Source organism: Nocardioides eburneiflavus, assembly GCF_004785795.1.
GTDB lineage: Bacteria > Actinomycetota > Actinomycetes > Propionibacteriales > Nocardioidaceae > Nocardioides > Nocardioides eburneiflavus.
Window position 1 is genome coordinate 2,997,247 of sequence record NZ_SRRO01000001.1, and the last position, 55,352, is coordinate 3,052,598.

Consider the following 55,352-nt stretch of genomic DNA (forward strand, 5'->3'; position numbering starts at 1 on the left):
CTGCTCCACCGCCGCGTCGGCGTCAGCCCCGACGAGGCCGGGGACTGAGGGCTGGGACTCGGTCACGGGCCTCCCTCGTCGTCCGGTCAGGATGGTCATGCAGTGGGACGCCCCAGGCCGCGCCCCGGTTGACGCAGGTTTCGAGACGGTCGCTGCGCGACGTCCTCACCCAGCGACGTGGATCGTCTTCGTGTCGACCGCCGGGCCGTCGCCCTCGGCGCCGCCGGACGGGTCGTCGGTCTCGCACTGCACGACGACCTCGCCGCGGATGCCCTCGAGGGGGAACTCCACCTCGAACGGGAAGAGCCTGTCCTCCATCCAGCCCTCCGATTGGTAGCCCTGGAGCACCATCTCGACGCCGTCGACCAGTAGCCGGCACGGGCCCGATGCCTCGAAGGAGTTGGCCACCCCGGTCACCGTCAGGACGTCGTCGGTGACCGTCGCGCCCTCCTCCGGCGACGTGATGTTCACGAGGTTGAGGGTCTTGAGTGGGCTGGCCTGCTCGAAGGGCATCGTGGTCGGGAGCCCGAAGAGGGAAGCGTCGCCCTCGCGCGCGACCTGGACCGGCACGCGCTCCTGCTGGACGCCCTGCAGCGTGTGGACGAGCTGTTGGAGGGCGAGCCGGGCGTCACGCCTGGTCATCCCGTCGGGGCGCTGGGTGAAGCCGTCGGAAGGGATCTCCACCAGGAGCACGCCGTCGGTCGCGGTGACCGAGGAGATCTCGACCCCGGGCCACAGCGTGCGGTAGTCCGGGTCGTCGGGCTGACCGCCGCCGGCGACCAGGCGGGCAGCCTCGAGCAGCGGGTCGCCCTCCACCCGGTGGAACTCCCGGAAGAGCACCGTACGTCCGCCCGGACCGTCGCCGGCGTAGTAGACCGGCACCGCGGTGCCTGAGCCCGCCGAGTCCGAGGGCGACTCCGACGGGGACTCGGCGGGGGACTCGGCCGGCGTCTGCGCGGGTGACTCCGACGACTGCGCGTCATCGGTCGCGGTGGGCCCGCTCGCCTCGTCGGAGGCCGGGCGGGTGCCGTCACCGGTGCAGCCGGTCAGGACCAGCGCGGTGACGAGGGCCAGCGAGCCCACGCCCGCCCAGCCGCGTACGTGTCGGGAGGAGGTCATGTCGGTCACGGTAGTTGGATGCACGGCCCCGACCGCCGGCCACACGCCGCCCTGTCGGTGGTCCCCGCGTTCGGGTGCTGTACGACGTTGCGCTTCGCGACCCGCTACCGCGACCTGCGCGCCCCACGGGCGGTGGGCCTCGAGCGGCGTCTCGGGGACAGAGGCGGTTTCTGCGACTGCGAGATTCATCAACGGCTGGTCGGCCGCACGTCACCTGTGGACGCCCGAGGTCGTGGTCGAGCACGACGGGTGGGTCGAGGTCCTCGAGGAGGCGGAGCCACCCCCCGTCGATGCCCGGTTGCCTCGGTGCACGGCTCGGATCCACCCAGCCGTGCGCGCTCTGGGAGCCGCGTCGGCGCCGGTGACGAGCCGATGTCGCACCACGGGGCCGCGGTTCGACCTAGGCTGGGCAGATGAGCGCCACGTCGGACGACTGCATCTTCTGCACCATCGTCGCCGGGGAGATCCCGGCCGAGGTGCTCGGGCGCAGCGAGCACGCGATCGCGATCAAGGACCTCCACCCGCAGGCGCCGTTCCACGCACTCGTGCTGCCGCTCGACCACCACGAGAACGCCGCCGCCTCCGCCGCGGCGGACCCGGCGGTGATCGGCCACCTCGTCGCCCTCGCCGACACGGTCGCCCGTGAGTCCGGCAACGCCGACTACCGGTTGATCGCCAACACCGGCGCCACTGCGGGGCAGAGCGTCTTCCACACCCACTTCCACGTGCTCGGCGGCTCGTCGCGCATGTCCGAGTCCCTGATCTGAGCACCCGTGTCCACCACCCGCACGCCCCGCACCCGCACGCCCCGGTCCCGTCACGCGCTCGCCGCGGTGCTGACCCTCGGCCTCCTCACCCTCGCCGCGTGCGGCGGGGGCTCCGCCGAGGCCGACCGGAGCGCCACCCAGCCGGCCGAGGCGCCGGCGACCACCTCCCCGACGGCGGAGGAGGCAGCGGCCGGATCGCACGGCAGCGGCCACTACGTCGAGCCCGCGAAGTCCAAGAAGCTGCGTGCCGGCGAGACCCGTACGACGATCGCGATGCCCGGCAGCTACACGCCGGACGCCCCCTACGGCACCGGCACCGACGACTACCGCTGCTTCCTGCTCGACCCGGGGCTCGAGAAGGACGCGTGGCTCACCGGCACCCAGGTGCTTCCCGGCAACCCCGACGTCGTGCACCACGTGATCCTCTTCCAGGTCCGACCCGACCAGGTCGCCGCGGCGAAGGCCAAGGACGCGGCCGAGGACGAGGAGGGCTGGACCTGCTTCGGCGGCACCGGCCTCGACCAGTTCCAGGACGTCGACCGGTCGTCGTGGATCGGTGCCTGGGCTCCCGGCGGCGAGGAGTCGGTGGTCAAGCCCGGCTACGGCGTACGGCTGCGCAAGGGCAGCCAGGTCGTCATGCAGGTCCACTACAACCTCCTGGCGGGCCAGCAGCCCGACACCTCGGCCGCCCAGCTGCGCCTCGCTCCCGGCAACCGGAAGTACGAGGGCCTCTCCACCATGCTGCTGCCCGCGCCCGTCGAGCTGCCGTGCCGCCCGAAGCACTCCGACGGCGAGCTCTGCGACCGCGACGCCGCGGTCGCCGACGTCAAGGAGCGCTTCGGCGCCGACGGCAACACCGCCGACCTCCTCTACTTCCTCTGCGGAGGGGAGCCGAAGGCGGGCCAGACGCAGTCGTGCGTCCGCACCCTCGGCGAGCCCATCACCATCCACGGCGTCGCCGGTCACATGCACCTGCTCGGTCGGTCGATCAGGATCGAGGTGCGACCCGGCACACCGCAGGCGCAGACCGTCCTCGACATCCCGGTCTGGGACTTCGACGACCAGGGGGGCCGCCCGATCGAGCCGATCACCCTGCAGCCGTTCGAGCAGGTGAAGGTCACCTGCACCCACGTCCAGTGGCTGCGCGACAAGCTGCCCGCCTTCGAGGGCCAGCCCGACCGCTACGTCGTCTGGGGCGAGGGCACCACCGACGAGATGTGCCTCGGGTTGCTGCAGGTCACCCGCCCCTGAGGGCGTCCCAGCCCATTCAGGTGGGACGTACGCCCCGCGCTCGGTAGCATGGTGGGGCTCTGCCACCGACCCGGAAGGCCGCCCACACGGGCATCCATGACTGCGACGAACCAGCCAGGCACCCCACCAGCCGTCACAGGGGAACGACCGACCCACACCGTCATCGTCCCCAACAGCATCGACATGGTCTCGGTCCTGGGCCCGGGCGACGAGCACCTCCGCCTCATCGAGCGCGCCTTCGACGCGACCGTCCACGTCCGCGGCAACCGCATCACGCTCGCCGGCGAGTCCGCCGAGGTCGCCACGGCCGAGCGCCTCCTCGACGAGATCGTGACCCTCGTGCGCACCGGGCAGGGTGTCACCGGCGAGACCGTGGAGCGGATCATCCAGATGCTGCGGACGGAGACGCAGGAGCGGCCGGCCGACGTGCTGAGCCTCAACATCCTCTCCAACCGCGGCCGCACGATCCGGCCCAAGACGCTCAACCAGAAGCGCTACGTCGAGTCGATCGACAAGAGCACGATCACCTTCGGCATCGGCCCCGCCGGCACCGGCAAGACCTACCTGGCGATGGCGAAGGCCGTGCAGGCCCTCCAGGCCAAGGAGGTCAACCGGATCATCCTGAGCCGACCTGCCGTCGAGGCGGGGGAGCGGCTCGGCTTCCTGCCCGGCACGCTGAGCGAGAAGATCGACCCCTACCTGCGCCCGCTCTACGACGCGCTGCACGACATGGTCGACCCCGAGACGATCCCCAAGCTGCTGGCCGCCGGCACCATCGAGGTCGCCCCGCTGGCGTTCCTCCGCGGCCGCTCGCTCAACGACTCCTTCATCATCCTCGACGAGGCGCAGAACACGACTCCCGAGCAGATGAAGATGTTCCTCACCCGGCTGGGCTTCGGCTCGCGCATCGTCGTCACCGGCGACACCAGCCAGGTCGACCTGCCGTCCGGCACCAAGTCGGGGCTCCGCGTGGTCGAGGGCATCCTCGACGGGGTCGACGACATCACCTTCTGCCGGCTCACCGGCACCGACGTCGTACGCCACCGGCTGGTCGGGCGGATCGTCGAGGCCTACGAGGTCTTCGACGCCGACAACCAGCCCGGGCCCCGCAGCGGCCCGAAGAAGTCCGAGCGGGGGCCGCGATGAGCATCGAGGTCCTCAACGAGTCGGGTCTCGAGGTCGACGTACGCCGGCTGTCGCAGCTCGCGCGCTTCGTGATGGAGCAGATGCGGGTCCACCCGCAGGCCGAGCTGTGCATCAAGGCGGTCGACGAGGACACCATCGCCGAGCTCAACGGGCAGTGGATGGAGAAGGAGGGACCGACCGACGTCCTGGCCTTCCCCATGGACGAGCTCCGCCCGGGCAAGGTCAACGAGGAGCCCGAGGAGGGCGTCCTCGGTGACCTGGTGCTGTCGCCGGCGGTCGCCGAGCGGCAGGGCGTGGAGGCCGGTCACGGCCGCGAGGCCGAGATCGACCTGCTCACCGTCCACGGCATCCTCCACCTCCTCGGCTACGACCACGCCGAGCCCGAGGAGCACGCGGTGATGTTCGGGCTCCAGGGCGAGCTGCTCGACGCGTGGCGCGCCTCCTCGGACGCCGTCTCCGACCCGCCACCACCCGCCACCTGAGGCGGGCGAGGACATGACCGCTGACATCTGGCAGCTCGGCTCGGCCGCCCTGCTGGTCCTGCTCGCGGGCCTCTTCTCGGCCGCCGACGCCGCCCTCGGGGCGTTCTCGCGCGCGCGGGCCGAGGAGCTGAAGGCCGAGGGCCGCCCCGGGGCTCCGCGCCTGGTGAAGCTGCTCGACGACCCCGCCCGCTACCTCAACACCGCGCTGCTGATGCGCCTGCTCTGCGAGATCAGCGCCATCGTCCTCGTGGCCACGTGGGCCCGCGACGCCTACCAGGGCTCACCGGTCCCGACGTTCCTCACCACGATCGGCGTGATGCTCGTGGTGTCGTTCGTCGTCATCGGCGTCGCCCCTCGCACCATCGGTCGCCAGCACGACGTCCGGGTCGCGCTCGCCTCGGCCGGTCCGATCTCGATGGTCACCACGATCCTCGGCCCCTTCCCCGCCCTGCTGATCCTGCTCGGCAACGCGATCACCCCGGGCAAGGGCTTCAGCGAGGGACCGTTCTCGACCGAGACCGAGCTGCGCGAGCTCGTCGACCTCGCCGAGGCGTCGGCCGTCATCGAGTCCGGCGAGCGCCGGATGATCCACTCGGTCTTCGAGCTCGGCGACACCATCACCCGCGAGGTGATGGTGCCCCGACCCGACGTGGTCTACATCGAGCGCCACAAGAACCTGCGCCAGACGCTGTCGCTGTTCCTGCGCAGCGGCTACTCCCGCATCCCGGTCGTCGACGAGAACCTCGACGACATCGTCGGCATGGCCTACCTGAAGGACCTCGTGCGCCGCGACTTCGAGGCGCCCGACGTGGAGTTCACCCAGCGCGTCGACGAAGTGATGCGTCCGGTCCACTACGTGCCCGACTCCAAGCCCGTCGACGCCCTGCTCACCGAGCTCCAGGCGCGTCGGCAGCACATCGCCGTCGTCGTCGACGAGTACGGCGGCACCGCCGGCCTGATCACGATCGAGGACGTGCTGGAGGAGATCGTCGGCGAGATCACCGACGAGTACGACGCCGAGGAGGTCGAGGTCGAGCGCCTCGACGGCGGCGCCATCCGCGTCTCGTCCCGGTACGCGGTCGACGACCTCGACGAGCTGGTCGGCTTCGACGTCGAGGACGACGACGTCGACAGCGTCGGCGGCCTCATGGCCAAGCACCTCGGCAAGGTCCCGATCCCCGGGTCCGTCGTGGAGTGCCACGGTCTGCGCCTGGAGGCCGAGCGCGCGACCGGCCGTCGCAACAAGATCGAGACGGTGCTGGTGACCGTGCTCGCCCACGAGGCGGCGGACGAGGTGGACGAAGGGTCCTCCACGGCCACCCCGGCCGGCCGCTGACCGGACCTGCTCGTCTCCTAGGGTTGCGCCATGACCGACGACACCCTCAGTGCCGAGGACGCCAAGCTGGTGACCCTCGCCCGCGCCACCCGCGCGCGGGCCCGCGCCGCGGAGGGTGCCGCGGTGCGCGACCTCGACGGGCGCACGTACGCCGCAGCGAGCGTCCGCCTCGAGCACCTCACCCTGTCCGCGCTCGAGGTCTGCGTCGCGATGGCGGTGTCGTCCGGCTCCGCGGGCCTCGAGGCGGCCGTGGTGCTCACCGGCGCCGAGCCCGACCTCGAGGCCGCGCGTGACTTCGCCGGACCGGGCGTCCCCGTGCACCTCGGCGACGAGCGCGGGAGGATCGGCCGCTCGACCAGCACCTGACGGTCCCGGCGCGCTCCGACCCGCCTCGCCACCACCTGCTCGCGCACGCGGCCCCGGCTCGCTAGCGTGGAGGTGTGCGATCGCCCGTGGGTCGTGAGCGGCACCGTGCCGGGGAGGCGAGGCTGAAGGAGTCCTACGCCGCCCTTCCCGAGGGTGCGCCCGTACGGCTGGCCAAGCGCACCAGCAACCTGTTCCGCGGGCGCGCCCCGGGGCACGCCGGGCTCGACGTGTCGGGCCTCGGCGGGGTGGTCGAGGTCGACGGTGACGTCGCCGAGGTGCAGGGGATGTGCACCTACGAGCACCTCGTCGAGGTGACCCTCGCCCAGGGCCGGATCCCGCTCGTCGTGCCCCAGCTGAGGACCATCACCCTCGGCGGTGCCGTGACCGGTCTCGGCATCGAGTCCACCAGCTTCCGCAACGGGCTGCCGCACGAGTCGGTGATCGAGATGGACGTCCTGACCGGCTCCGGGGAGGTCGTCACCACCAAGCCGGGCGACGAGCTCTTCGACGCCTTCCCCAACTCCTACGGCTCGCTCGGCTACGCCACGCGGCTGCGCATCGAGCTCGAGCCGGTCCCGGCGTACGTCGCCCTGCGCCACGTCCGTTTCCACGACGCCGTCTCCCTCGCCGACGCGGTGACCCGGATCGTCGCGGACCGCGCCTGGGCGGGGGAGCGTGTGGACGGCCTCGACGGCGTCGCCTTCTCGCCCGACGAGCTCTACCTCACCCTCGCCCGGTGGAGCGACGAGCCCGGCCCGACGAGCACTTCCACGGGGCTCGGCACAAGCGACTACACCGGGCAGCAGGTCTTCTACCGCTCGCTCCAGCAGCGGGCGGTCGACCGGCTCACGATGCACGACTACCTGTGGCGCTGGGACACCGACTGGTTCTGGTGCTCGCGGGCGTTCGGCGCCCAGCACCCGCTCGTACGTCGGGTGTGGCCGCGCCGGCTGCGTCGCTCCGACGTCTACTGGAAGCTCGTCGCGCTCGACCGCCGGCTCGGCATCGGCGACCGCCTCGACCGGCGTGCCGGACGCCCGCAGGGCGAGCGCGTGGTGCAGGACGTCGAGGTGCCGATCGACCGGCTCGCGGAATTCCTCGCGTGGTTCGACCGGGAGATCGGCATGCGGCCGGTCTGGCTGTGCCCGCTGCGCCTGCGTCGCGGCGAGGCCGGCGCCGACCGGCCCTGGCCGGGCTACCCGCTGGCCTCCGGCACGACGTACGTCAACGTCGGCTTCTGGGGGGTCGTCAACGTCGGGCCGGACGCCCCGGCCTCGCCGCGCAACCGCGCCATCGAGGCGGAGGTCTCCGCGCTCGGCGGCCACAAGAGCCTCTACTCCGAGGCCTTCTACGAGCCCGACGAGTTCGACCGCCTCTACGGAGGGGCCAACCTCGCCCGGGTGAAGGCCCGCTTCGACCCCGACGACCGACTCACGTCCCTCTACGACAAGGTGGTGCACCGACGATGAGCTCCCGGCCCCACTCCACGACGCCCGCTCCCCGCCGGATGCCGATCGGCGACGCGGTCGACCGGCTGGTCAGGGGAGGGCTGCCGCTGCGCTTCACGGCGTACGACGGCAGCGCCGCCGGCCCGCCCGACGCACTGGTCGGCATGCACCTGCGCACCGAGCGCGGCCTCGCCTTCCTGATGACCGCCCCGGGCGACCTCGGCCTGGTCCGGGCCTACGTCAGCGGCGACCTCGACCTGACGGGGGTCCATCCCGGCGACCCGTACGACGCGCTGGTGCTGCTCAAGGACAACACCCGCTTCCGGGTGCCGGCGCCGTCGGAGGCGCTGCAGCTCGCCCGCGGGCTCGGCCTGGCGCGCCTCCGCCCGCCCGCCCCGCCCCCGCAGGAGCACCTCCCGCGGTGGCGGCGCGCCGTCGAGGGGCTGCGGCACTCGATGGTGCGCGACGCCGAGGTCATCTCGCACCACTACGACGTGTCGAACCGGTTCTACGAGCTGGTCCTCGGACCGTCCATGGCCTACACCTGTGCGCTCTACGAGACGCCCGACGCCACCCTCGAGCAGGCCCAGGCGGCCAAGTTCGACCTGGTCTGCCGCAAGCTCGGCCTGCAGCCCGGGATGCGGCTGCTCGACGTCGGGTGCGGCTGGGGCACCATGGTCCGCCACGCGGCCCGCGAGCACGGCGTACGCGCCCTCGGTGTCACGCTGTCGCTGGAGCAGGCCGAGTGGGCCAAGGCGGCCATCGACCGGGAGGGGCTCGGCGACCTCGCCGAGGTGCGGCACCTCGACTACCGCGACGTCATGGAGGGCGGGTTCGACGCGGTCAGCTCGATCGGCCTCACCGAGCACATCGGGGTCCGCAAGTACCCCGCGTACTTCCGGCACCTGCACGACCGGCTCCGTCCCGGCGGGCGGCTGCTCAACCACTCGATCACCCGGCCGCACAACCGTCGTCAGGAGACGGGGGCGTTCATCGACCGCTACGTCTTCCCCGACGGGGAGCTGATCGGGTCCGGCACCATCATCAGCGCTGCCCAGGACCAGGGCCTCGAGGTGCAGCACAGCGAGAACCTCCGCCTCCACTACGCCTCGACGCTGCGCGACTGGAACCGCAACCTCGTCGAGCACTGGGACGAGTGCGTCGCCGAGGTCGGCGAGGGGACCGCCCGCGTCTGGGGGCTCTACATCGCCGGGTCGCGGGTCGGTTTCGAGCGGGGCGAGGTCGAGCTGCACCAGGTCCTCGCGACGCGCAACCACGACGGCGGACGCTCCGACTTCCCGATGCGTCCGGACTGGTGAGCCACCGATAGCCTCGTCCGGTGAGCACGCGCGCAGCCCAGTTCCAGGCGACCGTACGTCGCCGCGAACCGCTGTCGGACCACCTCGTCCGGCTCGTCCTCGACGGCCTCGGCGGACCTGACGGGTTCGCGTCGACCGGGATCCCGGACGAGTGGGTCGGGCTCATCGTGCCCGGCCAGTTCCAGAGTCGCTACTACACCGTCCGGTCGTACGCCGACGGCGAGCTCACCCTCGACGTGGTCGTCCACGACGTGGGTCTGGTGACCGAGTGGGCCACGCGCGACTGCGTCGGCGACGTGGTGACCATCACCGAGCCCAAGGCGTCCTTCCTGCCACCTGCCGGGGCGGCCTGGCTGCTGCTCGTCGGTGACCTCACGGCGATGCCTGCCATGGCCCGGATCGCCGAGACCCACCCCGACCTGCCCACCCGCGTGCTGGCGGAGGTGCCCGACGACCTGGCCGGCTACCTCCCCTCGACCGCCGACGTCACCTGGCTGACCCCGCCCGCGCCCGGCCGGAGCGCGCTCGCCGAGGTGGTCGAGGGCATCGACTGGCCCGAGGGCGAGGGCTACTTCTGGATGGCGGGGGAGTCCGCGCAGATGCGCGCGATCCGCAAGCACCTGATGCGCGAGGTCGGCCTGCCCACGACCCACTACGACGTCATGGGCTACTGGCGCGCCACGGCCGCCCGGCAGCCGCGCGCGGTCGACCCCGGCCCGGTCTGGCGCGCGGGCAAGGCGGCAGGGAAGAGTGACGAGCAGATCTGGGCCGACTACGACGCAGCGCGAGAGGCGAGCGATGGCTGAGGACGAGCAGCACGAGCACGACGAGCCCCACGGCCGCGACGACGAGCGGGACGACGAGCGGGACGACGAGCGGGACGACGAGCGGGACGACGAGCGGGACGACGACTTCGACCTGTCCGGCGTCGCCCCGGCCGGCGCCTTCCACGAGGCCCCCGAGGGCTTCCGCAGCGGGTTCGCGTCCTTCGTGGGGCGCCCCAACGCCGGCAAGTCGACCCTGACCAACGCCCTGGTCGGGCAGAAGATCGTCATCACGTCCTCCAAGCCGCAGACCACCCGCAACGTGGTGCGCGGCATCGTGCACCGCGACGACGCCCAGCTCATCCTGGTCGACACGCCCGGGCTCCACCGACCGCGGACCCTCCTCGGCGAGCGGCTCAACGACCTGGTGCGCACCACGTGGGCCGAGGTCGACGTGGTCGCCGTCTGCTTCCCGGCCAACGAGAAGATCGGCCCGGGAGACCGGTTCCTGGTCACCGAGCTCGCCAAGGTGCGGCGCACCGTACGGATCGCGGTCGCCACCAAGACCGACCTGGTCACCCCCGAGCAGCTGGGCCGGCACCTGCTGGACATCCAGGCGCTCGGGGAGGAGACGAAGACCGAGTGGGCCGAGATCGTCCCCGTGTCGGCGGTGTCCGGTGACCAGGTCCAGCTGCTGGCCGACCTGCTGGTGGGCCAGATGCCGGAGGGGCCGCCGCTCTACCCCGACGGCGACCTGACCGACGCCCCCGAGGAGGCGCTGGCCGCCGACCTCATCCGCGAGGCCGCCCTCGAGGGGGTGCGCGACGAGCTGCCGCACTCGATCGCCGTGGTGGTCGAGGAGATGGGCCTGCGCGAGGGGCGCCCCGACGACAAGCCGCTGCTGGACATCGTGGCCAACCTCTACGTCGAGCGTGACTCCCAGAAGGGCATCATGATCGGCCACAAGGGCTCGCGGCTCCGCTCGGTCGGCACCGCCGCCCGCAAGCAGATCGAGGCGCTGCTCGGCACACCGGTCTACCTCGATCTCCAGGTCAAGATCGCCAAGGACTGGCAGCGCGACCCCCGCCAGCTCCGCAAGCTGGGGTTCTAGACCTCAGGCCGGGACCCAGCAGATCCCGTAGCGCTGCCCGGCCTCCCACTGCTCGCGCGTCGGGCTCTCCTGCGACCAGGTGAAGTCGAGCGGGTCGTCGGCGCTGCCGGCGGCCACGTCGCGGCAGACGGGGTCCATCCGCCCGGCGATCGCGGCCGCTGCCGGAAGGCGTGCACCGGGGATGTCGACGGTCGCGACCGCCCGCCACGAGTGCCTCCTGCTGCAGGCGACGCGGTCGAACCCCCGCGTGCCGGGTGCGGCCGTGGCACACATGGCCGGCGCCCCCCACCCCTTCGTGCGGCGGGGCAGGCGGAGCAGCTCTCGTGGGGAGGCCACCGCCACGACGTCGCAGCGGAACCAGTCCGCGCCGGCCTCGGCGCGGGCGGGGCTGGGGCTGAACCACACCGCCCGCACCATGGTCAGCCGCAGCTCGCGAGGCGTACGGCCCAGGTGCCGGGGCAGCCGCCGCGTGCAGGCCGTACGCATCTGGCGCTGCGCGGCCTGCGAGTCGACCCGTCGCGTGAACCCCGCGTCGGTGGTCAGGTCGAGCGTGCCGACGAAGTAGGTCTGGGCCGTGTGCTGCTTGCGGCAGGGCACCGGCGCGGTGCGGCCGACGACCACGAGGGCCTGGCGGAAGGTCAGCGCGTGGCACTCGCCGAGTGCGGGGGTCGGGCCGGGGTCGGGCAGGGGCGTCGTCGTGGTGGGTGTGGGTTCGGGCGAGGCGGGTGCCGGCTCGTCGACCGGGGCCTCTGCGGTGGAGGTGCACCCTGCGAGCACGACGGTGGCGGCCAGGGCCGCGAGCACGCGCCTCATCCCATCACCAGTGCCGCGAGCGTCCCGCCCAGCTCGTACGCCGCCTCGCGCTGCTCTTCGCCCACGTCGCCGAGGACCTCGAGCACCGGTGCCGCCTGGCGCCAGGGCAGGGCGCCCACGATCGACTGCACGGACCGCACCGCGCCCGTCGTGTCGTAGCGACCGTGCACGTAGAGCCCGTACGGCTTCTTGCCGCCTCCGCCGGCCGCGGCCGACCCGTCGTCGGTGAGGGCGCCCCCGGCCTCGAGGAAGATCGTGTCGAAGAAGTGCTTGAGGGCTCCGCTCATGTAGCCGAAGTTGGCGGGGGTGCCGAGCAGGTACGCGTCCGCGTCGAGCACGTCGCCCGCACCTGCCTCCAGCGCAGGCCGTACGACGACCTCGACACCCTCGATCGAGTCGTCCGAGGCGCCGGCCACGACCGCCTCGGTCAACGCGGCCACCGACGGGGTCGGCGAGTGGTGGACCACCAGGAGTCGGGGCATGGCGCGAGCCTACGAGGCGGAGTAGCGTCGCGTGGCGTGACCTTCGAGGTGTCGGGCGATGCCTACGACCGCTTCATGGGTCGCTACTCCCGCCCGCTCGCTGCCGACCTCGCCGACTGGCTGGAGGTCGCGGCCGGCCAGCGGGCGATCGACGTCGGCTGCGGTCCCGGTGCCCTCACCAGCATCCTCGCGGACCGGCTCGGCGCCGACCACGTCGCCGCCGTCGACCCGTCGACGTCCTTCGTCGAGGCGTGCCGCGTGCGGCTGCCGGGCGTCGACGTCCGGCTGGGAGGCGCAGAGTCGTTGCCCCACGACGACGACTCGTTCGACGTCGCCGCCGCCTGCCTGGTGGTCCACTTCATGGCCGACCCCGTCGGCGGGCTCGCCGAGATGGCGCGGGTGACCAGTCCCGGCGGCTGGGTCGGGGCGACGGTCTGGGACCTCGCCGGGTCGCGGGCGCCGATGTGGCCGCTGTGGGAGGCGGTCGCCGAGCTCCAGCCCGAGCACCCGGGGGAGCGCGAGTTCCACGGCGGGTCCCGTGCAGGCCTGGTCGCCATCCTCGAGGACGCCGGGCTGCGCGGCGTCGAGGCCGTGGAGCTGCCGGTCACCGTCACCCACCCCAGCTTCGAGGAGTGGTGGGAGCCCTACCTGCACGGCGTCGGACCCGCCGGCGACGCCGTGGCCGCCCTCGGGCCCGATGGCCGGGCGCGGCTCGAGGGTGTCCTGCGGCGTCGTCTCGGCGACGGACCGTTCGACCTGACGGCGGTGGCGTACGCCGCCCGCGGCCGCGCCTGACGCCGGTCCCGGTCCGCAGGTCGGACGGGCCGCTGCGCACGCGCGCGAGGCGGCGTACGCTGGTCCCGTCATGATGCGCAGCCTCCTCCTTCGCTGCCGCAGCGAGGCCTAGAAACCGGCCCCCTCGCTGCGGTGTGAGGCGCGCGCCGGTCGCCCCTTCACGAGCAGACCGAGGAAGCCATGACCAACCTGAGCAACACCAGCAACCAGCAGGGCACCAGCCCGATGCCGTTCGGCCGCTACACGCCGTTCGTGCCCGTCGACGTACCCGACCGCACCTGGCCGACCAGGAAGGTCGACAAGGCGCCGCGCTGGCTGTCGACCGACCTGCGCGACGGCAACCAGGCCCTCATCGACCCGATGACGCCCGCCCGCAAGCTCACCATGTTCGAGCTGCTGGTCAAGATGGGCTACAAGGAGATCGAGGTCGGGTTCCCGAGCGCGAGCCAGACCGACTTCGACTTCGTGCGCAAGCTCGTCGAGGAGGACCGGATCCCCGACGACGTGCAGATCTCGGTGCTGACGCAGGCCCGCGAGGACCTCATCGAGCGCACCGTCGACTCGCTGGTCGGCGCCCCGCGCGCGACGATCCACCTCTACAACGCGACCGCGCCGCTGTTCCAGCGCGTCGTCTTCAACGTCACGCCCGACGAGTGCCGCAACATCGCCGTTCGCGGCACCGAGATGGTGATGAAGTACGCCGAGGAGCGCCTCGGCCCGATCGTCGGCAGCCAGGACTTCGGCTACCAGTACAGCCCCGAGATCTTCACGCAGTCCGACACCGACTTCGCGCTCAGCGTGTGCGAGGCCGTCTCCGACGTCTGGCAGCCCGAGGCGGGCCGCGAGATCATCCTCAACCTGCCGGCCACCGTCGAGATGTCGACGCCCAACACGTACGCCGACCAGATCGAGTACTTCGGGCGTGGCCTGACGCGACGCGAGCACTCGGCGATCAGCCTGCACCCCCACAACGACCGCGGCACCGCCGTCGCCGCGACGGAGCTGGCGCTGATGGCCGGCGCCGACCGCGTCGAGGGCTGCCTGTTCGGTCACGGCGAGCGCACCGGCAACGTCGACCTGGTCACCCTCGGGATGAACCTGTTCAGCCAGGGCATCGACCCGCAGGTCGACTTCAGCGACATCGACGAGGTGCGCCGCACCGTCGAGTACTGCACCAACCTGCCGGTCCACCCGCGCCACCCCTACGCCGGCGACCTCGTCTACACCGCCTTCTCCGGCTCCCACCAGGACGCCATCAAGAAGGGCCTGGAGGACCTGGACAAGAAGGCCGCGGCGCTCGGCGTCCCCGTCGGCGAGCTGCCGTGGGAGGCGCCCTATCTGCCGATCGACCCCAAGGACGTCGGCCGGACCTACGAGGCGGTCATCCGGGTCAACAGCCAGTCCGGCAAGGGCGGCGTCGCCTACGTCCTCAAGTCCGAGCACAAGCTCGACCTGCCGCGTCGGGCGCAGATCGAGTTCAGCCGGGTCGTGCAGCAGCACACCGACACCGAGGGCGGCGAGATCACGCCCGAGGAGATCTGGTCGGTGTTCCGCGCCGAGTACCTCGACCGCGAGACCCCGCTCAAGCTGAACTCCGTGCACACCTCCAGCGCCGCGGGGGAGAAGGACCAGCTCACCGTCGGGGTCTACGTCCACGGCGAGCGGCACGAGCTCAGTGGCCAGGGCAACGGTCCGATCGCGGCGTTCGTCGACGCGATCGCGGCGGTCGGCCACGACGTACGGGTGCTGGACTACGCCGAGCACGCCCTGTCCGCCGGTGGCGACGCGATCGCGGCGGCGTACGTCGAGTGCGCGGTGTCCTCCGACAGCGGCGACAAGGTGCTGTGGGGCGTCGGGCTCGACGCCAACATCGTCACCGCCTCGCTCAAGGCCGTGATCAGCGCCGTCAATCGCGCGTGACCCTCCTCCCCACCCCCGCTCGGTAGTCCGCTGCGAAAAGCCGGTCCGCGGACGTCCCGGACCGGCCGATCGCAGCGGACTACATTGAGCCCATGCTGGTGAGCGAGCGGATCGGACAGTTCTTCGTCGAGTCCGACGGCGGGCGCGACCGGCTCGAGTACACCGAGTACGGCTCGGGCGACGACTGGGTGGTGCTGCTGCACGGCCTGCTCATGCCGCGCCGCATGCAGCAGCCGCTCGCCCGGGCGATGGCCGCCCGGGGGCTGCACGTGGTGACCCTCGACCTGCTCGGCCACGGCCGCTCCGACCAGCCCGCCGACCCGCTCGTCTACTCGATGACGTCCTTCGGGGAGCAGGTCGTGGCGCTGCTCGACCACCTCGGTGCCGAGCAGGCGGTCATCGGCGGCACGTCGCTGGGCGCCAACGTCTCGCTCGAGGTCGCCGTCATCGCGCCCGAGCGGGTCAAGGGACTCATCGTGGAGATGCCGGTGCTCAACCACGCGCTCGTCGCGGGGATCCTCGCCTTCGTCCCGATCATGCTGGCCGCGCGCTACGTGCCCGTCACCGCCAACACCCTCCAGCGGCTCTCGCGCTCGGTCCCGCGGGGGATCGTCCCGTTCTGGGCCGGGATCTGCCTCGACACCGTCGACCACCGCGCCGAGTCGATCGCCTCGGTGCTCCACGGGGTCATCTTCGGCCGGCTCGCACCGTCGTCGTCCCAGCGTCGCCGGATCCAGGCCCCGGTGTTCGTGGTGGGCCACCCGATCGACCCGATCCACCCGTTCGTCGACGCCGACATGCTGGGCGCCGAGCTTCCGCGCGTGCGGATGGAGCGGGCGTCCTCGATCCTCGAGTGGCGCTTCCGCCCGGACCGGCTGACCGCGGCCGCCACCGACTTCGCGCTGGAGTGCTGGCAGGACCGGCCGGCGACGACGAAGGCCCGCACCCGGAAACGCTGACGCGCAGCCGGTTCCAGCAGGGCCGGTGGGGGAGAATGGTCGGGTGCCCCTCTACCGCGACGAGGCCGTCGTGCTCCGCACCCACAAGCTGGGCGAGGCCGACCGCATCATCACCCTGCTGACGCGTCAGCACGGGCGGGTGCGCGCGGTCGCCAAGGGCGTGCGCCGTACGACCTCGCGCTGGGGCTCGCGCCTCGAGCCGTTCACCCACGTCGACCTCCAGCTCGCCGAGGGCCGCAGCCTCGACGTGATCACCCAGGCCGAGACGCTCGACCCGTTCCACGCGAGGCTGGGGCTCGACTACGACCGCTACACCGCCGGCACGGTGATGCTCGAGACCGCCGAGCGGCTGGTCACCGAGGAGAAGGAACCGGCGGTCCAGCAGTTCCTGCTCCTCGTCGGCGGCCTGCGCGCGATGTCGGGCGGCGAACACCCGGCCAAGCAGGTGCTCGACTCCTACCTGCTGCGCTCGCTGTCGGTCGCCGGCTACGCGCCGTCGTTCGACCACTGCGTCCAGTGCGGCGTCGAGGGCCCCCACCGGTTCTTCAACCCGTCCGCGGGCGGCGTGCTCTGCGCCTCGGACCGCATGCCTGGCTCCGCCACGCCGGCCTCGGAGACGGTGCTGGTGCTCGGCGCGCTGCTCGTCGGCGACTGGCCGGTCGTCCACGCCGCTGACCCCCGGCACCTCCGCGAGGCCAGCAACCTGGTGTCGGCCTACCTCGCCTGGCACCTCGAGCGCGGCCTGCGCTCGATGGCGTACGTCGAGCGCGGGTGAGGTCGGGTCCCTCCCCGACCGAGGCACCCCCGATTGGGGATCTTGCTCCACGCGCATACCGGACCTGTGCGGGGCCTCGTTGGCACGAGTAGGGGTCGTCGGCCCCTCCCACACCACTGCGGACCTCGGAGGCGATCGTCATGCCCGACCACACAGACCTGCTGCTCCTGCGACGTCGGGCGGGGCGCTGGACCGCCTTGGCAGGTGCCGTTCTCGCGATGTCACTGTCGTCCCCCGGACCTGCGGCGCACGCCGGGGACGGGGAGCTCCTGGACGACGTCACCGGCGCCGCCGGGACGGTGACCGAACCCGTCGTGGACCCGGTGCTCGAGGCCATCGAGACAGTCGTCCCCCCGGTGGAGCAGGCCGTCGAACCGGTGGTCGAGGACGTCGTCGAGCCGACGGTGACCCAGGTCGAGGACGCCGTGCAGGAGACGACGGGCGGCGACCGCGGTGCTCCCTCGGAGGGAGCGGCCCGCTCGCAGGCCGAGCACGACCCGGGCGACCGACCGGACAGCGAGCCCGTCGCGCAGGCCGCCGAGCCCGTGACCTCCTCCCAGCCTGCCCCCGCGACCCCGGCGACCACCCCCACCGGTCAGGGCAGCAGCCACGCCACCGGCCAGGAGGGTCCGGGGGACGGGCCGGGGGCCGGCGCAACCGACCGACCGCGCGGAGGGCGGCGTGCGGTTGCTGCGTCCTGCGACGGGGTCGACGGCCTCCCGCCGCGCGGAGCAGCGGCACCCGTCGTCCGGGACCGCGACGTACGCGACGCCGAGGTCGCCGGATCGAGCCGTGGCGACGGCCGGCCCGATGACCGGTCGGACGGTGCCCGCGCCTTCGTCCTGCCGGGACCCGGCGGCCCGGCGCCGGCGCTCGTCGAGCCCGATCCGGTCCGCACGCTCTGGCTGACCGGGCTCGTCGCGCTGGTCATGATGCTGACGGCCGGCCTGACCGTGGTCCTGGTGCGCGAGCTCGAGTGACCGGCCCGGCACCCTCGGCGAGCGTCCAGCACTACGCTGGCGCACGTGAAGCGACAGGTGAAGCCGCCCACCCCACACCCCAGCGGCGCCACCCCGCCGCCGGTGCCGCGCGACCTCGTCCCGGAGCACGTCGCGATCATCATGGACGGCAACGGCCGCTGGGCCAAGCAGCGTGGGCTGCCGCGCACCAAGGGCCACGAGGAGGGCGAGAGCACGCTCTTCGACGTCGTCGAGGGGGCGATCGAGATCGGCGTGAAGGCCGTCTCCGCCTACGCGTTCTCCACCGAGAACTGGTCGCGCTCGCCCGACGAGGTCCGCTTCCTGATGGGCTTCAACCGCGACGTGATCCGCCGCCGCCGCGACGAGATGCACGACCTCGGCGTACGGGTGCGCTGGGCCGGTCGCGCACCGCGGCTGTGGAAGTCGGTCATCAAGGAGCTCCAGGTCGCCGAGGAGATGACCAGGGACAACGATGTCCTCACCCTGACGATGTGCGTCAACTACGGCGGTCGCGCCGAGCTCGCCGACGCGGCCCGCGCCATCGGTCGGGAGGTCGCCGCCGGCCGACTCGACCCGGACAGGATCGACGAGAAGACCTTCGCCCGCCACCTCTACGTGCCCGAGCTGCCCGACGCCGACCTGGTCTGGCGCACGTCGGGTGAGCAGCGCCTGTCCAACTTCATGCTCTGGCAGGCGGCGTACAGCGAGATGGTCTTCAGCGACGTGCTCTGGCCCGACGTCGACCGGCGTCACCTCTGGGCGGCCATCGAGACGTACGCCAGCCGCGACCGCCGGTACGGCGGCGCGATCCCCAACATCCCGGGCTGAGCCCTACCGGCAGGCCGGGCAGGTCCCGAAGATCTCCAGCGTGTGGCTGATGTCGGCATAGCCGTGCTCGCCGGCGATCGAGCTGGTCCACCGCTCGACGGCAGGTCCCTCGACCTCGACGGTCGCGCCGCACGAGCGGCACACGAGGTGGTGGTGGTGCGTGTCGGAGCAGCTGCGCCAGATCGCCTCGCCGTCCTCGTTGCGCAGCATGTCGACCTCGCCGGCCTCGGCGAGCGTCGCGAGGGTGCGGTAGACGGTCGCGAGCCCCACGGAGTCGCCCTGCCGCGAGATCAGGTCGTGGATCTCCTGCGCGCTGCGGAAGTCGTCGAAGCCGGCGAGCGCCGCTGCGACGGCGAGCCGCTGGCGGGTCGGGCGTACGGGCGGGCGCCGCTGCTCAGTGCTCGTCATAGTGCTCCCCGTGCGGTGCGTGGCGATGGCCGTCGTGGACGTAGTCGACGTGGTCGCCGTGCGGGACAGCGGGGTGGCCGCAGTCCTGGCCGTGCTCGTGTGGGTGCTGGTCCGGGGAGCGGTGCGGGGTCGCGGCCACCTCGGGGAAGGGCGCCAGCAGCCGGCTGCGGCGGCGCAGCCACACCCCGATCGGCCACGTCGCGGTGAACATCGCCAGGGCGAGAAGCACGATCGTGGGTCCGGGGGCGACCGCGACGGAGAACGACAGCCACGCACTCAGCAGCAGGCCGCCGACCGACGCGAGGCACCCGACCCCCATCGCGCCGAGGAGCGTCACCCGGAAGGAGCGGGCCAGCTGCTGCGAGGTCGCGACCGGCACGACCATCAGCGCCGAGACCAGGAGCAGCCCGACCGTACGCATCGCTACGGTGATGCTCACCGCGGCGAGCACCGCGATGAGCAGGTTCCACGCGCGTACGCGCAGGCCGGCCACCCGGGCGAAGTCCTGGTCGCTCGCGACCGCGAACAGCTGGGGCGACAGCCCGACCGCCACGACGAGCACCACCGCGGTCAGCGCCGCGGTGAACCACACGTCGGAGGCGGAGATCGCGTTGAGGGAGCCGAACAGGTACGCCTGGAGGGTGGCGGCGCCCTCGCCGGCGATGCCGGTGATGAGGACGCCTCCGGCCAGGCCGCCGTAGAACAGCAGGGCGAGCGCCACGTCGCCGTTGGTGTGGCCGCGCTCGCGGATCAGCTCCATCAGCACCGCGCCGAGCACGGCGACGAGGACGGCGGTCCACGTCGGCGACGTGCCGGTGAGCAGGCCGAGGGCGACGCCGGTCACCGCGACGTGGCCGATGCCGTCGCCGAGGAGCGCGAGCCGGCGCTGCACCAGGAAGGTGCCGATCGCCGGGGCGGCGAGGCCGGTCAGCAGCGCGGCGATGAGCGCGCGCTGCATGAACCCGAGCGAGAAGAGGTCGACGAAGGTCATCTCAGTGCGCCCCCCGGTCCCAGTCGAAGGGTGACGCCACGTGCGGCGCGTGGTCGTGGCTGCCCGGCCCGTGATCCGGTCCGTGGTCGTGGTCGTGGTGGGTGTGGGACGCGACCTCCTGGGTGAGCGGAGGGCCGTCGTAGGCAACCCGGCCGTCACGCATCACCACCGTCCGGTCGACCAGGGACATCATCGGGCCGATCTCGTGCGCGACGAGCAGGATCGTGGCCCCGCGCGCCTTGAGCCGCCCCAGCGCGTCCGCGAGGGCCTGCTGGTTGGGCAGGTCCACGCCGGCCGTGGGCTCGTCGAGGACGAGCAGGTCGGGCTCGCTGGCGAGGGCGCGCGCGATGAGGACGCGCTGCTGCTGGCCGCCGGAGAGCTGGGACACGCCGTACGAGGCTCGGTCGGTGAGGCCGACCACCTCGAGCGCCGACTCCACGGCGCGGCGGTCGGCCGCGCTCGTCGGTCGCAGCAGACGGCGTCGCCCGACGCGCCCGGACGCCACGACCTCGCGCACCGTGGCCGGCACGCCGCCGGTGGCGGTGGAGCGCTGCGGCACGAACCCCAGCCTCGACCAGTCGCCGAACTCCTCGATCGGGGTGCCGAACAACCGGACCACTCCCCGGGTGTGGGGGAGCAGCCCGGTGACAGCGCGGACGAGGGTCGACTTCCCCGAGCCGTTGGGGCCGAGCAACGTCACCATCTCACCGGCGCGCACGGCCAGGTCGACGTCGCGCAGGACCGGCCGGCCGCCGATGGCGACGGAGACCTGCTCGAGGGTGACGGGAGCGACGTCGGGGGAGGGGGGCGAGGTCACGAGCAGCCGTTGGCCTGCTGGAGTGCTGAAAGGTTCGAGCGCATGATGGAAAGGTAGTCCTCGTCGGCCGTCTCGTCCGAGAGGCCCTCGAGCGGGTCGAGGACGGCCGTCGTCACGCCAAGGTCGCCGGCGAGGGTCTCGGCCATCTTGGGGCTGACCAGCCGCTCGGAGAACACGGTGGTCACGCCGTCGGCCTCGATGGCCTCCTGGAGGTGGGCCAGGTCGGCGGCGGTGGGCTCGGCGTCGGGGGAGAGGCCGGCGATCGCCTCGAACTCCAGGCCGTAGCGCGTCAGGTAGGCGAACGCCTGGTGGCTCACCACGGTCGTGCTGCGCTCACACGTGGCGAGGCCCGAGCTGTACTCCTCGTCGAGCGTCTCGAGCTCGGCGCGGAGGGCAGCGGCGTTGTCGGCGTAGGTCTGCGCGCCGTCGGGGTCGACCTCGGCGAGCTCGTCGGCGACGGAGTCGGCGAAGTCCGCGACGCGCAGCGGGTCGAGCCAGAAGTGCGGGTCGAGGTCACCGTGGTCGTCGTGGCCCTCCTCCTCGGCGTGCTCGTCCTCGGCGTGCTCGTCCTCCGACTCCCCCTCGTGGTCGTGGTCGCCCTCGGTGGCCGGGATCAGGTCGACCACGGCGGCCGCGTCGAGGATCGGCGCGTCGCTGTTCTCGGCAGCGGCGTCGACCGCCGGCTGGAAGCCCTCCTCGAGCACGACGAGGTCGGCGCTGTCGAGGGACGCGGTCTGCGCGATCGTGAGGTCGAGGTCGTGGGGCTCCTGCCCGGGCTGGGTGAGGTTGTCGACCGTCCACCCGTCGCCCGCCACCCGCTCGGTCACCCACGCCAGCGGGTAGAACGACGCGACGGCCTGGCGACCACTTCCAGACGCGCCGGCGTCCGACGACCCGCACCCGGCAAGGAGGACGGACGCGGTGAGGATGCTGGCAAGGGGGACGAGGCGGGTGGCGAGCGACATGAGAACGATTCTCAGCGATGTTGAGAATCGTTGTCAAACTCAGGGGTAGTCCACCGGGAAACGGTCGTGCTGACGGTCCCCAGACAGCCAGAACCCGGTGGACTACCCCGCCGTAGGGTGGTGCCGTGCTCGTCCTCACCCGCCTCCGTACGCCCTCCGGCCCCACCGGTCCCGACGCCGCGGCGGAGGATGAGCTCCGGCAGGGCCTCCTGCGTGCCCTCGCCATCCTCGCCGCGAAGCCCGGCTACGTCGGCGGCCAGGTCGGCCGCAACGTCGACGACCCGGGACTGTGGGTGCTCACCACTCGCTGGGAGAACGTCGGCTCCTACCGCCGCGCGCTGGGTTCGTACGAGGGCAAGATGCACATCCAGCCGCTGATGGTGCACGCGGTCGACGAGCCCAGTGCGTACGAGGTGGTCGAGGAGGGGACCGACCTCAACGAGGCCCGACCCCGATCGATAGGGTGAGCGCTCGCTCGACCCCGTACGCACTGCCCGAGCCGGCAGCCAGCCGGCCCGACCACTGAAGGACATCCACCGTGGCCAAGCCCGCACCCACCGCCCTGGACAACGTCGTCTCCCTCGCCAAGCGTCGGGGTTTCGTCTTCCCCTGCGGTGAGATCTACGGCGGCACCCGCTCCGCCTGGGACTACGGCCCGCTCGGCGTGGAGCTCAAGGAGAACATCAAGCGCCAGTGGTGGCGGTCCATGGTCACCCGCCGCGACGACGTCGTCGGCCTCGACTCCAGCGTCATCCTGCCGACCCGCACGTGGGAGGCCAGCGGCCACCTCAGCACCTTCAGCGACCCGCTCGTCGAGTGCCAGTCGTGCCACAAGCGCTTCCGCGAGGACCACCTCCAGGAGGACTACGCGGCCAAGAAGGGGATCGACGACCCCGACACGGTCGACATCAACGAGTCGATCGCGTGCCCCAACTGCGGCACCCGCAACGCGTGGACCGAGCCGCGAAACTTCAACATGATGCTCAAGACCTACCTCGGCGTCATCGAGGACGAGTCGGGCCTGCACTACCTGCGTCCCGAGACGGCCCAGGGGATCTTCGTCAACTTCGCCAACGTGGTGACCTCGAGCCGCCAGAAGCCGCCCTTCGGCATCGCCCAGATGGGCAAGAGCTTCCGCAACGAGATCACCCCCGGCAACTTCATCTTCCGCACCCGCGAGTTCGAGCAGATGGAGATGGAGTTCTTCGTCAAGCCGGGCGAGGACGACGAGTGGTTCCGCTACTGGATCGAGGAGCGCACCCGCTGGTACGTCGACCTCGGCATCGACCCCGACAACCTCCGCCACTACGAGCACCCCGAGGAGAAGCTGTCCCACTACTCCAAGGGCACGACCGACATCGAGTACCGCTTCGGGTTCTCCGGCCGTGACTTCGAGGAGCTCGAGGGGATCGCCAACCGCACCGACTTCGACCTCAAGCAGCACAGCGAGTTCTCCGGCAAGGACCTGTCCTACTACGACCAGGCCGCCGACGAGCGCTACATCCCCTACGTCATCGAGCCCGCAGCCGGGCTCACCCGCTCGCTGATGGCGTTCCTCATCGACGCCTACACCGAGGACGAGGCGCCCAACACCAAGGGCGGCGTCGACAAGCGCGTCGTGCTCAAGCTCGACCCGCGTCTCGCGCCGGTCAAGGTCGCGGTGCTGCCGCTGAGCCGCAACGCCGACCTCTCGCCCAAGGCCAAGGCGCTCGCCGCCGAGCTGCGCCAGAACTGGAACGTCGACTTCGACGACTCCGGTGCGATCGGTCGCCGCTACCGACGCCAGGACGAGATCGGCACCCCCTACTGCGTGACCATCGACTTCGAGACCCTCGACGACGACGCCGTCACGATCCGCGAGCGCGACACCATGTCGCAGGAGCGGGTCAGCCTCGACGGCATCACGCGCTGGTTCGCGGAGAAGCTCGTCGGCTGCTGAGCCGTCCGTACGCCCGATCCGGGCGCGGCGACGTGCCAGAGTGTCGCCATGCGGCGCACCCTCCTCCTGACCGTCGCGCTGGGAGTGGTCCTGGCGGCGTCGGCGTGCTCGAGTAATGAGCCCGAGACGTCCACGCCTCCGGCGACCGGCGCCACGTCCGACGGCAGCGAGCCCGGGACCGAGCCCGGCACCCAGCCCGGCACCGAGCCCGGCACCGAGCTCGGCTTCGGTGACTCCGCAGTGCTCGCCTGGCAGCCGACGCAGGAGCTCGCGGGTGAGCTCGAGCTGACCGTCGAGGCGGTCGCCGAGCAGCCGCAGTCGGTCTTCGACGGGTGGACCCGGGACGAGGCGATGGCGGTGGCCCGGCCCTACTTCGTGACGGTCACGCTCGCCAACGTCGGCGACACCGACCTCGGCGGCCAGGACGTGCCGCTCTACCTCCGCGACACCCGCGGGACCCTCGGTGCTCCGTGGACCCTGGGCGGCGACTTCACCGCGTGCCAGAGCGGACCGCTGCCGGTGCCCTTCGAGGCGGGCGCCGAGGCCGAGATGTGCCTGGTCTACCTCGTGCCCGACGGCGGGCGGGTCCGCGACCTGGTGTTCGAGCCCACCGAGGGCTACGACCCGATCACGTGGTCCGGCGACGTCGACGAGCCCGTACGTCCGCGCAAGGACGGCGGGAAGAGGCGCGGTCGCGGCTGATTTGGGCAGGGGCGGGACCGGGTTCGACAATGGGTGGGTGACCGCCGCGCTGCCCGACTCGCTGACCCTGGGGTCGGTGCACGTCGACACCCCTGTCGTCCTCGCGCCCATGGCCGGCATCACCAACGCCGCCTACCGCCGGCTCTGTGCCGAGCAGGGCGCCGGTCTCTACGTCTGCGAGATGATCACGAGCCGGGGTCTCGTCGAGGGTGACGAGACGACGAGGAAGATGCTCGTCTTCGACGACCTCGAGACGGTGCGGTCGGTGCAGCTCTACGGCACCGACCCGGTCTACATCGGCAAGGCCGTGGAGATCCTCTGCGCGGACCACGGCGTCGCGCACGTCGACCTCAACTTCGGCTGCCCGGTGCCCAAGGTGACCCGCAAGGGCGGCGGGGGAGCGCTGCCGTGGAAGCGCGGGCTGCTCGGCGAGATCCTCGAGCACGCGGTCGCGGCCGCGGCGCCCTACGGCGTGCCGGTGACGATGAAGACCCGCAAGGGCCTCGACGACGACCACCTGACCTATCTCGACGCCGGCCGGATCGCGCAGGAGAGCGGCGTCGCGGCGATCGCCCTGCACGGGCGTACGGTGCAGCAGGCCTACTCCGGCGAGGCCGACTGGGACGCCATCGGTGCCCTCGTCGACCACGTCGACATCCCCGTGCTCGGCAACGGCGACATCTGGGAGGCCGCCGACGCCCTGCGGATGGTCGAGCAGACCGGCGCCGCCGGCGTCGTCGTCGGCCGCGGCTGCCTCGGGCGCCCCTGGCTCTTCCGCGACCTCGCGGCGGCGTTCCACGGCGAGGCCGTGGCGACCCTGCCCACGCTGGGCGAGGTCAAGGCCATGATGCGCCGGCACGCCGAGCTGCTCTCCGAGCACATGGGGGAGGAGCGTGGCTGCAAGGAGTTCCGCAAGCACATCACCTGGTACCTCAAGGGCTTCCCGGCCGGCGGCGAGCTGCGCCACCGCCTGGCCCTCGTCGACTCGCTGGCGAGCCTCGACACGCTCCTGCAGGACCTCGACGACACCGCGCCGTTCCCCGAGCGCGAGCTCGGGACGCCGCGTGGCAGGCAAGGTGCGCCGCGCAAGAAGGTGGTGCTCCCCGAGGGCTGGCTCGACGACACGGACGGGCGCGGCGCACACGTGCGCGAGGACGCCGACGAGACCACGGGAGGCTGAGCGCTCCCACTCGTGCATCCGTGCCGGGTGAGCCGGAACACGCGCGTTTTTACCGTGGAGAATTGGGTCAGGCCGAGAATCCTGTGCTTCACTCGATGATCGCGTCGACGTGGGCACGAGTTCTTCCCCCGTTTTCCGGGCTCGTGGATCGGCGCAGTCCCCCGTCAGCAAGTGCAAAGGATCAGCGCTGTGGCTCAGCATCGCCACAAGCGGGAAACCCCTGCTACCCCCCGTTCGAAGTCCATCCCCCGATCCGTCCAGGTCGCCGCACCCCTCGCCGTCGTGGCGACGCTGTCCGCAGTGACCATGGGCGTCCTCGCGGCCGAGCCCGCGACCTCCGGCGAGCACCTCCTCGCCTCGTCGAGCACCACCTCGCAGTCCATCTCCGACGCCGCGTCGAACAGCACGGCGCTGAGCCGTCGCGGGGAGACCACCGTCTCGCGCTCCCAGATCCGCACCGCGGCCCGCGCCGAGGCGGCCGTCCGCAAGGACCTGAGCGTCGACAAGCAGGCACGTCGCCTCGCCAAGAAGCTCGACGCCCAGCTCTGGACCACCGAGACGCTCAACCTCTGGTCCGGGCCGAGCGAGAAGTCCGAGAAGCTCGGCGAGATCGCCGCCATCGAGCAGGTGACCGTGACCGGTCGTGAGCAGGCCGGCCGCACCCAGGTCGTCATCGACGGTCAGTCGCGCTGGGTCACCTCCGACTACCTCAGCGAGGACAAGCCGAAGCCCGAGCCCGAGGGCCCGGCCCTGGGCGGTTCGTGCTCCAACGGCTCGTCCATCGACGCCGGCCGCGCGTCCCTCTACGAGATCCACGACGTGGTCTGCTCCAACTGGCCGGAGATCACCAGCTACGGCACATGGCGTGGCGACGGCGACCACGGCGAGGGCCGTGCCATGGACATCATGATCAGCGGGGAGACCGGCTGGGCGGTCGCCGACTTCCTCCGGGCCAACTACTCCGCCCTCGGCATCGAGTACATCATCTACGCCCAGAACATCTGGTCCGTGGACCGTGCCGGCGAGGGCTGGCGCGGGATGTCCGACCGCGGCTCGACGACGGCCAACCACTACGACCACGTCCACGTCACGGTCTACTGACGTCCCAGCGTCGAAGGACCGCCGTCGACGCAGCGTCCTCGGTCCTCGCTAGGCTGACCGGCCGATGAGCATCGAGGACCTGTACGACGACGCCGCGCGCGAGCGCCTCGTCGCTGAGCCACCCAAGCGGGTCGACGCGCCCGTACGCCTCGCCTTCGAGCGCGACCGGGCGCGCGTCGTCCACGCGGCGGCGTCACGCCGCCTCGCAGCCAAGACGCAGGTGGTGGGTCCGCAGACCGACGACTTCGTGCGCAACCGGCTCACGCACAGCCTGGAGGTCGCCCAGGTCGCCCGTGACCTCGCTCGCGCGCTCGGCACGCACCCCGACATCGCCGAGACCGCCGCGCTGGCCCACGACCTGGGGCACCCGCCGTTCGGGCACAACGGCGAGCGGGCGCTCGCCGGCCTCAGCGCCGACTGCGGGGGCTTCGAGGGCAACGCCCAGACCTTGCGCCTGCTCACCCGGCTCGAGTCGAAGACCTTCGACGCCGAGGGACGCTCGGTCGGTCTCAACCTCACCCGGGCGACGCTCGACGCCTGCACCAAGTACCCCTGGAGCCGGGCGGACGCCTCCGGACCGCACGGCGTCCACGCCGACGGCACGCCGCGTGTGGTGGTCAAGTTCGGCGTCTACGACGACGACCGGCCCGTCTTCGACTGGCTCCGCGCCGGCGTGGAGGGGCGCCGTCGCTGCATCGAGGCCCAGGTGATGGACCTCGCCGACGACGTCGCCTACTCGGTGCACGACGTGGAGGACGGCATCGTGGCCGGCCGGCTCGACCTCACCCGCCTGGACCGCGACGCCCTCTGGGAGACAGTCCGCTCGTGGTACCTGCCGGGTGCCGACGACGCGACGCTCGATGCAGCGTTGGCCGACCTGCGCGCGATCGGGAGCTGGCCGGGCTCCGCCTACGACGGCAGCAGGCGGGCCCTCGCCGCGATCAAGAACCTCACCAGCGACCTCGTCGGTCGCTTCTGCGGGAGCGTGCAGCGGGCCACCTTCGCCGCGACGGCGGGCGAGCCCCCCGTACGGCATCGCGCCGACCTCGTGGTCCCCGAGGCCACCGAGGTGGAGATCGGCGTGCTCAAGGGCATCGCCGCCCTCTACGTCATGCAGGCCGACGGTCGCGTCGCCCTCATGGAGCGCCAGCGCCAGCTGGTGGCCGAGCTGGTCGAGGGCCTGTGGGCCCGCGGGGTCGACGCGCTCGACCCGGTCTTCGTCGAGGACTGGGACACCGCGGTCGACGACGCCGCCCGTCGGCGCGTGGTCATCGACCAGGTCGCGTCCCTCACCGACGCCAGCGCCGTCGCACGCCACGCGGCGCTCGCCTCCTCGGGGGTCGGGAGGCGAGCGCCGCGCGCGGACCTGGACCCGGGCTAGGGCAGACCCGGGCTAGGGCAGGTCGCCCTGCGGGTAGGGGTTGTCCTGCCGCGCGGTGCTGTCGGGGTGCAGCTGGTCCTCCAGGTCGGAGCTGCCGGACCGGTGGTCGCCGTTGCTCGACGGGGTCACCTTGTCCGCGGCACTGCTGGCGGCCGAGGCGACCTTGTCCTTGACCACGGGCGCCTTCTGCTGCGCGGTCTCCTTCACCACGTCGGCAGCCTGGTGCGCCTTCTCCTGCACCCGTGGGTCGTCCTTGACGCGCATCGCGGTCTTCTTGATCTGTTCGTAGCGCTCGCGTCCGGCGCGGGTGCCGAGCACGTAGCCGACACCTCCGGCGACGAGCAGCATGAGCTTCTTCATGGGGGTCTCCCTTCCCTGTCGGTCAGTGATGGGTCAGTGGCGGATCAGTGGCAGGTCAGTGGCGGCCGCGGCGTCGCCACAGGAGCAGCACCACGGCCATCGCGACGAGCGAGCCGGCGGCGGCGATCACCTCGTTGCGCGGGCGTCCGTCGTCGGTGGTGGCGGAGTCCTTGAGCGCCGCGACCTTGTGCTGCGCCTGCGACTTCACGTCGAGCTTCGCGGCCAGCTCGTCGACGGTGCCCGCGAGCTGCTCGCGCTGGAGCGCGATCTCCGCCTCGAGCTCTTCCGGCGTCTTGTGCTGGTCACTCATGGTGGTCTCCCTTCACCGTCGCGATGTCCTCCTTGAGGCCGTGGATCGCGCGCTCGGGCGCGGCCGGCGTGGCCTCGGCCACCTTGTTCTTCCCGACCAGGCCGGCGACAGCGGCCCCGGCGAGCAGGACGAGCGCCACGAGCAGGGCGGCCAGCCAGGCGTCGACCACGTGGGCGAGCCCCAGGATGGCAGTGGCGACGAGTGCTCCGAAGGCGAAGAACGCGAGGAGCCCGGCCACGCTGAACATGCCGATCCCGATCCCCGCGCGTCTGCCCTTCTGGGCGACCTCCGCCTGGGCGAGCCGCATCTCCGAGCGGATCAGCTCGGGGATCTGCTGGGACAGCTGGTGGACGAGTGCTCCGAGAGTCTGACTCTCCGGCGCTCCATGCTGAGAGGTCATCTTCCGACCTTCGCAGACGTGTTGGACGGGCACCAGCCGCTCACGCCCCAAGGGGTGGCCGACCGCGCGCAGTCGGCGATCCCGGGGATGTGGAGACTCCCCGCCGCTCGTGGGAGCTCGCCCGTAGACTCCCCGGCGTGGCAGGCCGGATTCGCGACGACGACATCGCCGAGGTGCGCGAGAAGGCGCGGATCGACGACGTGGTCTCCGAGTACGTCACGCTCAAGCGCGCCGGCGGCGGCTCGCTGAAGGGCCTCTGTCCGTTCCACGACGAGAAGACGCCGTCGTTCAACGTCAACCCGGCCCGCCAGTTCTTCCACTGCTTCGGCTGCGGCGAGGGCGGGGACGTCATCTCGTTCCTGATGAAGGTGGACGGACTCACGTTCACCGAGTCGGTCGAGCGGCTCGCGGAGAAGTACGGCGTCCAGCTCCGACGCGAGGACGGCGACGACGAGCCCGTACGTCCCCGCGGGCCGGCTCGTGGCCGCCTGATCGAGGCCCACAAGGTCGCCCAGGTGTTCTACGCCGAGCAGCTTGCCGGCCCCGACGCGGTGGTCGCGCGCCAGTTCCTCCACGAGCGCGGATTCGACCAGGCCGCCGCCCTCATGTTCGGCGTGGGCTTCGCCCCGCGCGACGGGGAGGCGCTGACCCGCCACCTGCGCGGGCGCCGGTTCACCGACGAGGAGTCGGTCGCGGCCGGGCTCGTGGCGCACGGCCGCTCCCACTACGACCGCTTCCGCGGCCGGCTCGTGTGGCCGATCCGCGAGGCCAACGGCGACACCATCGGCTTCGGTGCCCGCCGGATCTTCGACGACGACCGGATCGAGGCCAAGTACCTCAACACCTCCGAGACCGCGATCTACAAGAAGAGCCAGGTGCTCTACGGCATCGACCTCGCGCGCACCGCGATGAAGGACAGCCAGCAGGCCGTCGTCGTCGAGGGCTACACCGACGTCATGGCCTGCCACCTCGCCGGGGTGACGACCGCCGTCGCGTCTTGCGGCACCGCCTTCGGCACCGACCACGCCCGCGTCCTGCGCCGCTTCCTCGGCGACCACGGCACGACCAGCGGCGAGGTCATCTTCACCTTCGACGGTGACTCCGCCGGCCAGAAGGCCGCGATGAAGGTCCTCGACAGCGACCAGGTCTTCGCGTCCCAGACCTATGTCGCCGTCGCGCCCGAGGGCATGGACCCGTGCGACCTGCGGCTCAAGGAGGGTGACGAGGCCGTGCGCGAGCTGGTCGCGAGCCGGCAACCCCTCTACCGCTTCGCCCTCGACAACATCCTCACCCGCCACGACCTCGACCGTGCCGACGGCCGCGTCGACGCGCTGCGCGACGCCGCCGGACTGGTGGCGAGCATCCGCGACAAGACGAAGGTCGAGACGTTCTCCCGCGAGCTCGCACACATGGTGGGCGTCGACCTCGACCAGGTCCGCGAGGAGGTACGCCGCGCCGCCAGCCGGCCGGCCCGGACCGACGAGCGGCGCCCCGTACGCTCCGCCGAGCCGTCGCAGGCGCCCCAGCCGCCGCGACCGGCCCTGCCGAGCCTGTCCGACCCGCGATTCCAGATCGAGCGCGAGCTGCTCAAGCTCATCATCCAGCACCCTGCGGGTGTGGGGCGCACGACCGCGCACGTGACCGGCGCCGACTTCACCCACCCCACGTTCCAGGGCGTGTGGGAGGCAGTGACGGCAGCGGGCGGGCCCGCCTCGGGCGTCGACGACGCCGGCTGGGCCAACCGGGTCCGCGGTGCTGCGACGGATCCGGCGGTGATCGCTGCGGTCACCGAGCTCGGCGTCGAGCCGGTCCGCGGCACCTCGGACCCCAACCCGACCTTTGCGGTGGCCTACGTCTACCGGCTCCAGGAGCTGACCACGTCGCGCCGCATCGCCGACGTCAAGGCGCGCCTCCAGCGCACCAACCCGGTCGACCAGGCGCTCGACTACAACCGCATGTTCGGCGAGCTCGTCATGCTCGAGCAGCACCGGCGCAAGCTGCGCGAGGGTGCAGTCGGACCACCAGGAGGACAGCCCTGATGCTCCCGGTCAGCTGGCGGAGGCGATCCACGGTCCCGCAGATCGAGGTCGGCCGTCGCGAGAAGGTCCTCGCGGTGACGACGGCTGCCGACGGTGCCGTCGTCGCCGGCACGCGCGACGCGTTCTACCTCGCACGCGACGGCGAGACCCGACGGGTCCCGTGGGAGCAGGTGGAGGCGGCTGGCTGGGACCGGGACACCGACACGTTCCAGCTCTCCGAGGTCGGCTCGTGGGGGGAGCAGCGGCCCGTCCACACCGCATCACTGGCCGACCCGGGCCGCCTGCTCGAGCTGGTCCACGAGCGAGTGACCGCCAGCATCGTCCTCCAGCGCCACGTCCCGGTGGCGCACCGTCGCGGCCTGCGCGTCATCGCCCGCCGCGCGCCCTCCGGGGAGGGTGGCGTGCACTGGGTCTACGAGTACGACGAGGGCGTCGACCCCGACGACCCGGCCGTGCGGGCGGCCGCTCGTGAAGCCCTCGAGCTGGCCCGGCGCGACGTCGGGCTGCCCTGATTTCACCCGTGGTGACGAGGCTTGCTAAGGTTTCGCCTCGCTGCACAAGCGATCCCCTGTAGCTCAACTGGCAGAGCATTCGGCTGTTAACCGGAGGGTTGTTGGTTCGAGTCCAACCGGGGGAGCGGGAAGAGGGCCTCTGACCTGGGCAAACGCCCAGGCAGGGGCCCTCTGAGATTTGAATCTGATGGCGAAACTGTCCAGAAACAGGCCAGAAACGCCCGTGGCCAAGGCCCCGAGAACGCGCTGCGCGGAGGCAGAATGCACCCGGGGATCGGGCGCTCCCGGGGGACTTCGTGGGGCGACACTTTCAGGTGACGGGCCGGAACTTCTCGAGATGGACCGTCAGATCGGGCGCCACCTTGGCCTTGTGAACGTAGAAGTCGCGGGTGATGTCACTGTCTTCGTGACCAAGTTGAGCCTGGGCAGCGTCGATGCCCACTTCACGGTCAATGAGGGTGGCCACTGACCTGCGGAAGGTGTGGAAGGTGACCCAGTCGTAGGCGGTGTCGTCGACTACCTGGTTCCACATCCGCTCCCAGTTCGAGATCTGCCGCCAGCTTCCGCGGCGGGTCGGGAACACGGCGCCGTGCGGGTTGGCGTGGTTCTCGACCTGACGCCGTAGCAGGATCCCGACGGCGAACGGTGGAAGAAGCAGAGTGCGGTAGCCGGCGCTGGACTTGGTCCACGGTTGCCGGAAGGTGCCCTCACCGGTCTCGGTGATGATGGTTCCGGACACGGTAAGTGTGGGAGGCGTGGCTCCCAGATCGATCTCGGAGTAGATAAGCGCGCCGATCTCGCCGATGCGACAGCCGGTGCCCAGGATGAGGTCGACAGCGTCCATGAGATCGGTGGTCGGGCGTGGGCCCGGTCGCTTGCTGCTGGTCGACTCTGCGACGAGGCTGCGAACGTCCTGGATCTGGTCCATGTCGAGGTACTCGATCTCGCGTCGCGGTTTCGAGATACGCGCAACGTCCCGCACCGGGTTCGAGGCGATGACGTCGTGCCGAACGGCCACGGCGAACATCCCGTGGAGGACCTTGCGGAGCATCGTGGGGCTGAAGCCAAGCGCGGCTCGATCTTTTACGACGCGGTCAAGGGTGCTCGTCCTGCAATCGCGCAGCCGTCGCTCGCCGATCACGGGCACGATCTGGTTGTTCACCGTGCTGCGGTACGCCTTAAGGGAGTTCGTAGCGACCTGCTGCGCCTCCTTCTCTCGCAGCCAGAAGGCTGCGAGTTCAGCCACCGTGGTTAGCGGCGTGAGCTCGTTATCGCTGGCCTCGGCTCCGTTGAGCTCTTGGAGCTTCCTGATGAGAGCGGTGCGAGCAGCCTGGGCGCTATCAGCGCGGGCGCGGAGGCGTGCCACTCGGCCACTGAAGTACACATAGTTAGCGGAGGCCTCATAGGTGCCGGCGGCGGTCTTGGACACGCCGACCGCGCCCCATGTGCCTGGCGGCATCGGCGGGCGGGGCATCAGCCGACCCCACTCGATGTGGGCGGGGCGATCGCGAACGGGTACTTGCCGATCATGCGGGCCTTCCGGATGGCGCGTTGTGCGGTCTTTCGTCAGAGGGTAGGCGTGCTAGGCAGTGCGCGGATCGGTGTGTTGGTCTAGGTAGGTCTCCACCTCCGTGCGTCGGTAGCGAAGAGCGCCGCCGACCTTGATAGCCCGAGGGCCCTGCTTGCGGGTGCGCCACTGGTAGAGCGTGCCTCTGGGAATCCCGAGCCATTCTGAGACCTCGTCGATGGTCAGGAGTGGGTCGTAGCCCGCCGTCACGATCGACATCGCCGGGGCTTCTACTTGTCGGTCGACCCGTGTATCGCGGGCTTTGCGAGCACGTTCTGACGCTTCACGTGCTTGTTTCTGTGCTGCCGTCGGTCGTGGCATCGGGCATCCACTCCCTTTCTCTCGCCGGTGACTGCTTACGGTCACCTAGGGGAAGGAAGGGGCCCGCAGCGATCAACGCAGGACGAACGCGTCCGCACTGACCCATGCGCAACGGACCCGCTGTGTGATGCCGCTGGACGGATCGCCCTGCGCCTCCGCGTGGAGTCGGTAGCTGCGGCAAGGCGGTCTTCGACATAGTTCCTCGCCGTGGTGGGGCGCCCCCGGACCGGTGCCTGCCGTGGTCCGGGGGCCGCGTCCACGAGCACCATGCTGGCGCCGGCGATGGGTGGAGAACGCTGGCCGGTAGGGTGCGTCGCTGATGGTTTCCGGCATCGATCCTTCAGAACTGCGTGCGGCCCGCGAGAAGGCGGGTCTGACACAGCACGAGCTCGCGCGTCTCGTCGGTGCGGCCGGGGGAGAGCGCATTTCGCGCTGGGAGCTCGGCACGTCAGTGCCTCGGCCAGATTTCCTGGTCAAACTCGCGAGAGCCCTCGACATCCCCACGCTGAGGCTCGTTCGCCTCGACGGTGAGATTCCCGATCTCAGGGCGCTGCGTCTGCAGGCAGGGCTCACCGTGCCCGACCTGGCTGCGGCCGTGAACGTGGCTGTGCCGACGTACTACGCGTGGGAGCAGGGTCGCTGGGCACGACTCCCTGCCTCCAGGACGCTCGAAGAGCTCGCTCGGGCATTCGGGGAGTCCGTTGAAGTGGTCGCCGCTGCGTTCAAGGAAGCCCAGCGGCAGCGCCGCCGGCTTGGAGAGATCTAGTTTCGGCTGACAAGTGAGTGCCCGTACACGGGTTTGACCGCAATCCACAGGGGCAAAATGGTCCCGGAAGAGTCGAGCGATCTGTGGTCCCATGGACTCCGGATAGTTCGGAAGCGTTGATGTTCAGTCCCGTCGGGGGGATTGGGCCGCGAGAGCTCTTCTGGTCAGGACTCGGGCGATGACATCTCGGAATCGGTCACTGTTGACAGCCGAAAGGCTCGATAGAAAGGCACTAGTGTGCCAGTATCGAGATGGGCTCATGGTGATCGCTCGGGCCCGTCTTGACACGTAGGTGATCGAGACACGAAAGGACTCGGGATCCATGTCGCTGAACACCGCACAAGGGGCCGCGGGCGAGGCGCCCCCCAACAACCGACCCAGGCTTGCTCTCAACAACAGTCCACGCCTTAAGCAGCGCCGCAGGCCGTGGGTGTTCGCACTTTGTGCAGCCCTTGTCGCCGCAGGCGCGCTGGGTACCGCGTTCGCCTTCACATCGGTCAACGACACCCAGGAGGTTCTCGTGGTCAGCCGTGACATCAAGCGCGGCGAGCCCATCGAGGCCGGGGACCTCTCGGTGGTGCGGGTGAGCGTCGACCCGGCGCTGAGCCCGGTCGCCGCGAGCAAGAGCGCCGAGCTTGAAGGCAGCCGCGCCGCCGTCGACCTGTGGGCCGGCACTCTCCTCGCCGAGGCGGCCGTCACCGAGAGTTTGGTGCCAGGGGAGGGGGAGTCCCTGGTGGGCATCAGCCTCACCCCTGCGCAGATGCCGTCCGAGCCGCTCTACTCCGGTGACGCCGTCCGGATCGTCACCACGCCCGGCGACCAAGGCGAGGTCACCAACGAGGACCCGGTCACGGTCGAGGCAGTCGTCGTGGGCGTTAGCCGCGTGCCGGAGACCGGCGGGACCGTTGTCGACGTCTCTGTCCCCGAAGGCGACGCCGCCGACCTGGCCGCCCGCGCCGCGACCGGGCGGGTGGCACTGGTCTTGGACACGCGGGAGCGCTGAGCGATGGCGCTGATCGTCCTCGCGTCCGCCAGCGGTTCGCCCGGCGTCTCCACTACGGCGCTGGGACTCACCCTCAACTGGCACCGTCCCGTGCTCCTGGTCGACGCCGACCCGACCGGGTCCTCCGCGGTCTTCGCCGGCTACTTCCACGGCACCCAGGAACCCACCGGCGGGCTGATCAATCTCGCCCTCGCGCTGCGCGAGGGGACACTGGCTGCCGCCCTTCCGCGCGAGACGCTGCTGCTGGATCCCGAGGCCCCGGCCGAGCGGGCGCCCTGGTTCCTGCCTGGCATTCGCGCCCACGAGCAGGCCCCGAGCCTGCTGCCGCTGTGGGAGCCGCTTGCCGAGCAGCTGCGCGCGCTGGACCGCAACGGCCAAGACGTCATCGTCGACGCCGGCCGGCTCGGTCTGGCGGGTTGGCCGCAGCCGGTTGTCGCTGCCTCCGACTTGACCCTGCTGGTCACCCGCAGCTCGCTGCCCGCGCTGGCCGGTGCCCGCTCGTGGGCCAAGATGCTGCGCGACCAGTTCGCCGCCGCCGGGGGCCTCTCGCGACTCCGCCTCCTTCTCGTCGACGAGGACCGCCGCTGGCCGGCGATGCCCACGGGCGTCCCGCGGGTGCGTCCCTACACGCCGCGCCACATCGCCAAGGCGCTCCAGATCTCCGTCGCAGCATCCGTGGGCTGGGATCCCGAGGCCGCGGAGGTCTACTCCCACGGCGCCCGCAAGCCCCGCAAGTTCGAGTCCTCCGACCTGGTGCGCAGCTACCGCACCGCAGCGTCCCTGATCCACTCCGTCCTCACCTCCCACCAGGCCGCCCTCGCCCACCCCACCTCACTTACGAGCGGAGGCCGCGCATGAGCACCAACGGACAGCCCGGAGCCCAGGACCCCGAGCCGCTCCGCGCCGACGAATGGCTCGCGGCGCGACACGCAGACCAGCCCGGCGGTACTGGGCAGCGCTCCCCGTTTGCCCGCGGCCGCGGCACCAACGGCAACGCGCCGGCCACGCAGCCACCGCCGCCGCCGGGGCCGGGGCCGACCAGCGAGGACCACGACCCGACGTCGCTGCCGATCTTCGCCGGCGCCTGGACCAGCGAGGATCAGCTGCCGGGTCGCACCCGCTCGGACTTCGCCCTCCGCCCGCTCGTCGCCAGCCCCGACGACCAGCCGCACGCGATCGCCGCCACCGACTACTACGACGGCGTCAGCGTGGGGGAGGTCGAGCTGGACTGGGAGCTCATCGCCCAGTACCGGACCGAGATCTCCTCCCGGCTGACCGCCCGGCTGGACAAGGAAGGCGGCCGGGTCACCGACGATGACCGCGAGCAGATGGGCCTCGACGTCATCGAGGAGTTCCTCAAGTCCGAGGCCGAGACTCTCGTCTCGACCGGCCGTCCGCCGTGGAGCCGCCAGCAGGAGAACGCCCTCAAGGCCGCGCTCAAGGCCGCGCTGTTCGGTCTGGGCCGGCTGCAGCCGCTGGTCGAGCGCGAGGACGTGGAGAACGTCATCGTCATCGCCCGCGGCCCGGCGTGCGCCGTGTGGCTGGAGCTCGTCGACGGCACTCTGGTCGAAGCAGCCCCGATCGCCGACTCCGAGGACGAGCTGCGCGAGTTCCTCGCCGACCTCGGCTCCCGGCAGAACCGGCCCTTCACCGAAGCGCGTCCGCACCTGGACCTGCGCCTGCCCGGCGGCGCCCGGCTCGCGGCCGGCTCCTGGGTGATGGCCTACACCTCGGTGGTGATCCGCCGGCACGGGATGCGCGAGGTGTCGATGGACGAGATGGTCTACGACCGCAAGGCGTGCGGCGCGGTCCTGGCCGACTTCCTCGCCGCCTGCGTCCGCGCCGGCAAGAGCATCGTCGTCTCCGGGGTCCAGGGCTCGGGCAAGACCACCTGGGTCCGCGCGCTGTGCTCGTGCATCCCGCCGTGGGAGATGATCGGCACCTTCGAGACCGAGTTCGAGCTGCACCTGCACGAGCTGGTCGACCGGCACAAGATCGTCCACGCCTGGGAGCACCGGCCCGGATCCGGCGAGGTCGGCATCGACGGCCGACAGGCCGGTGAGTTCAGCCTCGAGGAGGCCATCCACCACTCCTTCCGGTTCAACCTCGCCCGCCAGATCGTCGGCGAGGTCCGCGGCCCGGAGGTCTGGAACATGCTCAAGGCCATGGAGTCCGGCCCGGGCTCGATCAGCACCACCCACGCCCGCAGCGCCGAGCACACCATCGAGAAGCTCGTCTCCTGCGCCATGGAGAAGGGCCCGCAGGTCACCCGCGAGCTCGCGATCAGCAAGCTCGCCGCCGCCATCGACATCGTGATGTACCTGCGCTCCGAAGTCGTCCCCAACGGCGACGGCACCTTCCGCAAGCACCGCTGGGTCGAGGAGGTACTGGTCGTCCAGCCGAGCATCGACGCGGCCCGCGGGTATGCGACCACCCCGATCTTCGCCCCGAACCAGCTCGGCCACGCCGTCGCCACCGGCAAGCTCGACAACTTCCTCGCCCAGGAGCTCGCCCGCCACGGGTTCGACCTCGAGGCGTACAAGGCCGAATCCGCTGCCTACGAGGGGGCAAACCCGGGGGTGGCGATCTCATGACCGCCTTCCTGCCCGCCGTCTCCGGGGCGCTCATCGTCACTGGCCTGATCGGCATGGTCTACGCGCTGATCCCCGCACCGCCGAAGCCGCCGCGGCCCGCCCGGACCGTCACCCCGTTGGGTCGGGCGGGTGGCTGGTTCGCCCGGCTCAACCCGCGCACCCGGATGCTGGTCATCGGCGGCGCTGTCGCCGGCCTCCTGGTGGCCCTGCTGACCGGCTGGGTGATCGCGATCGTGCTCGTCCCGGCCGCGATCGTGGGCATCCCGTTGCTGCTCACGCCCCCGCCGGCGGCCGCGAGCGTCGAGAAGCTCGAGGCGCTCGAGGAGTGGACCCGGTCGCTGTCCGGCAAGCTGACGGCCGGACAGTCGCTGCGCTCGGCTCTCGTCAAGTCGCTGCAGTCGGTGCCGGCGCCCATCGAGCGCGAGGTCGGGCTGATGGTCTCCCGGCTCTGGAACAACACCGCGACGACCGAGGACGTGCTGCGAGCCTTCGCCGAGGACCTCAACGACTCCACCGGCGACGTGGTGGCCAGCCAGTTGATCCTCGCCGCCAGCGGTCGCGGGCAGGCCGGCCTGGCCAAGGCGCTGGACGCCCTCGCCGAGACCGTCGCCGCCGAGGTGCGCGCCCGCCGCCAGATCGCCGCCGACCAGGCCAAGCCGCGCACCACCGCCCGCACGGTCACCGTGATCACCCTCGGCGTCCTGGGCCTGCTCGCCCTGACCGGCGACTACATCGAGCCGTACGGCAGCCCGCTCGGCCAGGTCATCCTCGCCGTCTTGCTGAGCGCCTACGTGGCCGCGCTGCTGTGGATGCGCCGGATGGCGGTCGCCAAGCCGCTCCCGCGCTTCCTCGACCTCCAGGCCCGCAACGCGCACCGAGCGGCGCACGGGGAGAAGCAAGGAGCACTCGCATGACCGGCCTCCAGCTCGCGCTGGCCAGCGCCACCCTCCTTGGCCTCGCCGTTGCCCTGCTCGTGTGGCGCCTGGCCCCGTCCGACCCCGACCTCACCGACGCCCTGGACCGGCTCTCGCCCGGCCACGTCGTGCCCCGCCGCAGCGCCGGCCCGCTCGGCGTCGAGGAGAGCACCGAATCCGGCTCGCTCGTCGACCGGGTCGGCGTGTGGGCGATCAAGAACCTGCCCGGGGGAGCGTGGGCACACACGCCCCGCAAGGACCTGGCCATCCTCCAGATCAGCGAGACCAGGTTCTACGGCGAGAAGGTCGTCTGGGCGCTGCTCGGCCTGGCCATGCCGCCGCTGTTCGCGGCGTTCTTCGCGCTGATCGGGCTCCCGCTCCCGTTCGCGATCCACACCTTCGGGTCGCTCGGGCTCGGCGCACTGTTCTGGTTCATGCCCAACTACAACGCCACTGACGACGCCAAGAAGGCCCGCATCGAGTTCAGCCGCGCCCTGGGCGCCTACATCGACATGGTCGCCACCGGAGTCCGCGACGGCTCCAGCGGCCAGCAGGCGCTCCGTTCCGCGGCCGAGGTCGGCGACACCTGGGTGTTCAAACGGATCGAGAGCGAGCTGCGCCGCGCCCGCTACATGACCCGCGCCCCCTGGGACTCCCTGCACGGGCTCGCCGATGACCTCGGCGTCCCCGAGCTCGACGACCTCGCCGACATCATGCAGCAGTCCGGCCAGGACGGCGCCCAGATCTACAGCAACCTCCGCGCCCGCGCCGCCGCACTCCGCTCGGCGATGCTCAGCGCCGAACTCGGGAAGGCCAACGCCGTCTCCGAGCGCATGTACATCCCCGCCAGCCTGCTCGGCATCGTCTTCATGGCGATCCTCGTCACCCCGTCGATGCTCCGGCTCGCGACCTAACACAAACGCCATCCCCGGACACCCCGAACTCCACCACCCAGAAAGGAACAACCCGATGTTGAAGTTCCTCATCACCCTTCAGGTGACGGCCCTCGCCGTGATCGCCAGCATGGACGACCGCATCGTCAAGCACCGACGCGGCGAGCGCGGCTCGGTCACGATCGAGCAGGTCATCTGGGCCGGCGCGGTCATCCTCATCTTCGGCATCGTCGTCGCCGCGATCACCGCATACGTGACCAGCGAGGCCGGAAAGATCCAGTAGGTCCATCCATGTTCTCCAGCTCTCGCCGCCGACGCCGGGACGAGCGCGGCTCAGTGGCCCTCCAGATGGCCTTCCTGATGCCGGCGCTCTTCGCGGTGATGTTCCTCGGTGTCCAGGGCGCGCTGTACTACCACGCCCGCGAAGTAGCGCTCGCGGCCGCGCAGGAGGGCGCACGCGAGGCGGGCAGCGAGAACGGCACCCACGAGTCCGGAGTGGCGACCGCGAACGGCTTCCTCCAGGACGCCGGCGGATCCGACGTGATGACGTCGACCAGCGTCTCCGGGACACGGACCACGACAACGGCCACGATCACCGTCACCGGCAAGTCCATGAGCGTGATCCCAGGCTGGCACGTGACCGTCCGCCAGAGCGCCAGCGTCCCGGTCGAGAGGCTCACCGAATGATGGGGCAGAGCATCTGGGCACGCGCCTTCAACCGCATCCGGGACGAGCGCGGATCGGTGGCCATCGAGGCCGCGATCGGCGTCCCGGCGTTCGGGCTGTTCGTGGCGATGATCATCCTCGGCGGCCGCGTCGAGATCGCCAAGCAGTCCGTGGAAGCGGCCGCCTACGAGGCGGCACGGGCGGCCTCGATCGAGCGAACCCGGAGCGAGGCGATCGGCGCAGGCAGGTCCTCGGCCGCAAGCAGCCTGCAGGACCAGGACGTGAACTGCACCAGCACGAACATCACGGTCAACGCTGCGGCGTTCAACGCACCGATCGGGGACACCGCCCAGGTGAACGTCACGGTGACCTGCACCGTCAACCTGTCGGACCTGAGCATCCCCGGCGTACCCGGCACCCGCACGATCACCGCAACCGCGAGCAGCCCCGTCGACGCCTACCGGGAGCGCCGATGATGAGGCACCCGGCCCAGAAATTGTTGCGGCGACAGCGCGACGAGCGCGGCGCCATCAGCGTCTGGTTCGCCACCGCGTCATTGGTGATGATCATCCTGGTCGGGATGACCGTCGACGTCGGCGGCAAGGTGCACGCCCAACAGCAGGCCCGCAGTGCCGCGGCCCAGGCCGCCCGCACCGGAGCCCAGGAGGTCCAGGGCTCCGCGGTGCGCGGAGGGGACCTGCACGTCGACATCACCGCCGCCAAGTCCGCCGCGCAGAGCTACCTCAACGCCGCCGGCGTGGAGGGCAGCGTCACCGTCGTCAACGGCGACACCCTCATCGTGCGCACCACCGACACCTACGACAGCAAGTTCCTCGGGATCATCGGGCTCGACTCGATGAGGGTCACCGGGGAGGCGTCTGCACGGCTCATCCGCGCCCAAGGAGGCACCGAACAGTGATCACTGCGCAGAGCACGCCCACCAGTCCCACTGCCGGCCAGCGGCTGACCGGGCTCCTCGCCACGGTCGCCGTCCTCGGCATCATCATCGGCCTGCCGGCTCTCTTCCTGGCGATCGGAGCCAACCCGATCCCCGACCAGCCGCCGAGCTGGGAGAGCGTCAAGGACGCACTCCTCGCACCCGACGACGGCACCCTGATCCTGGGCCTGTTCAAGGTGATCGGCTGGACCGCGTGGGCCTTCATGACCCTCAGCCTGGTGGTGGAGACCATCGCCCGGCTCCGCAGGGTCGAGGCGCCCAAGCTGCCGGGTCTTGGCCGTCCGCAGGCCGCGGCCCACGGACTGATCGGACTCGCTGCCCTGCTGTTCATCGCCGCGCCCATCGCTGCGCCGATCGCTGCGCAGGCCGCCAACGCCGGCCCGGCCGCCGCGTCCGCGCCAGCGGCGGTGGGCCATGTCCAGGCCGGGACCGTCGACCAGACGCCCGCCCAGCACGGCGTGAAGGGCGAGGCGAAGCAGGAGCGTGCGACGGTCGATCACTCGGTCAAGCCGGGGGAGAGCCTGTGGTCGATCGCTGAGGACCACTTCGGTGACGGCGCGCGCTACAAGGAGATCGCCGAGCTCAACCGCGACCTCATCGGCTCCCGGCCCAGCTTCCTCGAGCCCGGCTGGGTGCTCAAGCTGCCCGCCCCGAACAGCGGAGCGCCCTCCAACACCAACTGGCACGCCTACACCGTGCAACCCAACGACACACTCAGCGACATCGCCTACGACGAGCTCGGCGACGCCGACCGGTGGCCGGAGATCTACAAGGCCTCCACCGGCATCACCCAGCCCGGCGGCGCCCACCTCGCCGACCCCGACGTGATCGACGTCGGCTGGAGGCTCACCATCCCCGGAGCCCAGACACCTGCCGGCCACGACGACCGGCAGCAGCAGCCGCAGCCTCGCGAGGACAAGCCCGAGACCCCCGCCGAGTCCAAGACCGAGCAGCAGCCGGTCGACACGCCGGCCGAGGAGACTCCGCCGGTCCCCGAGACCGAGGCCCCGGAGACCGCCGCGCCCGAGGTCCCGCAGGCCGAGGAGCCGAGGGCGCCGGCCGCCGACGTCGACCAGGTCGACGAAGCCGACGACTCGATCCTCGAGGCGCCCTGGGTCCTCGCCGGTCTGACGGGCGGGGGCGTGCTGCTGTCCGGGGCACTGCTGATGGCGCTGCGGTCCCGTCGGCGCTCCGCCTACCGGAACCGGCCGCCGGGTCGAGCGATCGCCGCCCCCCGCCCGAGCTGGCGCCGGTGGAGATGACGCTGAATGCGACCGGTGCCGCCGCGGCCGCCACCGTGGAGTTCGCCGACGAGGCCTTGCGGCGCCTCGCAGCCGCGGTCGGAGCCCAGGGCGTCACGATGCCGCCGCTTGCGGCCGTCGAGCTCGCGAAGGGCAAGCTGACGCTGCACCTGAGCGCCCCGGCCGCCGTCCCGTTTCCCTGGGTGGGCAGCCCCGACCAGACCCACTGGCAGGTCAGCACGGACACTGCGGTGGAGGACCTCGGCCCGGACACCGGCAGCGTCGAGCCGCCCTACCCCCTTCTGGCCACCATCGGCATGAGCGACACCGGCGAGACCTGGCTGCTGAATTGCGAGGAGCTCTCCACGCTCACCATCAGCGGCGACCGCAACTACGGCCGCGACTTCGCCCGTCACCTCGCCGCGCAGCTGGCCGTCAACCCGTGGTCCCGCCGCGTCCAGGTCGACTGCATCGGCGTGGCCGAGGAGACCGTCGCCATGGACGAGCGGATCACCTGCTACCCGACCGGTGCGGCCGGGACGCCCGCGACCGCGGAGATCCTCGCCGCCGCGGTGACCACCGTCGACCGAGCGAAGCGACACGACACCGATGTGTCCACGGCCCGCACCGGCAGCGTTGACGACGACACCTGGCCCGCCAGGATGCTGCTCCTCGATGCCGCAGCCGGAGACCCCGACGACCTCGACCAGCTGCTGCAGCTGGTCAGCGATCACGTCGGACAGTCCGCGACCTCCATCGTCGTTGCCGGCGAACGCCCGAACACGCCCGGCGCGGTGCTGCACATGACCAACACCGGTCGCGTCGTCCTCGAGCACGCCGGCCTCAACCTCATCGCCGTCGGCCTCACCAGCGACGAGGCCCGCGGCTGCGCCTTGGTCTACGCCCAGAGCGAGACCCCGGAGTACGTCGACGCACCCGTGGACGAAACCGCCACCCACGGCTGGGAGGCCTACACCGACTCCTCCGGAGCTCTGCGCCGCCAGTACACCCTGCCCCGCAACACCCCCCAGGGAGCCGTCGACGAGCCCCTGTCCTCCCTGCTCGAGGGCGAGGACGAGGAGTACATCCGCGAGAGCGCGATCGTGCAGGAGGACCTCGAGGCCCTGGCGCCGAAGGTGCCAGCCCACGTCCGCGCCGAGGTCGAGGAGAAAGACCCCACCCTCGACCAGGACATCGCCGACTGGTTCTCGCCCAACTGCGACCACCCGCGGCTCACCCTGCTCGGCCCGGTCACCGCACGCACCCACGGTAAGGCCCTCGCCAAGCGCAAGCCCTACTTCACCGAGCTCCTGGCGTTCCTCGCCCTGCACCGCAAGCACGGCGCCACCCGCGAGCAGATCCGCGAGGCCTTCTCCATCTCCGACGGCAAGGTGCGCGACTACACCAACATCGTCCGCGACTGGCTGGGTCCTAACCCCCGAACCGGCGAGGACCACCTGCCCTACGCGGACAAGGCACCGGCCGCCAAGCTCACCGGGGTCAACGTCTACCAGGTCGACGACGGCCTGCTCGTCGACCTGGACCTGTTCATCCGCCTCCGCAAGCGCGGGCAGAGCCGAGGCGGCGCCGAGGGCGTCGCCGACCTCTGCACTGCGCTCGAGCTCGTCGGGGAGGCCCAGCCCTTCAGCCAGCTGCGCGAGGAAGGGTGGGCCTGGCTCGCCAACGAGCCTGACCGCGTCGACCTCATGGCGGGCGGGTGGATCGCCGACGTCGCCCTCATCGTCGTCACCGAGGCGCTCGCGGCCGGCGACCTGATCAAGGCCCGCTCCGCCGCCTACGTCGCCAACCGCGCCGACCCCGACGGCGAGAGCACCCGACTGTGCCTGGCCCACGTCATGAAGGCCGAGGGCCACCAGCTCGAGGCCGACCGGATCCTGCGCGAAGAGATCTGCAACCGGTCCGACGACGGCGACGCACCCATGGAATTGTCGGAGCGCACGAAGACCATCATCCGTACACACGGCTGGCTCGCGAGCTGACTCGGGAAGGGAGCACCAGCACACGACAACGTTCGACCAGGAACTCACAGGCCGATACGCCGCGGCCGGCGGCCACCGCCCCGACCTCGACGCCCGCCGCGTCGCGCGGGCCGTGTTCGTGCGCGACACCATCCGCACGCTCTACAACGCCGACAAGAAGTTCGGGATCGACGCCGCCGACAACGATTCGCTGGCCGAGCTCGTCGACGCAGCCGAAGAACACCTCAAGCACATTGCCAACGACGTCAGCCACCGGTCAGTCATGGCGCCGCCCACCACAGGAGGAGACACCACATGAGGAAGCACCTCTCCACACTCGGGGGACTGGCCCTCGCCCTCGCCCTGACTCTCACGGGCTGCGGCGGCGACGACGAGCCCAAGGTCCAGGACACCCCGAGCCAGACCCCCTCGCCGACACCCACCAACACGCCGACTCCGAAGACGCCGGAGGAGAAGGCGGCGGACCAACTGACGAAGTACCTCGACGTGCGCGACCTGGCGTACCGAAAGCGCGACATCAACTTCAAGACCCTCAACCCCGTCGCCACGGGGGACGAGTTCCTGCAGCTGCAGCACGTCGTCGCCAGCATGATGAACGAGAACGTCACGGTCACCGGTCAGTACGGGCACACACTCGCGGAACCACGGAACCGCGGGGCCTCGATCCGGATCATCGATTGCGAGGACCGCTCGAACGTGACATGGAAGAACGACGGGGCTGTCCGTCAGCCAGATTTCACCAACCCCAACGGCGACCCGCTACGGAACCCGGCGCCGGTCGAGTACACCCTGGTCAAGGACAAGGGTGCGTGGAAGGTGTCTGACTCCGACCTCCTGTGGGACGAGCCATGCTGAGGAAACTGTTGGCCTTCATCGTGGCCTTGGCGGGGTCGCTCTTAATCGTGATGGTCACCGCCTCAGCAGCGAGCGCCGACTGCGTGGCGGACCCAGTTACGGGAGAAGTCCACTGCGAGGACGAGGACGACGGCGACGACGGAGTCAATGACGGAGACGACGACGGAGGCTCGTCGACGTGCTCGACCTCAACCGGCACCGAGATCCCGTGCACTGGCCCAGGCGGTTCGGTGTGGAGCAGCAGCCACCAATGCTGGGTCGGCGATGTCTGGGACCCGGGTGGCGAGGGCGCTTCGCCGCCGCCCGGTCAGACGAACCAGGACGGTGCGTGGCACATCTGCTATTGGCCGCCTCCGGGATCCTCGTGGGATCCCGTCTGGATCCAGAACGGCGAAGTCACCATCGACCCTGTGGTCCTCGCCCAGCGCGCGATCGCCTCGATGGACCTGGATCCCATCCAGATCGGCATCGTCCCCGAATCGGGTCCGAACCGGGTTGGCCTTGTCGGGCTGCCGGTGTGGATGTGGGTCGCCAGCCCGACGGACGACACGTTCGGCCCGATCACTGCATCGGCCAGCGAGGGGTCGGTGTCGGTCAGTGCCACCGCCAGCGTCTCCAACATCGTCTGGAACATGGGCGACGGGACCACGGTGACCTGCACAGGCAGGGGCACCCCGTACGCCGACCACTACGGCAAGCAGGACTCGCCGACGTGTGGGCACCGCTACGAGAAGATGTCGACGGACCAGCCAGATAGGGCCTACCAGGTCACCGCCACGAGCCACTGGGTCGTCGAGTGGACCGGCGGCGGGCAGTCCGGAACCATCGAATTCGACCTGACCACCGACGCGCTTCCTATCCGAATCGGTGAGGCCCAGGTGCTGACCCAGTGAGCGGTCCGTAGTCACTCAGCGACCACAAGAGACAGGTCCCCGTCCTCGGAGCAGGACGGGGGCCTGTCTCGATCTAACGGTCTCGGGTCGAGCCCGGCCGATCGAGCAGCGCAGGAGAACCAGAAGCTCACGGCGGTGTTTTGGACACACCGACGCCTGAGCATCAGTATCCCGCTGCCGTCGAAACCTGCGCTGAGACGGCTGGTGGGCGCGACCGGTGTCGGCGGGGACTGCTACACCTTTCCCGGGAGGTGGGGTCGATGCCGCTGTCAGGTCTCGTCGACGGGGAACCGGTGGTGAGTTGCCTGCTCACCGAGGAGGAGTGGGCGCAACTCAAGGACGACGTCCGGGCGAAGCGCCGTACGGCCACGATGCGCTGCGGGTGGAAGGGACTGGCCAAGACCAGCAAGCTCGGCACCCAGTACTTCGCACACGCCCCCGGCGGCGACAGCTGCAGCGCTGGCGAGAGCGCACAGCACCTGCGCGCGAAGGCGGTCATCGTCGAGGCCATCGCGCGAGCCGGTTGGACCGCCCAAACCGAGGTCCCAGGGGACGGGTGGGTCGCGGACGTGATGGCGACCCGTGGCGACATGCGCGTCGTGTTCGAGGTCCAGTGGTCCCGGCAGGACCTCGCCGAGTACCGATACCGTCAGGATCGCTACCTCGACTCCGGCATCGCCGGGATCGCATGGTTCGCCCGTCACGCCGACGGCCTGCCTCGAGCCGACAAGCAGCTGCCGGTGTTCGGCCTCGACATCGACGACGCGGGGGAGGCCACGGTCATGGTCGGCGTCGCGAGCATCCCGCTCGCCGAGGCGGTCGACCGTCTGCTGACCCGTCGGCTGCAGCACCGCGAGTACGTCGCGAACGGGCAGCCGGCCCTGGTAGTCGTCGGTGCCGGGATCATGGGCTGCTACCGCTGCCACAAGGAGTTCGGCGTCTGGACCGCACGCCAGACCATCGTCGAAGGGCGGTGTGGCCGCAGGGAGATCCGGGACCAGAGGCCCCGAGTGTTCGCCCAGCACCGGGCCGAAGCGCTGCCCGAGGTACGCGCGGCGGGCGAGCAGATGGCGCAGGAGCTGGGCGTGGCCCCGGGCCGGATCTTCCGCCGCTACACCCAGACAGCTGGCAGGCACTACATGGCGTTCACCTGCCCGCACTGCAACGCCACCTGCGGCGACATGTTCGTCGCCGAGTTGTTCAACGGGAAGAACTCCGCCCGCAACACCCAGATACACGTCCCCGCGACGGTGGTGGTCCGTCCGCACTGGTGTCTGGCTGGCGACGAGGGGCTCTGCCCGATCCCTCCGGAGGCGGTGCTCGCCGAGTACGCACGGCTGTTCGCGGCCGACCCGGAGCCGACTCCACCCCGGCCGTTGGCCACCGAGAGCGGCGTCTCCACCATCGCCACCGTCGGCACTGCCGCGGGGATCCCGGTCCACCAAGCCGTGGCTCGCATGTTCGGCAGGCACTGAGCCGCCAGGTGATGACGTACAGGGGGCTTGGTTGCCCCAGCGGAAAGCCGATCGTACCGTGCCCTGTTTGCCGACCCCGTGCGCTACCCAGTGCGTAAGGCCCGGCGACCAGCGAAGACGAACACCGCGATGCCGACGAAGAACACGACGATCCCCAGGACGATCGTGCCGATGCCTCCCTGGTTCGGCGACACGATCGACGCGATCACCGCGAAGATGCCGAGGGCCACCAGCCCCGCTCCGAAGTACTGCAAGAAGTGCACGAAGTGTTGATCAGAGTGTGGGCGAGATCGTTGTGGGCCGCAATCAGGGCCGCACTCGCGGCGAAGGTTCCCCCGCGCTGGCTGCGCTTGTGATGTGCTCGCCTTCCCTGTCCCGTCCAGCGAGGCTTGCATGAGAATCCGTCGCATCGACATCGAGAACTTCCGAGGCATCAAGAGCGCGTCGTGGCGGCTGCCGAAGGACCAGGCGTTCTTCGCCCTCATCGGCCCCGGGGACTCCACGAAGACGACGCTCCTGACTGCGATCGAGCGAACGCTGCACGACCGGGCCGGGATGACGTTCGCGGACACGGACTTCTACCGCGCAATGGTTGACGAGCCCATCCGTGTCCGGGTGGCCGTCGATGACTTGCCGGATGAACTCATCGCAATGGATGCGTTCGGTGCGTTCCTCGCCGGAATCAACGACGCCGGTGAGTGGTTGCACGACCCGGTCGATGAGTCCGAGCGGTGCGTGATCGTCGAGCTGCTGGTCGAGGCGGACCTGGAGCCGATGTGGCAGTCCTACCGGCCGCCACTGGATGGTGGGGAAGACCAGGACGAGGAGACGCACCCTGTGCGGGCGCGTCACCGTGCGCGGATGACCGCGTACCGCATCGACGACCGTGTCGATGCGCACCTGCGCTGGTCGACGACATCGTCCCTGGGCAAGCTCACCGCGAAGCGCGGCGACACCAAAGCGACCCTGACGGTTGCGAACCGGGCGGCGCGTGATGCGGCCGGCGCCGCTGTCACCGACGACCTGAAGATCCTCGCGCACGAGGTGCAGAACGCGGTGCAGGCCATCGGCACCGCAGAGTTCGCCGACTTGAAGCCTGGTCTGGATATGTCGCTATCCAACACCCGCGGCAACCTCGCCCTCTTCGAGGGGGATGTCCCGCTTACGAACTTTGGTCTCGGCACCCGCCGGCTGACCGGCGCTGCGACCCAGCAACTCGCGAACGCGGGCTCGACCACGCTCCTGGTGGATGAGGTGGAGCACGGCCTGGAGCCTCACCGCCTGGTGCATCTGCTCGGCTACCTGCGGAACAAGGAGGCGTTCTCGCAGGTGTTCGTCACGACGCACTCGCCAACGGCCCTGCTCCACCTCGAGCCGCAGGAGCTGATCATGGTCCGCTCAACCGCGAGCGGCACCACGGAGGTGCGGTCGCTTGATGACCCGGCGAGCTTGCGGCCCCTGCTGAAACGGTGCCCGGAGGCGTTCTTGTCGCGGCGGGTCGTCATCAACGAAGGCAAGACCGAGTACGGCGTTGTCCTCCGGCTGCTACAGGAGTGGGACTACGGCCCGGTGCCGGAAGCGGTGCCGTCTGCTGCGCTCGGAGTGGTGGCGTTGGAGGGCGACGGCGGCACCGGGTCGGCGAAATGGGCCAAGGAGTTCCTCGACGTCGGGTACGACGTCGTGTTGTTCATCGACAGCGATGAGCCGGACGCGAACGCGATGGTGCCCGACGTACAGCAACTCGGCGGCACGGTCGTCCAGTGGCCTGGCGGCGTGTGCATCGAAACGGCCGTCTGCTCCCAGCTCGATGAGGCCGGGCTGAACGGCTACATCGCCGCAGCTCTCGAGGTCGCAGACGACCCGGCCGCGTCGAAGCAGTCGTTCACCGACCACCTGCGCAAGTACGCCGTCCTGGACGGCCTGCCGCCGGCCGGAGTCGAGATCCTCGACATGATCACCTGGACAGCCGCCGGCATCAGCCTGGACGCGTGCTGGACCGCGATCGCGCTTGTCTCGAAGGAGAAGGGCTGGTTCAAGCGCGTCGACAAGGGTCAACGTCTGGGTAGATTCCTTCTCGAGAGCGCGTCGCTGCAGACTGGCCCGGTCAGGGCGACGATCGATGAGCTCAAAGCCGCCATCTACGCTCGCCCACCCGGCACGCAGACGACCACGCAACCAGCCCGGGACGGGGACCAGGCACAAGGCGCGCCTCAGACGGAGGCCCGCCCAGAGGCGCAGCAGCCGGAGCCGACTCCTGAACCACCGGCCGCGGGCACGTCCGCCGATGCCTGAGCTGATCTCCACCGAGCTGGCGGCGGACGCTGCCGCGTTTGCGGTCGCGCTCCCCGCCTCGGTCGAGATGCCCGCTGGTGCCGGGAAGACCCACCTGCTGTCCGCAACCGCCAAGCACATCGTCGAGTGCGGCGGCCGTGTGCTGGTGCTGACCCACACCAACGCCGGTGTGTACGCGATCAACGCCCGCATGAAGCGGTTCGGCATCACCACGGGTGTCCAGGTCTCGACCATCACCTCGTTCGCGTACCGCCTCGCACGCGCCTACCCGGATCTAGGGCAACTGCAGGTGCCGAAAGTGATGGTGCCGGCGCACTCGAAGGCGTACATCGACGCCGCCACCCGGGTCGCCTCGAGCAAGCACATCCAGGCCGTGCTGGCTGCGTCGTTCACGCACCTGCTCGTCGATGAGTACCAGGACTGCAACGAGAGCCACCACGCGTTCGTGTCCACCATCCGCGCGGCCGTCCCGGACACCGGGGTGCTTGGCGACCGATTGCAGGCCATCTTCGGGTTCAACGACCGACTCGCCGACTGGGCAGCCGTGGTGGCCGAGTACCCGCCGCACCCCACCACCATCAAGCCGTGGCGGTGGTCCGGCCACAACGATTCGCTCGGCGGTTGGCTCTTGGCGATCCGACCGCTGATGGTCCCCGGGCATGTCGTGAACTGGACCAACATCGCCCTTCCCGCTGGCGTGACCTTCCAGAACATCGCCGGGAACCAGCAAGGCGTGACGCAGGCCGCGTTCGCGACCTACCCCGCGAACGAGACCGTCCTCATCATCGCCGCCTGGCCCAACACCGCCAGGACCATCGCCGGCAACCTCAACGGCACCTTTACCGTCATGGAGGAGGTCGCCGGGAGGTTCATGGCCGAGAGCCTCGCAAACCTGGTTGCCACCGACCCGGCTGCGTACGCACTGTGGCTGTTCGACCTGACCAAGTCCTGCCACTGCGGCCACGGCGTCCTCGACACGGTGACCCTCCGGAACCGGTACGCGAACGGCCGGGTGGCGGGCGACTTGCTCGCTGGTGGATCGGGCAGCAGGGCTGGGGCCGAGGCAGCGATCGGAGCGTTCGACTTGGTCGTCTCGAACCCGACCCTGTCGAACTTGGCCACGGCGATGGACATCATCCCGGCGACTCCGGCGCTGCGGCTGCACTCGCACGAGGCCTGGTACGACGTGCAGACGTCCATACGCGGTGCGGTTGCCCAGGGCAACAACCCGGAAGTGTTGCTCGAAGAGCTCGCGAAGGCACGCGACGTGATGCGGTATGCCGGGCGGCGAGAACGCAAGCGCATCATCTCCCGCACGCTGTTGGTGAAAGGCCTGGAGTACGACCACGTCATCATCGCCGACGTCGGCGACCACGCGAAGGTCAACGACCTGTACGTCGCGCTCTCGCGGGCACGGAAGTCGATCACGATCCTGGGTAGCAGCGACACTCTCCGGCTGCAACCGTCACCCAACGGCCGCTGACGTATCCCGACGCGCCGTAGGGGGAGCTTCGGTCGCGACGGCGCCTAGCGGATCAGAGCCGCACCGACGCTCGCGAGGGCTCGCGGACCGCGCCGCGTATGGCGACGCCGAGCCCGGCGAACTTGGGCCACGGCGCCCACGCGAAATCACGCTGTCGGTCACCCCCACCGCCTACCGACTTCTCATGGGCTCCTCCTAACTCCCGAAGCGACATAACGCGAGTTGTTCAACAACGATGTCGAGTTTCAGTCTTCGCTGCATCTCGACAAGAAGGCCGCGCAAGGGGTCGGCCGGGAACTTTTCATTTTTCGGGGGGACGGGGGCGTCCCCCCGCTCTGACCTGCGCAAACGCAACGACCGTATCCCCGTCGAGCAGGCGTCCCCCCTCGAAATCAGGGGTTTGGGGGGACGGATGCGGGGACGCCCGCTCGCGATCTTTCTGCCGTGCTCAGCCACGGACGAAAGGAGCGAGCGCGATGAGTGTGGGGGACCAGCTCGGCCTCGACGACAACAGCGAACTGCTCGACCAGGCCCGCCAGAAGTGGCCGGCCTGGGTGACCGCCGATCCGCGCCTCCGTGTGGTCGACAACTTCGACGACCTCCGCCCCTGGCTACCGACGGTGGACCACGAAACATCCGATCAGGTCCTCCTCGCGCTGGCCATGCTGGCGGCCCCCGACGGCGGCGACGACATCACCGCTGCGGCCGCTCTGGCCAAGTGCCTGCTGCCCGGCGCCTGCCGGCTCGCGGGCTGGCTGAGCACCCTCCCCCCACGCGAGGTCTTCCGCGACAGCCAGCCGGTGATGGCCGGCACCTGGTCAGCAGTCGAGCGAGTCGACGAGCTCGTGGCCTCGCAGCTGTGGATCGAGGTCCGCACCTTCAAGTGGCGCCGGACCCGCAAGGTCGCGGCCAACATTTTGATCAACACCCGCGTCGGTGTCCTCCGCGAGGTCGGCGACTTCTTCTACGTCTCCCGCGCCGACCGCACCTGGGCCAACACCACCCTCGTCGAGTCCTTCTCGGCCGGCGACCTGACGAGCGCCGAGGGCGATGCCGGCTACTCGGCCGAGATGCCGACCGAGCGGGTCGCCGGCGCGCTGTTTCACCGCCCCGAGATCCTCGCCGACGCCGGACCCGAGCAGGAGGAGCCGTCGGCCACCGAGGAACTCTTGGAGCTCCTCGCGTGGGCCTGCGACCACAAGGTCATCAGCCCCGCAGATCGGTACCTGCTGCTGTGCCTGGTCGAGGAGGCCGACCGAGTCGAGACCCGCAGGCTGGCGCGCGGGTACGGCGGCCTGCTCAGCAACGAGGTGTCCAGCCGGGTCGCGCCCCGCATCGGGGTCTCTGAGGCAACCGTCCGTCGCCACGGCTCGCGCACCATGCGCGCCCTCGCGGCGGCCGCCCCGAGGAAGTTCGGCCATGACGAATAGGCCCGGAAGTGATCGCTCGCGCCACCCCGCGACACATAGGCGACTGGAGGTGGTGAAGCCCATGACAAACACCCACGACGGCGAGACCCATACGCCGGAGCAGATCGCCGAGCTGTTCGCGATCGCCGGCCGCGAGATCGAGGCGATCGAGCAGCTGACCGGCTGCGTCGCCCAGCTGCACGAAGTCCAGGCCGCGAAGGCGCGGCTGGCGACCCTGACCCCGGCCGAGGTCCGCGCCGCGCTCGAGTTCCGCCGCGGCACCCTCGGGGAGGCCCAGTGAGCACCCAGACCGCGAGTCGCCCGGTCGGTGTCGACGAGCTCAAGCGAGCCTGGCACGCACTGAACGCCGGCGAGTTCCGCACCGGCCCGGGCGCCGGCAAGGGCCCCCGCGGCCGCGGCGCCGCCGCCGAGGACAACTGGTCACCGGCCGACGGCGAGCACACCATCGCCGTGATGGGGTCCGCAGGCTCGGTCGGCGCGAGCACCGTCGCCCTGGCCATCGGCCTCGCCGCAGCCGCCCCGGTCCGAGTCATCGAGTGCTGCTCGGTCACCGCCTCCGGACTGGCCGCGGCGAGCACCGCCGAGCTCGGCCTGCACCCGACCGACTGGCGTCAGGGCAAGCGCGACCACGTTCTGCTCGAGCGCGCCAGCGAGGTCCTCGCCGGCGTCGACGAGGTCCCGCTGCCCACCGAGGCGCAGAACGAGAACCAGCTGACCATCCTCGACATCGGTTGGGAGGCCGGCCAGCTGCTGGCCACCGACTGCTGGCTGGCCGGAGCCGTCCGCGCCGCGGACCAGCTCGTCCTGGTCACCACCGCCACCGTCCCCGGGATGCGTCGCGCCGGAGTCGCCATGGACCTGCTGGCCGGCTACTGGCAGCCCGAGCAGATCGCCCTCGCAATCCGCGGGCCGCGCCGCAAGAAGTGGCCGCGCGGCCTCGAGCACGCCGGCGGCCCGGCCGTCTGCCGTGCTCTGGACGCGGACCGGTGCGTGGAGATCCCCGTTGACCGCGAGCTCGCGGTCAACGGCCTGGACTCCCGACCCGTCCCGGCCTCCCTGATCTCGGCAGCACGTCAGCTGCTCGAGCCCGCACAGCTGCCCACTGACACCAGCGAAAGCGCCTGACCCGCCCGGGGTCAGCAACCCGGAAAGGAAGTCCACCCATGGACGTCATGACCGCAACCGCAACCACCGTGATGGCTGTCTGCCCGAAGGCGCCGCCGGGTGCTGTCGGCCCCACCAACGAGATCACCAGCTACGTGCTGTGGGGCGTCATCGTCCTGTTCGGTCTCGGCATCATCATCGCGATCGGCGCGATCATCGCCGGCCGAGTGTTCTCCCTGCCGCACGCCTCCAAGGTCGGCGTGATCTCGGTGGTGGTCGTGTTCGCCTGCGCGATCGCCTACCTGGTGCTGCCCGGCATGCTCAACGGGATCCTCGGCAAGGGCTGCATCTGATGCGGCGCGCAGCCACGAAGCAGGCAGAAGGCACCAGCGAGTGGAGCCGGCGCCGGCTGCTCGGCATCCTGGCCGCCACCGTCGCCGTGGCTGTGCTCCTGCTCGGCGGCCTCGCGTACGCGGTCTACCTCGCGGTCGCCGGCATCGGTGACGAGGCCGGCGCGAACACCGGCGTGGCCACCGGCGAGACCGAGCGCTCAACGGTGGCCCGCGGTGCCGCGCATCGCGATGAGATCGCGGCCGAGCCGATGCTGACCGTGCCCGAGAGCGCCGCCTTCCCGGCCGAGACCACCAGCATCGAGGCGCCGGAGATCAAGATCCCGACCGGGACCGGAGTCAACGGGCCCGCGTTCGTGATGACCGGGTTCCCGCACACCCCGGAGGGCGCGATCGGCCAGCTCGCCCAGATCGACCTCGCGGTGCTGCAGTCGATGAGCCTGAGCACCGCCGAGGAGGTCTACAACGCCTGGGCGCTGCCCGGCGGGGTCCGCGCCGAGGAATGGTGGATCACCGCCAGCGTCCGTGCGTTCCTCTCCAGCACCGGGATGGGCGAGGTCAAGGACCCCAGCGCCTCGGTGACCCTGGAACCGGCCGCCGCGCTGGTCAAGGGCACCGACGGCCACGACTGGGCGACGGTCTGCGTGCTGATGAAGGTCAGCGCCACCTACAAGTCCGAAGGCCAGATCGCCTTCGCGCACTGCGAGCGCATGCAGTGGGTCGGCGGCCGCTGGATGGTCGCCCCCGGCGCCCCGCCGGCACCCGCACCCGCGACCTGGCC

62 protein-coding genes and 1 tRNA gene (2 of these 63 only partly in view) are annotated in these 55,352 nt (G+C 70.9%); 49 read left to right on the plus strand and 14 right to left on the minus strand.

Translation table 11 applies throughout. The annotated features are described in order from the left end of the window. Both EXE59_RS14105 and EXE59_RS14110 read right to left on the minus strand, forming a co-directional pair. Positions 1-66, minus strand: the 5' portion of a protein-coding gene (locus tag EXE59_RS14105) for a SigE family RNA polymerase sigma factor (RefSeq protein ID WP_246056790.1). Its footprint begins 477 nt before the window's first position; the window shows 66 of its 543 coding nt (coding positions 1-66); its start codon is at positions 64-66; its stop codon lies beyond the left edge, outside the window. Positions 67-165: 99 nt separating this feature from the next. Beyond that, entirely contained in the window at positions 166-1,119 is a 954-nt protein-coding gene (locus EXE59_RS14110) for a Gmad2 immunoglobulin-like domain-containing protein (protein ID WP_135839475.1), read from the minus strand. An 18-nt stretch (positions 1,120-1,137) separates the two neighbouring features. Between EXE59_RS14110 and EXE59_RS25100 the strand changes: the two genes are divergently transcribed. The 11 genes from EXE59_RS25100 to era all read left to right on the plus strand — a co-directional run bounded on the left by EXE59_RS25100 (position 1,138) and on the right by era (position 11,109). Beyond that, entirely contained in the window at positions 1,138-1,536 is a 399-nt protein-coding gene (locus EXE59_RS25100) for a DUF2695 domain-containing protein (protein WP_425464517.1), read from the plus strand. Continuing rightward, complete coding sequence (locus EXE59_RS14120) at positions 1,533-1,886, plus strand: HIT domain-containing protein (protein ID WP_135839476.1); 354 nt, start codon at positions 1,533-1,535, stop codon at positions 1,884-1,886. The genes EXE59_RS25100 and EXE59_RS14120 overlap by 4 nt, the downstream gene beginning before the upstream one ends. A 6-nt stretch (positions 1,887-1,892) precedes the next feature. Next, entirely contained in the window at positions 1,893-3,137 is a 1,245-nt protein-coding gene (locus EXE59_RS14125; protein ID WP_168218515.1) for a hypothetical protein, read from the plus strand. Positions 3,138-3,233: 96 nt separating this feature from the next. After that, positions 3,234-4,283, plus strand: coding sequence for a PhoH family protein (locus tag EXE59_RS14130; RefSeq protein ID WP_135839477.1), 1,050 nt, complete (start codon positions 3,234-3,236; stop codon positions 4,281-4,283). Continuing rightward, positions 4,280-4,765: an rRNA maturation RNase YbeY gene (gene ybeY / locus EXE59_RS14135; protein WP_135839478.1), complete on the plus strand. Its 486-nt coding sequence runs from the start codon at positions 4,280-4,282 to the stop codon at positions 4,763-4,765. The genes EXE59_RS14130 and ybeY overlap by 4 nt, the downstream gene beginning before the upstream one ends. A gap of 13 nt (positions 4,766-4,778) precedes the next feature. Then, positions 4,779-6,101 carry a hemolysin family protein gene (locus EXE59_RS14140; protein WP_135839479.1) on the plus strand — a complete coding sequence of 441 codons (1,323 nt, stop codon included), beginning with the start codon at positions 4,779-4,781 and terminating at the stop codon, positions 6,099-6,101. A gap of 30 nt (positions 6,102-6,131) precedes the next feature. Continuing rightward, on the plus strand, positions 6,132-6,467 hold the full coding sequence (locus EXE59_RS14145) for a cytidine deaminase (protein ID WP_135839480.1): 336 nt from the start codon (positions 6,132-6,134) through the stop codon (positions 6,465-6,467). A gap of 74 nt (positions 6,468-6,541) precedes the next feature. Further along, the gene (locus EXE59_RS14150; protein ID WP_246056791.1) at positions 6,542-7,936 is read left to right on the plus strand and encodes an FAD-binding oxidoreductase; all 1,395 of its coding nucleotides are present in this window, start codon (positions 6,542-6,544) and stop codon (positions 7,934-7,936) included. Then, a complete protein-coding gene (locus EXE59_RS14155; protein WP_135839481.1) occupies positions 7,933-9,234 on the plus strand; it encodes a class I SAM-dependent methyltransferase in 1,302 nt (433 codons plus the stop codon). The genes EXE59_RS14150 and EXE59_RS14155 overlap by 4 nt, the downstream gene beginning before the upstream one ends. 20 nt (positions 9,235-9,254) lie before the next feature. Further along, entirely contained in the window at positions 9,255-10,040 is a 786-nt protein-coding gene (locus tag EXE59_RS14160) for a siderophore-interacting protein (protein WP_135839482.1), read from the plus strand. Beyond that, positions 10,033-11,109 (plus strand): GTPase Era, encoded by a 1,077-nt coding sequence (gene era, locus EXE59_RS14165; protein ID WP_135839483.1) that lies wholly within the window; start codon positions 10,033-10,035, stop codon positions 11,107-11,109. Before EXE59_RS14160 ends, era begins: the two co-directional genes overlap by 8 nt. Before the next feature lie 3 nt (positions 11,110-11,112). Here the strand turns inward: era and EXE59_RS14170 are convergent, their stop codons facing one another. Both EXE59_RS14170 and EXE59_RS14175 read right to left on the minus strand, forming a co-directional pair. Then, positions 11,113-11,913, minus strand: a complete 801-nt coding sequence (locus EXE59_RS14170; RefSeq protein ID WP_168218516.1) for a septum formation family protein — start codon at positions 11,911-11,913, stop codon at positions 11,113-11,115. Between the two features lie 5 nt (positions 11,914-11,918). Next, a complete protein-coding gene (locus EXE59_RS14175; protein ID WP_135839485.1) occupies positions 11,919-12,404 on the minus strand; it encodes a flavodoxin family protein in 486 nt (161 codons plus the stop codon). 36 nt (positions 12,405-12,440) lie between these two features. On the opposite strand from EXE59_RS14175, the gene EXE59_RS14180 reads away from it, so the two are divergent. From EXE59_RS14180 to EXE59_RS14205, 6 genes are all read left to right on the plus strand, one after another. Further along, positions 12,441-13,199: a class I SAM-dependent methyltransferase gene (locus tag EXE59_RS14180; protein WP_135839486.1), complete on the plus strand. Its 759-nt coding sequence runs from the start codon at positions 12,441-12,443 to the stop codon at positions 13,197-13,199. 180 nt (positions 13,200-13,379) lie between these two features. Beyond that, positions 13,380-15,119, plus strand: a complete 1,740-nt coding sequence (leuA, locus tag EXE59_RS14185; RefSeq protein WP_135839487.1) for a 2-isopropylmalate synthase — start codon at positions 13,380-13,382, stop codon at positions 15,117-15,119. 92 nt (positions 15,120-15,211) lie between these two features. Continuing rightward, positions 15,212-16,078: an alpha/beta hydrolase gene (locus EXE59_RS14190; RefSeq protein WP_135839488.1), complete on the plus strand. Its 867-nt coding sequence runs from the start codon at positions 15,212-15,214 to the stop codon at positions 16,076-16,078. Positions 16,079-16,121: 43 nt separating this feature from the next. Then, positions 16,122-16,853 (plus strand): DNA repair protein RecO, encoded by a 732-nt coding sequence (gene recO, locus EXE59_RS14195; RefSeq protein ID WP_135839489.1) that lies wholly within the window; start codon positions 16,122-16,124, stop codon positions 16,851-16,853. A 140-nt stretch (positions 16,854-16,993) separates the two neighbouring features. Continuing rightward, complete coding sequence (locus tag EXE59_RS14200) at positions 16,994-17,833, plus strand: hypothetical protein (protein WP_135839490.1); 840 nt, start codon at positions 16,994-16,996, stop codon at positions 17,831-17,833. Between the two features lie 45 nt (positions 17,834-17,878). Beyond that, a complete protein-coding gene (locus EXE59_RS14205; RefSeq protein WP_135839491.1) occupies positions 17,879-18,661 on the plus strand; it encodes an isoprenyl transferase in 783 nt (260 codons plus the stop codon). 3 nt (positions 18,662-18,664) lie between these two features. On the opposite strand, the gene EXE59_RS14210 is transcribed toward EXE59_RS14205, so the two are convergent. From EXE59_RS14210 to EXE59_RS14225, 4 genes are read right to left on the minus strand one after another with little or no spacing between them, the layout of a single operon-like run. Further along, positions 18,665-19,069 carry a Fur family transcriptional regulator gene (locus tag EXE59_RS14210; RefSeq protein ID WP_135839492.1) on the minus strand — a complete coding sequence of 135 codons (405 nt, stop codon included), beginning with the start codon at positions 19,067-19,069 and terminating at the stop codon, positions 18,665-18,667. Further along, on the minus strand, positions 19,056-20,060 hold the full coding sequence (locus EXE59_RS14215) for a metal ABC transporter permease (RefSeq protein WP_135839493.1): 1,005 nt from the start codon (positions 20,058-20,060) through the stop codon (positions 19,056-19,058). The genes EXE59_RS14210 and EXE59_RS14215 overlap by 14 nt, the downstream gene beginning before the upstream one ends. A 1-nt stretch (position 20,061) precedes the next feature. Continuing rightward, positions 20,062-20,877 (minus strand): metal ABC transporter ATP-binding protein, encoded by an 816-nt coding sequence (locus tag EXE59_RS14220; protein ID WP_246056793.1) that lies wholly within the window; start codon positions 20,875-20,877, stop codon positions 20,062-20,064. Next, a complete protein-coding gene (locus EXE59_RS14225) occupies positions 20,874-21,842 on the minus strand; it encodes a metal ABC transporter substrate-binding protein (protein WP_135839495.1) in 969 nt (322 codons plus the stop codon). The genes EXE59_RS14220 and EXE59_RS14225 overlap by 4 nt, the downstream gene beginning before the upstream one ends. Positions 21,843-21,967: 125 nt before the next feature. Between EXE59_RS14225 and EXE59_RS14230 the strand changes: the two genes are divergently transcribed. The 6 genes from EXE59_RS14230 (at position 21,968) to EXE59_RS14255 (ending at position 28,145) form a co-directional block, all read left to right on the plus strand. Beyond that, positions 21,968-22,309: an antibiotic biosynthesis monooxygenase family protein gene (locus EXE59_RS14230; protein ID WP_135839496.1), complete on the plus strand. Its 342-nt coding sequence runs from the start codon at positions 21,968-21,970 to the stop codon at positions 22,307-22,309. Between the two features lie 71 nt (positions 22,310-22,380). Next, a complete protein-coding gene (locus EXE59_RS14235) occupies positions 22,381-23,781 on the plus strand; it encodes a glycine--tRNA ligase (RefSeq protein ID WP_135839497.1) in 1,401 nt (466 codons plus the stop codon). 48 nt (positions 23,782-23,829) lie between these two features. Beyond that, positions 23,830-24,483, plus strand: a complete 654-nt coding sequence (locus EXE59_RS14240; RefSeq protein WP_135839498.1) for a hypothetical protein — start codon at positions 23,830-23,832, stop codon at positions 24,481-24,483. A gap of 37 nt (positions 24,484-24,520) precedes the next feature. After that, positions 24,521-25,663, plus strand: a complete 1,143-nt coding sequence (dusB, locus tag EXE59_RS14245) for a tRNA dihydrouridine synthase DusB (protein WP_135839499.1) — start codon at positions 24,521-24,523, stop codon at positions 25,661-25,663. 306 nt (positions 25,664-25,969) lie between these two features. Continuing rightward, positions 25,970-26,764, plus strand: a complete 795-nt coding sequence (locus EXE59_RS14250) for a VldE C-terminal domain-containing protein (RefSeq protein WP_484213859.1) — start codon at positions 25,970-25,972, stop codon at positions 26,762-26,764. A 64-nt stretch (positions 26,765-26,828) separates the two neighbouring features. Further along, on the plus strand, positions 26,829-28,145 hold the full coding sequence (locus EXE59_RS14255; protein ID WP_135839501.1) for a deoxyguanosinetriphosphate triphosphohydrolase: 1,317 nt from the start codon (positions 26,829-26,831) through the stop codon (positions 28,143-28,145). A 12-nt stretch (positions 28,146-28,157) separates the two neighbouring features. Here EXE59_RS14255 and EXE59_RS14260 read toward each other — a convergent pair whose 3' ends face one another. Genes EXE59_RS14260 through EXE59_RS14270 form a run of 3 tightly spaced genes read right to left on the minus strand, consistent with a single transcriptional unit; the run spans position 28,158 to position 29,215 of the window. Next, positions 28,158-28,505, minus strand: coding sequence for a YtxH domain-containing protein (locus EXE59_RS14260; RefSeq protein WP_210428999.1), 348 nt, complete (start codon positions 28,503-28,505; stop codon positions 28,158-28,160). Positions 28,506-28,560: 55 nt separating this feature from the next. Next, the gene (locus EXE59_RS14265; protein ID WP_135839502.1) at positions 28,561-28,815 is read right to left on the minus strand and encodes a DUF3618 domain-containing protein; all 255 of its coding nucleotides are present in this window, start codon (positions 28,813-28,815) and stop codon (positions 28,561-28,563) included. Continuing rightward, complete coding sequence (locus EXE59_RS14270; RefSeq protein WP_135839503.1) at positions 28,808-29,215, minus strand: phage holin family protein; 408 nt, start codon at positions 29,213-29,215, stop codon at positions 28,808-28,810. Before EXE59_RS14270 ends, EXE59_RS14265 begins: the two co-directional genes overlap by 8 nt. Positions 29,216-29,352: 137 nt before the next feature. Between EXE59_RS14270 and dnaG the strand changes: the two genes are divergently transcribed. The 3 genes from dnaG (at position 29,353) to EXE59_RS14285 (ending at position 31,891) form a co-directional block, all read left to right on the plus strand. Continuing rightward, positions 29,353-31,254, plus strand: a complete 1,902-nt coding sequence (gene dnaG / locus EXE59_RS14275) for a DNA primase (RefSeq protein WP_135839504.1) — start codon at positions 29,353-29,355, stop codon at positions 31,252-31,254. Beyond that, positions 31,254-31,766, plus strand: a complete 513-nt coding sequence (locus EXE59_RS14280; protein WP_210429000.1) for a hypothetical protein — start codon at positions 31,254-31,256, stop codon at positions 31,764-31,766. Before dnaG ends, EXE59_RS14280 begins: the two co-directional genes overlap by 1 nt. Positions 31,767-31,818: 52 nt before the next feature. Then, positions 31,819-31,891 (plus strand) — tRNA-Asn (locus tag EXE59_RS14285). A 185-nt stretch (positions 31,892-32,076) separates the two neighbouring features. On the opposite strand, the gene EXE59_RS14290 is transcribed toward EXE59_RS14285, so the two are convergent. Continuing rightward, positions 32,077-33,195 (minus strand): site-specific integrase, encoded by a 1,119-nt coding sequence (locus EXE59_RS14290; protein WP_168218518.1) that lies wholly within the window; start codon positions 33,193-33,195, stop codon positions 32,077-32,079. A gap of 153 nt (positions 33,196-33,348) precedes the next feature. Beyond that, positions 33,349-33,552, minus strand: coding sequence for a helix-turn-helix transcriptional regulator (locus EXE59_RS14295; RefSeq protein ID WP_135839506.1), 204 nt, complete (start codon positions 33,550-33,552; stop codon positions 33,349-33,351). Positions 33,553-33,973: 421 nt separating this feature from the next. Here EXE59_RS14295 and EXE59_RS14300 point away from each other — a divergent pair, with 421 nt between their 5' ends. The 16 genes from EXE59_RS14300 (at position 33,974) to EXE59_RS14375 (ending at position 47,912) form a co-directional block, all read left to right on the plus strand. Further along, a complete protein-coding gene (locus EXE59_RS14300; RefSeq protein ID WP_135839507.1) occupies positions 33,974-34,420 on the plus strand; it encodes a helix-turn-helix domain-containing protein in 447 nt (148 codons plus the stop codon). A gap of 322 nt (positions 34,421-34,742) precedes the next feature. Beyond that, positions 34,743-35,423: an SAF domain-containing protein gene (locus EXE59_RS14305; protein WP_135839508.1), complete on the plus strand. Its 681-nt coding sequence runs from the start codon at positions 34,743-34,745 to the stop codon at positions 35,421-35,423. Between the two features lie 3 nt (positions 35,424-35,426). Then, positions 35,427-36,281 carry a CpaE/TadZ family protein gene (locus EXE59_RS14310; RefSeq protein WP_135839509.1) on the plus strand — a complete coding sequence of 285 codons (855 nt, stop codon included), beginning with the start codon at positions 35,427-35,429 and terminating at the stop codon, positions 36,279-36,281. Then, on the plus strand, positions 36,278-38,017 hold the full coding sequence (locus tag EXE59_RS14315) for a TadA family conjugal transfer-associated ATPase (protein WP_135839510.1): 1,740 nt from the start codon (positions 36,278-36,280) through the stop codon (positions 38,015-38,017). Before EXE59_RS14310 ends, EXE59_RS14315 begins: the two co-directional genes overlap by 4 nt. Next, the gene (locus tag EXE59_RS14320; protein ID WP_135839511.1) at positions 38,014-38,931 is read left to right on the plus strand and encodes a type II secretion system F family protein; all 918 of its coding nucleotides are present in this window, start codon (positions 38,014-38,016) and stop codon (positions 38,929-38,931) included. Before EXE59_RS14315 ends, EXE59_RS14320 begins: the two co-directional genes overlap by 4 nt. After that, positions 38,928-39,845 (plus strand): type II secretion system F family protein, encoded by a 918-nt coding sequence (locus tag EXE59_RS14325; RefSeq protein ID WP_135839512.1) that lies wholly within the window; start codon positions 38,928-38,930, stop codon positions 39,843-39,845. Before EXE59_RS14320 ends, EXE59_RS14325 begins: the two co-directional genes overlap by 4 nt. Before the next feature lie 55 nt (positions 39,846-39,900). Continuing rightward, on the plus strand, positions 39,901-40,107 hold the full coding sequence (locus EXE59_RS14330) for a hypothetical protein (protein WP_135839513.1): 207 nt from the start codon (positions 39,901-39,903) through the stop codon (positions 40,105-40,107). A gap of 8 nt (positions 40,108-40,115) precedes the next feature. Beyond that, entirely contained in the window at positions 40,116-40,511 is a 396-nt protein-coding gene (locus EXE59_RS14335) for a TadE family protein (protein WP_135839514.1), read from the plus strand. Then, complete coding sequence (locus EXE59_RS14340) at positions 40,508-40,966, plus strand: TadE/TadG family type IV pilus assembly protein (protein ID WP_135839515.1); 459 nt, start codon at positions 40,508-40,510, stop codon at positions 40,964-40,966. Before EXE59_RS14335 ends, EXE59_RS14340 begins: the two co-directional genes overlap by 4 nt. Next, positions 40,963-41,409, plus strand: coding sequence for a TadE/TadG family type IV pilus assembly protein (locus tag EXE59_RS14345; RefSeq protein ID WP_135839516.1), 447 nt, complete (start codon positions 40,963-40,965; stop codon positions 41,407-41,409). Before EXE59_RS14340 ends, EXE59_RS14345 begins: the two co-directional genes overlap by 4 nt. Next, entirely contained in the window at positions 41,406-42,710 is a 1,305-nt protein-coding gene (locus EXE59_RS14350; protein ID WP_135839517.1) for a LysM peptidoglycan-binding domain-containing protein, read from the plus strand. The genes EXE59_RS14345 and EXE59_RS14350 overlap by 4 nt, the downstream gene beginning before the upstream one ends. Continuing rightward, positions 42,701-44,689, plus strand: coding sequence for a hypothetical protein (locus tag EXE59_RS14355; RefSeq protein WP_135839518.1), 1,989 nt, complete (start codon positions 42,701-42,703; stop codon positions 44,687-44,689). Before EXE59_RS14350 ends, EXE59_RS14355 begins: the two co-directional genes overlap by 10 nt. A 118-nt stretch (positions 44,690-44,807) precedes the next feature. Beyond that, positions 44,808-44,987, plus strand: a complete 180-nt coding sequence (locus tag EXE59_RS14360) for a hypothetical protein (RefSeq protein ID WP_135839519.1) — start codon at positions 44,808-44,810, stop codon at positions 44,985-44,987. Next, a complete protein-coding gene (locus tag EXE59_RS14365; RefSeq protein ID WP_135839520.1) occupies positions 44,984-45,544 on the plus strand; it encodes a hypothetical protein in 561 nt (186 codons plus the stop codon). The genes EXE59_RS14360 and EXE59_RS14365 overlap by 4 nt, the downstream gene beginning before the upstream one ends. Then, positions 45,538-46,437: a hypothetical protein gene (locus tag EXE59_RS14370; protein WP_135839521.1), complete on the plus strand. Its 900-nt coding sequence runs from the start codon at positions 45,538-45,540 to the stop codon at positions 46,435-46,437. The genes EXE59_RS14365 and EXE59_RS14370 overlap by 7 nt, the downstream gene beginning before the upstream one ends. 260 nt (positions 46,438-46,697) lie before the next feature. Next, positions 46,698-47,912, plus strand: coding sequence for a competence protein CoiA family protein (locus EXE59_RS14375; protein WP_135839522.1), 1,215 nt, complete (start codon positions 46,698-46,700; stop codon positions 47,910-47,912). A gap of 83 nt (positions 47,913-47,995) precedes the next feature. Here the strand turns inward: EXE59_RS14375 and EXE59_RS14380 are convergent, their stop codons facing one another. Next, positions 47,996-48,175, minus strand: coding sequence for a hypothetical protein (locus tag EXE59_RS14380; RefSeq protein ID WP_135839523.1), 180 nt, complete (start codon positions 48,173-48,175; stop codon positions 47,996-47,998). A gap of 130 nt (positions 48,176-48,305) precedes the next feature. Here EXE59_RS14380 and EXE59_RS14385 point away from each other — a divergent pair, with 130 nt between their 5' ends. The 7 genes from EXE59_RS14385 to EXE59_RS14415 all read left to right on the plus strand — a co-directional run. Beyond that, a complete protein-coding gene (locus EXE59_RS14385) occupies positions 48,306-50,204 on the plus strand; it encodes an ATP-dependent nuclease (RefSeq protein WP_135839524.1) in 1,899 nt (632 codons plus the stop codon). Next, entirely contained in the window at positions 50,197-51,687 is a 1,491-nt protein-coding gene (locus EXE59_RS14390; protein ID WP_168218519.1) for a UvrD-helicase domain-containing protein, read from the plus strand. Before EXE59_RS14385 ends, EXE59_RS14390 begins: the two co-directional genes overlap by 8 nt. Before the next feature lie 476 nt (positions 51,688-52,163). Then, entirely contained in the window at positions 52,164-53,117 is a 954-nt protein-coding gene (locus EXE59_RS14395; protein WP_135839526.1) for a hypothetical protein, read from the plus strand. 61 nt (positions 53,118-53,178) lie between these two features. Then, the gene (locus EXE59_RS14400) at positions 53,179-53,397 is read left to right on the plus strand and encodes a hypothetical protein (protein WP_135839527.1); all 219 of its coding nucleotides are present in this window, start codon (positions 53,179-53,181) and stop codon (positions 53,395-53,397) included. Next, positions 53,394-54,242, plus strand: a complete 849-nt coding sequence (locus EXE59_RS14405) for a hypothetical protein (protein ID WP_135839528.1) — start codon at positions 53,394-53,396, stop codon at positions 54,240-54,242. Before EXE59_RS14400 ends, EXE59_RS14405 begins: the two co-directional genes overlap by 4 nt. 47 nt (positions 54,243-54,289) lie before the next feature. Further along, positions 54,290-54,574 carry a hypothetical protein gene (locus tag EXE59_RS14410; RefSeq protein WP_246056794.1) on the plus strand — a complete coding sequence of 95 codons (285 nt, stop codon included), beginning with the start codon at positions 54,290-54,292 and terminating at the stop codon, positions 54,572-54,574. Beyond that, positions 54,574-55,352, plus strand: the 5' portion of a protein-coding gene (locus EXE59_RS14415) for a hypothetical protein (RefSeq protein WP_135839529.1). Its footprint extends 100 nt past the window's final position; the window shows 779 of its 879 coding nt (coding positions 1-779); its start codon is at positions 54,574-54,576; the stop codon falls past the right edge of the window. The genes EXE59_RS14410 and EXE59_RS14415 overlap by 1 nt, the downstream gene beginning before the upstream one ends.

Coding starts and splice junctions, on each gene's coding strand:
- EXE59_RS14345 (WP_135839516.1), top strand. CDS start 40,963: ATGATGAGGCACCCGGCCCAGAAATTGTTGCGGCGACAGCGCGACGAG.
- EXE59_RS14200 (WP_135839490.1), top strand. CDS start 16,994: ATGCCCGACCACACAGACCTGCTGCTCCTGCGACGTCGGGCGGGGCGC.
- EXE59_RS14250 (WP_484213859.1), top strand. CDS start 25,970: ATGGGCGTCCTCGCGGCCGAGCCCGCGACCTCCGGCGAGCACCTCCTC.
- EXE59_RS14260 (WP_210428999.1), bottom strand. CDS start 28,505: ATGAAGAAGCTCATGCTGCTCGTCGCCGGAGGTGTCGGCTACGTGCTC.
- EXE59_RS14335 (WP_135839514.1), top strand. CDS start 40,116: ATGTTCTCCAGCTCTCGCCGCCGACGCCGGGACGAGCGCGGCTCAGTG.
- EXE59_RS14385 (WP_135839524.1), top strand. CDS start 48,306: ATGAGAATCCGTCGCATCGACATCGAGAACTTCCGAGGCATCAAGAGC.
- EXE59_RS14240 (WP_135839498.1), top strand. CDS start 23,830: ATGCGGCGCACCCTCCTCCTGACCGTCGCGCTGGGAGTGGTCCTGGCG.
- EXE59_RS14305 (WP_135839508.1), top strand. CDS start 34,743: ATGTCGCTGAACACCGCACAAGGGGCCGCGGGCGAGGCGCCCCCCAAC.
- era (WP_135839483.1), top strand. CDS start 10,033: ATGGCTGAGGACGAGCAGCACGAGCACGACGAGCCCCACGGCCGCGAC.
- EXE59_RS14175 (WP_135839485.1), bottom strand. CDS start 12,404: ATGCCCCGACTCCTGGTGGTCCACCACTCGCCGACCCCGTCGGTGGCC.
- EXE59_RS14300 (WP_135839507.1), top strand. CDS start 33,974: ATGGTTTCCGGCATCGATCCTTCAGAACTGCGTGCGGCCCGCGAGAAG.
- EXE59_RS14110 (WP_135839475.1), bottom strand. CDS start 1,119: ATGACCTCCTCCCGACACGTACGCGGCTGGGCGGGCGTGGGCTCGCTG.
- EXE59_RS14120 (WP_135839476.1), top strand. CDS start 1,533: ATGAGCGCCACGTCGGACGACTGCATCTTCTGCACCATCGTCGCCGGG.
- EXE59_RS14255 (WP_135839501.1), top strand. CDS start 26,829: ATGAGCATCGAGGACCTGTACGACGACGCCGCGCGCGAGCGCCTCGTC.
- EXE59_RS14270 (WP_135839503.1), bottom strand. CDS start 29,215: ATGACCTCTCAGCATGGAGCGCCGGAGAGTCAGACTCTCGGAGCACTC.
- EXE59_RS14280 (WP_210429000.1), top strand. CDS start 31,254: ATGCTCCCGGTCAGCTGGCGGAGGCGATCCACGGTCCCGCAGATCGAG.
- EXE59_RS14395 (WP_135839526.1), top strand. CDS start 52,164: ATGAGTGTGGGGGACCAGCTCGGCCTCGACGACAACAGCGAACTGCTC.
- EXE59_RS14400 (WP_135839527.1), top strand. CDS start 53,179: ATGACAAACACCCACGACGGCGAGACCCATACGCCGGAGCAGATCGCC.
- EXE59_RS14295 (WP_135839506.1), bottom strand. CDS start 33,552: ATGTCGATCGTGACGGCGGGCTACGACCCACTCCTGACCATCGACGAG.
- EXE59_RS14140 (WP_135839479.1), top strand. CDS start 4,779: ATGACCGCTGACATCTGGCAGCTCGGCTCGGCCGCCCTGCTGGTCCTG.
- leuA (WP_135839487.1), top strand. CDS start 13,380: ATGACCAACCTGAGCAACACCAGCAACCAGCAGGGCACCAGCCCGATG.
- EXE59_RS14370 (WP_135839521.1), top strand. CDS start 45,538: ATGCTGAGGAAACTGTTGGCCTTCATCGTGGCCTTGGCGGGGTCGCTC.
- EXE59_RS14375 (WP_135839522.1), top strand. CDS start 46,698: ATGCCGCTGTCAGGTCTCGTCGACGGGGAACCGGTGGTGAGTTGCCTG.
- EXE59_RS14325 (WP_135839512.1), top strand. CDS start 38,928: ATGACCGGCCTCCAGCTCGCGCTGGCCAGCGCCACCCTCCTTGGCCTC.
- EXE59_RS14390 (WP_168218519.1), top strand. CDS start 50,197: ATGCCTGAGCTGATCTCCACCGAGCTGGCGGCGGACGCTGCCGCGTTT.
- EXE59_RS14265 (WP_135839502.1), bottom strand. CDS start 28,815: ATGAGTGACCAGCACAAGACGCCGGAAGAGCTCGAGGCGGAGATCGCG.
- EXE59_RS14130 (WP_135839477.1), top strand. CDS start 3,234: ATGACTGCGACGAACCAGCCAGGCACCCCACCAGCCGTCACAGGGGAA.
- EXE59_RS14190 (WP_135839488.1), top strand. CDS start 15,212: ATGCTGGTGAGCGAGCGGATCGGACAGTTCTTCGTCGAGTCCGACGGC.
- EXE59_RS14145 (WP_135839480.1), top strand. CDS start 6,132: ATGACCGACGACACCCTCAGTGCCGAGGACGCCAAGCTGGTGACCCTC.
- EXE59_RS25100 (WP_425464517.1), top strand. CDS start 1,138: ATGCACGGCCCCGACCGCCGGCCACACGCCGCCCTGTCGGTGGTCCCC.
- ybeY (WP_135839478.1), top strand. CDS start 4,280: ATGAGCATCGAGGTCCTCAACGAGTCGGGTCTCGAGGTCGACGTACGC.
- EXE59_RS14365 (WP_135839520.1), top strand. CDS start 44,984: ATGAGGAAGCACCTCTCCACACTCGGGGGACTGGCCCTCGCCCTCGCC.
- EXE59_RS14155 (WP_135839481.1), top strand. CDS start 7,933: ATGAGCTCCCGGCCCCACTCCACGACGCCCGCTCCCCGCCGGATGCCG.
- EXE59_RS14315 (WP_135839510.1), top strand. CDS start 36,278: ATGAGCACCAACGGACAGCCCGGAGCCCAGGACCCCGAGCCGCTCCGC.
- EXE59_RS14330 (WP_135839513.1), top strand. CDS start 39,901: ATGTTGAAGTTCCTCATCACCCTTCAGGTGACGGCCCTCGCCGTGATC.
- EXE59_RS14310 (WP_135839509.1), top strand. CDS start 35,427: ATGGCGCTGATCGTCCTCGCGTCCGCCAGCGGTTCGCCCGGCGTCTCC.
- EXE59_RS14410 (WP_246056794.1), top strand. CDS start 54,290: ATGACCGCAACCGCAACCACCGTGATGGCTGTCTGCCCGAAGGCGCCG.
- EXE59_RS14210 (WP_135839492.1), bottom strand. CDS start 19,069: ATGACGAGCACTGAGCAGCGGCGCCCGCCCGTACGCCCGACCCGCCAG.
- EXE59_RS14340 (WP_135839515.1), top strand. CDS start 40,508: ATGATGGGGCAGAGCATCTGGGCACGCGCCTTCAACCGCATCCGGGAC.
- EXE59_RS14225 (WP_135839495.1), bottom strand. CDS start 21,842: ATGTCGCTCGCCACCCGCCTCGTCCCCCTTGCCAGCATCCTCACCGCG.
- EXE59_RS14215 (WP_135839493.1), bottom strand. CDS start 20,060: ATGACCTTCGTCGACCTCTTCTCGCTCGGGTTCATGCAGCGCGCGCTC.
- EXE59_RS14320 (WP_135839511.1), top strand. CDS start 38,014: ATGACCGCCTTCCTGCCCGCCGTCTCCGGGGCGCTCATCGTCACTGGC.